Source organism: Streptomyces sp. NPDC030143 (genome assembly GCF_055573695.1).
In genome coordinates, this window is record NZ_JBVIAY010000007.1 from 184,716 (window position 1) to 241,224 (window position 56,509).

Sequence of the window (56,509 nt, forward strand, 5' to 3'; positions counted from 1 at the left end):
CGCCTCCGGCGCCTGGGCGGCGTTCGTCCCTTACGCCTCCGAGGACTGACGGCGAACATGACCGATCCGGCGTGGTTCAAGAGCAGCTACAGCAGCGGCCCCGACGGCGAGTCGTGCGTGGAGGTCGCCACCGCCCCCGCCACCGTTCTCGTCCGCGATTCCAAGAATCCGGCCGACGGCCCCCGCCTGGCCTTCGCCTCCGGCGCCTGGGCGGCGTTCGTCCCTTACGCCTCCGAGGACTGACGGCGAACATGACCGATCCGGCGTGGTTCAAGAGCAGCTACAGCAGCAGCAGCGAAGGCGACTCCTGCGTGGAGGTCGCCACCGCCCCCGCCACCGTTCTCGTCCGCGACTCCAAGAACCCCGCCGACGCCCCCCGCCTCACCCTCGCCCCCGTGGCCTGGTCCCAGTTCGTCGCGTACGCCCGCGGGCGCTGACCCCCTTCACCGCGCGATACCTTCTCCTCACGCCGACGGAGAGAGGGAAACCGACGTGAGCAAGTTCGTGCGGCCTGCGCCCGAGGGCGCGGACCCCTTCGGCACCGCCCGTCTGCGCCGCGGAGTCCTGGACGCCTGGGCGACCAGTCCCGCCCGGTTCCGCGAGGACGCCAACGCCGAGGAGGATCTCGTCCTCGGCGGCTACCGGGACCGTCTCGTCGTCGAGCTCGCGCAGAACGCCGCCGACGCGGCGGCGCGGGCGGGCGTCCCCGGGCGGCTGCGGCTCACCCTGCGCGAGGGCGTCCTCGTCGCCGCGAACACCGGCGCGCCGCTGGACGCGGCCGGTGTCGAGTCGCTCGCCACCCTCCGCGCGTCCGCGAAGCGCGACACGCACCAGTCGGCGGTGGGAAGGTTCGGCGTCGGTTTCGCCGCCGTCCTCGCCGTGACCGACGAGCCCGCCGTGGTGGGCCGGCACGGCGGGGTGCGCTGGTCGCTGGCCGAGGCCCGGGTGCTGGCCTCCGAGACCGCCCGGCACAGCCCGGGGCTGGGCGACGAGATCCGCCGCCGCGACGGGCACGTGCCGCTGCTGCGGCTGCCGTTCGCCGCCGAGGGCACCGCCCCGGACCCCTACGACACGGCCGTCATCCTGCCGCTGCGCGACCCGGCCGCCGCCGACCTCGCCGAGCGGCTCCTCACCGCCGTCGACGACGCTCTGCTCCTCGCCCTGCCGGGCCTGGAGGAGGTCGTGGTCGAGGTGCACGACCGGGCGCCGCGCACCCTGCGCCGGGGCACGGACGGCGGGCTGACCGTGGTGGAGGACTCCCAGGAGGGCACCACCCGGTGGCGCATCGCCGCCGCGCACGGACCGCTCACCGCCGACCTGCTCGCCGACCGGCCGGTGGAGGAGCGACTGCGGCCCCACTGGTCGGTCACCTGGGCCGTGCCGGTGGAGGCCGACGGGGCGCCCGCCCGGCCCCGCACCAGCGCCGTCGTGCACGCGCCCACCCCCAGTGACGAGCCGCTCGGCGTGCCCGCCCTGCTCATCGCCTCGCTCCCGCTGGACACCACCCGCCGGCACGCCGCGCCCGGGCCGCTGACCGACTTCCTCGTGCAGCGCGCCGCCGACGCCTACGCCGGGCTGCTCGCCGACTGGCGGCCGGTGGGGACCGGGATCATCGACCTCGTACCGGGTGCGCTGGGCAAGGGCGAGCTGGACGGCTCCCTGCGCCGGGCCATCCTGGAACGGCTGCCCCGCACGGCCTTCCTGCCCCCGGCCGCCGAGCCGGCGCAGGGCGAGGACGGCGAACTGCCCGAGGCGCTGCGGCCCCGGGACGCGGAGGTCGTGGAGGGGGCGGGCGCCGACACCGTACGCGTGCTGGCGGAGGTCCTCCCCACGCTGCTGCCCGCCGGTCTCGAACGCCGGGTCGAGCTGCGCACCCTCGGCGTGGCCCGGATCCCGCTCGCCGACGCGATCGACCGGCTGGCCGGGCTGGAGAAGGACCCGGACTGGTGGCACCGCCTCTACGAGAGCCTCGCGGGCGTCGACCCGGACCGGCTGACTGGGCTGCCCGTGCCCCTCGCCGACGGCCGTACGACGATCGGCCCCCGTCAGGTGCTGCTGCCCGGCCCGGACACGGCGAGCGTCGACCCGGACGTCCTCGCCCGGCTCGGCCTCAAGGTCGCCCACCCGGACGCCGCGCACCAGCTGCTGGAGAAGCTCGGCGCGCTGCCCGCGACCCCGCGCGCCGTGCTGACCACCCCGCAGGTGCGGGCGGCCGTCGCCGCGTCCCTGGACGACGACGCGGGCGCCTGGGACGAGGACACCCCCGACGCGGACGAACTCGCCGACACCGTCCTCGCGCTGGTCCGCGACGCGGGTCTGGAACCCGGCGACGAGCCGTGGCTGGGCGCGCTCGCGCTGCCCGACGACGAGGGCGAACTCGCCCCGGCCGGTGAACTCCTGCTCCCCGGCAGCCCCTTCGCGCAGGTCGTCCGGGACGGCGAACTCGCCGCCGTGGACGACGAGCTGGCCGCCAGGTGGGGCGAGCAGCCGCTCGCGGCCTGCGGCGTCCTCGCGAACTTCGCGCTGGTGCGCGCCACCGACGTCGTCCTCGACCCGGACGAGCTGGAACCCCGCGAGGGCGACTTCGCCGAACCCGACGACGCGGGACTGCTCGACGCCGTCGACGTCTGGTGCGAGGACATCCTCGACCGGTTCCCCGACTCGCCCGTCCCGCCCGTCGCGACGGAGCTCGTCGCGGTCCGCGACCTCGACCTCGTCGACGACGACCGCTGGCCGCAGGCCCTCGCGCTGCTCGCCCAGCCCCCGCTGCGCGACGCCCTCACCCAGCCGGTGCGCGTCCTGCTGCCCGACGGCACCCACGAGGTCGTCCGGCCCTACACCGCCTGGTGGCTGCGCGGACACCCGGTGCTCGACGGCCGCCGCCCGGCCGGCCTCCTCGCCGCCGGCGGCGACCCGCTGCTGCGCGGCCTGTACGACGAGGCCGACGCCACCGGCTTCGACGACGAGCAGGTGCTGCGGGCCCTCGGCGTGCGGACGTCCGTGGCCGCGCTGCTCGCCGAGCCCGGCGGCGGCGCCGAACTGCTGGACCGCCTCGCCGACCCGGAGCGTCCCGTCACCGCCGCGCAACTGCACGGCCTGTACGGCGCGCTGGCGGACCTGGACCCCGAGCAGGTGACCCTGCCGGACGAGCTGCGGGCCGTGGTCGACGGGCGGGTGGAGGTCGTCGACGCGGGCGACGCCGTCGTCGTCGACTCGCCCGACCTGCTGCCGTTCACCGAGGGCGTGCCGCTGCTGCCGGTCCGGCCGTCGCGGGCCGCCGAACTCGCGGAGCTGTTCCAGGTGCGGCGGCTGAGCGAGTCGGTGACGGGAGAGGTGGACTCCGAGGGCACCGAGCACGACGTGCCGGAGCCGGTGCGGGTGCTGCTCGGGGCGCGCACGCCGGACACCTACGTCGAGCACGGGGAACTCGTCGTCGACGGCGTGGAGATCGACTGGCGGCTGACCGACGACGGCGTTCTGCACGCCGCGACCCTGGAGGGCGTCGCCGCAGGTCTCGCCTGGGCGGCCGGCCAGTGGCCGCGCCGCTTCGAGGTGGCGGCCCTCTTGGAGGACCCGTCCCGCACCCGGGAACTGGCCCGCGACCGCTGGTTCGACTGACCCACCTCCCCCCGCGCCCCGCAAAGGGGCGCGGGGAACGGCCTGACCGGCCACCGACACCCCGCACCCCGACCGTTTCCAGGGGCGCGGGGACTGCGCGAGGCGCCCACCGACCACCCGCACCCGACCGCTCCCAGGGGCGCGGGGAACCGCGCGCCGGCCTCCGGCCACCCGCAGGGAAGCGCGTAGCGTCAGGTGGCCACCCGGTCCACCCGCCTCCACACCAGCTCCAGCACCGCCGCCGCCACCGCCGCGATCCCGACGGCGATCCACGGCATCGTCACCCCCACCAGCCGCAGCGCGAAGAAGTCCTGCAACCAGGGCACCACCAGCACCACCAGGAAGCCCGCCCCCATCGCGGCCACCAGCGCGACGCGCCACCACGTGTAGGGGCGGGCGATGATCGCCAGCACCCACATCGAGATCAGGAAGAGCGTGAGGGTCGCGACGCTGGTCTCCGCGTCCAGCGCGTCCGGCCCCGTGTAGTGGTGGCGGGCGATCAGGTACGTCACGAACGTGGCCGTCGCCGCCAGCACCCCGCCGGGGATCGAGTACCGCATCACCCGCCGGACGAAGTGGGGGCGGGCCCGTTCCCGGTTGGGGGCGAGGGCGAGGAAGAACGCCGGGACGCCGATGGTGAGCGTGGACAGCAGCGTCAGGTGCCGGGGCAGGAAGGGGTACTCCACCTGCCAGCACACCACCAGCAGCGCCAGCAGCACCGAGTAGACCGTCTTCACCAGGAAGAGCGTCGCCACCCGGGTGATGTTGCCGATGACCCGCCGCCCCTCCGCCACCACCGACGGCAGGGTCGCGAAGCTGTTGTTCAGCAGCACGATCTGCGCGACCGCCCGGGTCGCCTCGGAGCCCGATCCCATCGCGACGCCGATGTCCGCGTCCTTCAGGGCCAGGACGTCGTTGACGCCGTCGCCGGTCATCGCGACGGTGTGTCCGCGGGACTGGAGGGCGCCGACCATGTCCCGCTTCTGCTGCGGGGTGACCCGCCCGAACACCGTGGCCTCGTCGAGGGCCGCGCCCATGCCGTCCCGGTCGGCGGGCAGCCGGCGTGCGTCGACCGTCCGGGCGTCCAGGCCGAGCTTGGCGGCCACCGCCCCCACCGACACCGCGTTGTCGCCGGAGAGGACCTTGGCGTGGACGTTCTGGTCGCCGAAGTAGCGCAGCGTCTCGGCGGCGTCGGGGCGCAGCCGCTGCTCCAGGACGACGAGGGCGGTGGCGCGGGCGCCGCGGGCGACCTCGGCGTCGTCGAGGTCGCGGACGGCCCGGGCGAGCAGCAGCACCCGCAGGCCCCGCTCGTTGAGCCGCTCGGTCTCGGCCAGGGCGGGGTCGTCCTCGGTCAGCAGCACGTCCGGGGCGCCGAGCAGCCAGGTGCTGGTCTCGCCGTCGCCCTCGTCGAAGGTGGCGCCGCTGTACTTGCGGGCGGAGGAGAAGGGGAGGGACCCGGTGCGGCGCCAGTCCTCGGCCACCGGGTAGGCGTCGATGATCGCCTGGAGGGAGGCGTTGGGGCGCGGGTCGGACCCGCCGAGCGCTCCGAGCACCCGGCGCACGTAGCGGGTGTCGGCGCCGTCGAGGGGGCGGACTTCGGTGACGTCCATGCCGCCCTCGGTGAGGGTGCCGGTCTTGTCCAGGCAGACGGTGTCCACGCGGGCGAGGCCCTCGATGGCGGGCAGTTCCTGCACCAGGCACTGCTGGCGGCCGAGGCGGACGACGCCGATGGCGAAGGCGACGGAGGTGAGCAGGACGAGCCCCTCGGGGACCATCGGCACGATGCCGCCGACCGTGCGGGCCACGGAGTCCTTGAGGTCGTTGTCCTTGACGAACAACTGGGTGACGACCAGCCCGATCGCCGCCGGGACCATCATCCACGTCACGTACTTGAGGATCGTCGAGATGCCGGAGCGCAGCTCGGAGTGGACGAGGGTGAAGCGGGAGGCCTCCTCGGCGAGCTGGGCGGCGTAGGCCTCGCGGCCGACCTTGGTGGCGCGGAAGGCGCCGCCGCCGGCGACGACGAAACTGCCGGACATGACCTGGTCGCCGGGGCGTTTGACGACGGGGTCGGCCTCACCGGTGAGCAGCGACTCGTCGATCTCCAGCCCGTCGGCCTCGACGCACACCCCGTCGACGACGATCTTGTCCCCCGGGCCGATCTCCATGATGTCGTCGAGGACGAGGTCCCCGGTGCCGACCTCCACGGCGGCGCCGTCCCGCCGGACGGTCGGGCGGGCCTCGCCGATCACCGCGAGCGAGTCGAGGGTCTTCTTCGCCCGCCACTCCTGGACGATGCCGATGCCGGTGTTGGCGAGGATGACGAACCCGAACAGACTGTCCTGGATGGGGGCGACCGCCAGCATGATCACCCACAGCACGCCGATGATCGCGTTGAACCGGGTGAAGACGTTCGCCCGGACGATCTCGCCGACGGAACGGCTGCTGCGGACGGGGACGTCGTTGACCTGACCGCGCGCCACGCGGTCCGCGACCTCGGCCGCGGTGAGACCGGTCGCGACGAGGGCCGGGGCGGGGGCGGCGGCGTCGGTGTGGGTCATGGAATCGACGGTACGTGCGGATTCTCACCTTCACCCGCCGGAGACCCGAAAGATCCGACCTGGGGAGGACGGCCGTCGTGCCGCGGTACTACTCGGTCGCGGCCGAGCGCTTGATCGCCGCGTCCCTGCGGCGGACGTACCAGATGCCGATGAGCCCGAGCCCGGCGCCGGCGAGGCAGGTCCACAGCCACCACAGGTGCCCGTGGTCGTCGAACCAGCCGTAGAAGGGCAGCTGGACGAGGAAGAGGACGAACCAGAGGATCGTGCCGCCGGTGATGGTGGCGACCACGGGGCCTTCCAGGGGCTCCGGCGCCTCGTGCTTGGGGGTCCACTTCTCCATGGGGGACAGCCTACGAGGCGATCAGGTCTACGCGCGGAGATGGTGTCCCGTACATTTATGTGTTCATACTCAAACCGTTTGTCTTTTACCCTTTCTGTTCGTAGGAATCGCCAATGTCCTCCTCGGCCACCGCCAAGGCCCCCGCGCCCCGGGAGTCCGGCAGTACGCCCGCGCCCGGCGCGCTCGACCGCTACTTCCGGATCTCCGAGCGGGGCAGCACCCTCGCCCGCGAGGTTCGCGGCGGTCTCGCCACCTTCTTCGCGATGGCCTACATCATCGTGCTGAACCCGATCATCCTCGGCAGCGCGAAGGACATGTACGGGCACCAGCTGGACAACGGCCAGCTCGTCACCGCCACGTGTGTGACCGCCGCGTTCACCACTCTCCTCATGGGCGTCATCGGCAACGTGCCGATCGCGCTCGCCGCCGGTCTCGGCGTGAACTCCGTCGTCGCCCTCCAGCTCGCGCCCCGCATGGCGTGGGCGGACGCGATGGGCATGGTCGTGCTGGCAGGCCTCGTGGTGATGCTGCTGGTCGCCACCGGGCTGCGCGAGCGGGTCATGAACGCGGTGCCCTTCGGGCTGCGCAAGGCGATCTCCATCGGCATCGGCCTGTTCATCATGCTGATCGGCCTCGTCGACTCCGGCTTCGTCAGCCGCATCCCCGACGCCGCCCACACCACCGTCCCGCTCCAGCTCGGCGGTGACGGCCACCTAACCGGCTGGCCGGTTCTCGTGTTCGTCCTGGGCGCTTTGCTCACGCTCGCGCTGATCGTGCGCAGGGTGCCCGGCGCGATCCTCGTCTCGATCGTCGCGATGACCGCGCTCGCGATGGTCGTCAACGCCGTCGCCGACGTGCCGAGCTGGGGTCTGACCACGCCGGAGTGGCCGGGCAACCCCGTCGCCACCCCCGACTTCGGGCTGATCGGAGAGGTCAGCCTCTTCGGCGGGTTCGGCAAGGTCGGCGCGCTGACCGGTGTCCTCTTCGTCTTCACGGTCCTGCTGTCGTGCTTCTTCGACGCGATGGGCACGATCATGGGCGTCAGCGACGAGGCCAAACTCACCGACGCACAGGGGCAGATGCCCGGCATCAACAAGGTGCTCCTCGTCGACGGTCTCGCCGTCGCCGCCGGCGGCGCCAGCTCCTCCTCCGCCACCACCGCGTTCGTGGAGTCCACGGCCGGCGTCGGCGAGGGCGCCCGCACCGGCTTCGCGAACCTCGTCACCGGCGGCCTCTTCGCCGTCGCGCTGTTCCTGACCCCGGTCGCCACGATGGTCCCGTCCCAGGCCGCCACCCCGGCGCTGCTCGCGGTCGGCTTCCTGATCCTGGCGAACTCGGTCAAGGAGATCGACTGGGCGGACCACACGATCGCCGTCCCCGCCTTCGTGACGATGGTGATGATGCCGTTCACCTACTCGATCACCAACGGCATCGGCATGGGCTTCATCACCTTCGCGGTGCTGCGTCTGGCGGCCGGGCGCGGCCGGGAGGTCCCGGTCCCCATGTACGTGGTCGCGGCCGTGTTCGCCTTCTACTACCTGATGCCGGCCCTCGGCCTGACCTGAGGGCCCGAGGGTCTCGTGCTCGGGCTCGGGCTCGGGTGAGCCTGGCGTCCCACGGGGTCAGGTGAGCCCGTAGAACTTGTCCGTCTCCTCGACGGCGGTCTGGAACCGCTCGTCGAAGTCATCGCGAATGAGCGTCTGGACGACATAGTCCTGGACGCTCATTCCCCTTTTGGCGGCGTGGTGCCGGAGCCGTTCGAGCAGCTCGTGGTCTATCCGCAGGCTGAGCACGCTGGTCCCCATGGGACGAGGGTCCCGGGCCGGCCCGCACGACGGTCACGTTCCGCCGCCGACTCACTCGTTCGGGTGAGAAGGCGTGTCCGTGACGAGGGTTACGGGAATCCCGGGGCAGCCCAGTTTGTTTAGCCAGGGTAATGAGTTACGCTAAAGAGATGCTGGACCTTATGCATGGCGACGACGCTGCCGCCGTGAACTCGCTGCGATCCGCCGTGATGCGGCTGTCCCGTCGGCTCAAGCACCAACGGGTCGACGAATCGCTGAGCCCGACCGAGATGTCGGTCCTCGGCACCCTCTCCCTCTGCGGAAGCGCCACCCCGGGCGAGCTCGCCCGCAAGGAGCACGTGCAGCCGCCGTCGATGACCCGCATCGTCGCGCTGCTGGAGGCCAAGGGCCTGGTCCGGCTGGAGCCGCACCCGGAGGACCGGCGCCAGAAGGTCGTCACCAAGACCGAGCAGGCCGAGGCCATGCTCGAGGAGAGCCGCCGCAAGCGGAACGCGTTCCTGGCCACCCTGGTCGAGGGACTCGACGAGGACGAGTGGGCGAAACTGCGCGCCGCCGCCCCCGTGCTGGAGAAGCTCGCACACCTGTAAGGCCGTTTCACGAGGAGGCGAACCCTTTGAGTTCGGGACCCGGAGCAGACTCCGCCCCCGCGCCGACCACCCCCGACACCCCGCCCGCCCCCGACACCCCCCGCGCGTCCTCGATGTTCAGCTCGCTGAAGGTCAGGAACTACCGGCTGTTCTTCGCCGGCCAGGTCGTCTCCAACATCGGCACCTGGATGCAGCGCATCGCCCAGGACTGGCTGGTGCTCAGCCTCACCGGCTCCGCCACCGCCGTCGGTGTGACGACGGCCCTGCAGTTCCTGCCCATGCTGCTGTTCGGCCTCTACGGCGGCGTCCTCGTCGACCGCCTCCCCAAGCGCCGCGCGCTGCTCTTCACCCAGACGTCGATGGCCCTCACCGGCATCGCCCTCGCGCTGCTCACCCTCACCGGTCACGTCGAGGTCTGGCACGTCTACGTCGCCGCGTTCGCCGTCGGCCTCGCCACCGTCGTCGACAACCCGGCCCGCCAGTCCTTCGTCTCCGAGATGGTCGGCCCCGACCAGCTCCAGAACGCGGTCAGCCTGAACTCCGCGAACTTCCAGTCCGCCCGGCTGGTCGGCCCCGCCGTCGCCGGCCTGATGATCACCGGCGTGGGCACCGGCTGGGCGTTCCTCGCCAACGGCCTGTCCTTCGTCGCGCCCATCGTCGGCCTGCTGCTGATGCGCGCCCGCGACCTGCACGTCGTCGAGCGCGCCCCGCGCGGCAAGGGCCAGCTGCGGGAGGGACTGCGCTATGTCGCCGGGCGGCCGGAGCTGATCTGGCCGATCGTCCTGGTCGGCTTCGTCGGCACCTTCGGCTTCAACTTCCCCGTCTACCTCTCCGCCTTCGCCGACGACGTCTTCCGCGCCGGCGCCGGCTCCTACAGCCTCTTCAACACCCTGATGGCGGTCGGCTCCCTGGTCGGCGCGCTGCTGGCGGCCCGGCGCGGCACGGCCAGGATGCGGGTGATGATCGTGGCGGCGGTCGCCTTCGGCGTGATGGAACTGGTCGCGGCGGGCGCGCCCTCGCTGTGGCTGTTCGCCCTGCTCATGGCCCCGATCGGCATGTTCGGCATGACGGTCAACGTCACCGCCAACACCAGCGTCCAGATGGCCACCGACCCCGCCGTGCGCGGCCGCGTGATGGCCCTCTACATGATGGTCTTCATGGGCGGCGCCCCGATCGGCGCCCCGATCGCCGGCTGGATCACGGACGCGTACGGCGTCCGCGCCGGCCTGGCGGTGGGCGGCGCCGTCTCCGCCGTCGCGGCCGGTGTCATCGGCCTGGCCCTCGCCCGTGTCGGCGGCCTGCGCCTGTCACTGGGCTGGCACCGCGGCCACCCCACCGTCCGCTTCGTGCCGCGCGAGCGACGGGAGAAACTGACGGCGGCGGCGTGACCGGCCGGGGCGACCGGCCGGCGGCAGGTCGTCGGGGCCGCCTTCTCCGACGGTGATCTCCATGACCGCCGTCATGCCGGGCGTGGCCCTCCCTCGGGCGCGGGAAGATCGGCGTCATGAGACTCTTCGCCGCCGTCCTGCCACCCGAGGACGTCATCCGTGAACTGGCCGTCGAAGTGGCCGAGCTGAGGAAGCTGCCCGGTGCGGACGGGCTGCGCTGGACCGGCCGTCCCGGCTGGCACCTCACCCTCGCCTTCTACGGAGAGGTCGACGACGACGTCGTCCCCGAGCTGTCGGCGCGGCTGGAGCGGGCCGCGCGGCGCAGTGCGCCCTTCGCGCTGGCACTGCGCGGCGGCGGGCAGTTCGGGCACGGGCGGGCGCTGTGGACGGGCGCGCGCGGCGATCTGCCGGCGCTGCGGATGCTGGCCGAGCGCAGCGAGGCGGCGGCGCGGAAGGCGGGCGTGGAGATGGGCGAGCACCGCCGCTACAAGGCCCACCTGACACTGGCCCGCAGCCGGGACGCCGTGGACGTCCGGCCGTACGTCGAGGCGCTGGACGCCTTCGCCGGGCGGACGTGGACGGTGGGCGAGCTGGTGCTGGTGCGCAGCCGCCTGCCGGTTTCCGGGGTGCCGGGGGAGCAGCCGCGTTACGACCCGGTCGGCCGATGGGCGTTCGGCGGGGCCGGTTAGGCTCGAGGCGTGGACCCGAAAACGCGGAACCGGATCATGGCCGGTGTGCTGGTGCTGATGTTCGTCGTGGTGGCGGTGGGAGCGGCGCTCGGAAGGTAGCCAGTGCCTCCGGCGGTGGGGTGGGTGCCGGCGTTCACACCCCAGGTCGAGGAGCGCGGCGAACGCCGCCGAGGACTGCTGGGGGACGACGCCGTTGCCGAGGATCTGGAGCTGCTGTCCGCGCGTCAGGCCGGGAACGCCGGTGACGCGTCCGGGAGGCAGGCCCATGAGCCACTCGACCCACCGGGCGCTGACGCGCGGGCTGCCCAAGGCCGATCTCGGTGGGCGGGGGAGCGGCCCGGCCGGTCACGTCCTCCCGGCGCCCGATGCCGGGGAGGTACTCGCCCCACCAGGAAGCGGGGGAGTGAGGACCGTCGATCTCGGGCTCGGGCTTGCGGCCCGGTGCGAAGACGGCTTGCGGCCATGGCGGTCGGTACGCCGCCCCTTCGTGAAGACGCGAAGACGTACTTCAGTCAGGCGAGCGCCGCTGCCCCTGGTCGGCCGATGTCGCCTGATCTCCTGACAGATGGGAGCTGAGTCCGGTAGACGTGTGTACGTGACTGACTCCACGCCCTGCGAGCCCGCCCCCGAGGACAGCAAGCCCACGTCCTTCACCGAGAAGGCGAAGGGGTTGTACCAGAAGCACAGGGAGAAGATCCATGCCGTCGGCGGCGTGGTCGTCAGTGCGGCCCTGACTGTCGCAGTCGCCCGCCTCATGGAAGGGCGGGAGGCGGAAGGCGCCGACGATCAGGGGCCGTCCCTCCCTCCCGACGTCGCGAGCGAGCCCCGTCAGTCCTCCCCCGATCCTGACCGCGACCCCTTTCTCCGAAGACTCCCTTCCGGTCAGCGCGCCAGCGAGGAGGCCAGGGCGCGGTACAGGGAACTGACAGGGGGCGAGCTGCCCGATGGTTACACCGTGGTGCGCCGCTGGATGTACGGAAAGGCGGCCTGAGCACCTGGACGGAGCCGCCGCGGCCTCCCGTTCCTGTGCAGTGCCGACGGATGCGCTGCAGAACACTCCGACGTACGGCAGGAGGGAATCGCGTGCCCCAGGTCGGTCGTGTCGGCCGACTCGGCCCACCGCTCGACCACAGCCCGCCCGGGGGTTCTCACGTCGGGTGCCGCTCATTCATGTCGGCCGGTCAGCCGGTGCTCGGCGGGGGTCCGGCCAGGCCGTGCAGTAGCAGGGCGGTGAGGGTGTCGACGATCTCCTCGTCGGTTACCTGCGGGCCGCCTTCCCCCGCGGTGATGACGGCGTAGCCGAGCATCGAGACCATCGCCCCCATGGCCGCGGCGACGAGCTCGGGGTCGCCCGGGAGCGGGTGACCCCGTCGGCGGAGCCACTCCAGGTGGTCGCGGAGGGTGCCCGTCTCCCCGGTCAGGCTCGCCCAGGCGCGGCCCTCGCCGGGCGGGCCGGCGAAGTTCGTCTGAATCAGGGCCGCGACCACCGGCAGATGGTCGCGGATCACCCGCCAGGTGACGGCCAGATGCTCGCGCAACTGCCTGCCGTCGGTCAGATCGTGGTCGGCCGGGTGGCCGTCCGCGCCGATCTCCGCGTCGGCCTGCGTGCCCATGTCCTGCATCAGCGCTTGGAGCAGGGCGTTCTTGTCCGCGAAATGGGCGTAGAAGGAGCCGGTGGCGCGACCGGCCTCGCGGGTGATGTCGGTGATCTTCGTGTCGAGGTAACCGCGCTCGGCGAACAGCCGCCGCGCCGCCTCTTTCAGTGCCGCCTCGGTCCCGGCGGCCTGCTCCCTGCGTACGCCCATGCCCCCGGCGCTCCTCTTCCGCTTGACGTGTCGCTCTCGCCCCCATCATAGTGAACCGCAGTTCGATGAATCTAAATTCACTGAACATAGATTCATGGAGTCGGGAGATCAGGGAGGGCACATGACTGCCATCGTCATAGGCGGCGGAGTGGCCGGAGCAGCCGGCGCGATCGCACTGCGGCGCATCGGTGTGGAGGTCACGGTCTACGAGGCGTACGCCGACCCAGCCGGTCAGGTGGGCTCGTTCCTGAGTCTGGCGTCCAACGGCCTGCGGGTGCTGCGCTCCCTTGGCGTGCTGGAGCAGGTTCGGGGGGCCGGGATCGACGTGCCGGGCCAGCGCATGTGGTCGAGCTCGGGCAAGCTCCTGGGTGATGTGCCGCGGGGTCGGCTGAGCGGCGACGAGCTGCACAGCGTGACCCTGATGCGGGGCACGCTGGTCGCGTCGCTGCGCGCGGAGGCGCTGGCGGCCGGGGCGCGCATCGTCACCGGTGAGCGCCTGGTGGACGCGGTCACCACCGAGGCAGGGATACGGGCGGTCTTCGCGAGCGGCCGTACGGCGGAGGCGTCCCTGCTCGTCGGCGCCGACGGCATCTGGTCGGCCACCCGGTCACTGCTCGACCCGCACGCGCCCATCCCCGAGTACGCCGGCCTCTACAGCATCTCGGGCATCGCCGAAGGCATCGAGACCGACCCTGGTGTCTTCAACATGACCTTCACCCGCAACGGCGCCTTCATCCACCTCGCCGCCCCCGGCGGCAAGGTCTGGTGGTCGGCCCAGGTCGCCTGCCCCGCACAGCCGGATCTCGCCCTCACGGACGCGCAATGGCTGCACCGCCTCGGCGAACTGCACCGGCACGAACAACTGCCGACCGCGATCCTCAAGGCCACCACCGAACTGCACCGCCCGACCCTGATGCACAAACTCGACGCGGTCCCGGTCCGCCACAACGACCGCATCGCACTCCTCGGCGACGCCGGACACCCCGTCGGCGCGGGCCAGGGCGCGTCGATGGCCCTGGAGGACGCACTCGTCCTGGCCCAGTCACTGGCCGCGGAGCCCTCGGTGGCGGCCGCCCTCTCGGCGTACGAAGCCGCCCGCTCGGCCCGTGTCGCCAAGATGGTCAAGGCCGCCTCGGACAACCGCGACGCCAAGACGGCAGGCCCGCTCACCCGGCGGATACGCGACCTGGTGATGCCGCTGGCGGTCCGCCTCTTCTACGAGAAGGCCACAGCCTGGCTCTACACCCACGACTGCGGCGAACTGCTGACCATCCGGACGGATGGAGACTCCCGGGCCCGTGGCTCACGACTCTGACCTTCGCGGGGGGTTGATCGCGCTGCTTGTGCCACGTCCTCGGTGGCGCGCCGCGGGCGGGGAACAGCCAGGGGCCCAAGGTCGAGGCGCTTGTCCTTCTCCTGCCGGAAGGTGCCGTACGGATCGACATTCGACCAACAGCGCGGTCAGCCCGCGCTGGTGATTGTCACTCAGCTTCCGCACGCGCCATTGCCGTTGCCCGTGAGACGGGTGAGTGCCGAAGGCTCGGACATGCCAAATCCCCTTGCTACCGCCCCGGTTGGGCTGCCTGCCCACGACGGTAGAGGGGGGTGACGCGGCGCGTCCATGCGTGCACGCGACTATGCGCGTTGTCGTATGAACCTCGGGCCCCGAGTGGCCCGGTGGCAGGTGCGTTCTCCTGCATGGACAGCGGTGTCGGAGCTGAGGCGCGGTCATGCTTGCCTTGAGCGGACTCGAAGGCGTTGGCTGGGGTCTCATGGAGTACACGCAGCTCGGACGCACCGGACTCAAGGTCAGCCGACTGGTCCTCGGCACCATGAACTTCGGTCCCCAAACGGACGAAGTCACCAGCCACGCGATCATGGACGCGGCGCTCGATGCGGGGCTGAATCTCGTAGACACGGCGAATGTGTATGGGTGGGGCGAGAACAAGGGCCGTACCGAAAGCATCATCGGCAACTGGTTCGCGAAGGGCGGGCGTCGCGACAAGGTCGTCCTCGCCACCAAGGTGTACGGCAACATGGGCACGGACGGCGAGGCGTGGCCGAACCACGACAAGCTGTCGGCCGTGAACATCCGGCGGGCCGTAGACGGCTCGCTCAAGCGGCTCCAGACCGACTACATCGACGTCTACCAGTTCCACCACATCGACCGGAACACTCCGTTCGAGGAGATCTGGCAGGCCATCGACGTCCTGGTCCAGCAGGGCAAGATCCTGTACGTGGGGTCCAGCAACTTCCCCGGGTACAAGATCGCCCAGGCCAACGAGACAGCCGCCCGGCGTGGGGGCGCGATCGGGCTCGTCAGCGAGCAGTGCCTGTACAACCTCTGCGAGCGGCGCGCCGAGATGGAGGTCATCCCGGCGGCGCAGGACTACGGGCTCGGCGTCATCCCCTGGTCGCCGCTGCACGGCGGGCTGCTCGGCGGGGTCATCAAGAAGCAGGTCGAGGGCGGACGCCGAGCCTCCGGCCGTGCCGCCGACGCGCTCAACGACAGCGCGCTGCGGGACAAGGTCCAGGCGTACGAGGACCTGCTCGACAAGTACGGCCTGGAGCCCGGCGAGGTTGCCCTGGCCTGGCTGCTCACTCGCCCGGGCGTGACCGGCCCGATCGTCGGCCCGCGCACCGCCGAACAACTCGACTCCGCGCTGCGGGCGGTCGAACTGGAGCTGCCGGAGGAGCTTCTGGCGGCTCTCGACAAGATCTTCCCTGGTCCGGGGCCCTCTCCGGAGGCATTCGCCTGGTGATCGACCGGGCCGCCGTGCCCAAGGCGGCCGCCGCTCCTCCGCAGGGGCGGCGGTCACTGCACGCTCACGACTGAGGAAATGCCCGCTTCGCCGTGTCGAAGAAGTTGATGACCGCGTCCAGTGCCGCGTCCGTGATCGCGTGACTGTCGGCTTCGTCTGTCTGCGGGCCGGAGTTCATGGTCCCGAGGACCAGTCGGCCGACCTTGAGTCCGGTGCGTCCGAGCTGCGTGTACTTCATGGTCGCCAAGCCGGCGTCTTGGAGTCCACCCAAGGCAAGTGGCCTGGTCCCCCAGGCCGCCCCGGGGCGGGGAGGCCGGCGCGAGCCGTCGCCCGCGACGGCCTCCCCGCCAGGGCTCAGCCGGTCGCTGCCGGTGTCGCGGCGGTGAGGGCGGCGGCCAGGTCGGAGGCGGTGCGGCCCGCCATCTGCTCCTCCAGCGTGGGCGCGCCGGGCTCGTCCTCCATGGCGCGGAAGCCGGCCGGGGAGACGGTCTCGCCCTCGTTCTCGCCCTTGCCGATCACCCCGCCGTCGAAGGGCAGCTTCGACCCCTCACCGAGGCCCTTCCAGTCCGGTGGGAGCGGAGTGCCGTCGGGGCCCTCGGTCTGCCACCAGACGGCCTCGATGTAGGAGTGGCCGACCTGCATCGTCGGACGGTCCTCATAGACGACCGGCAGGCGTTCGCCGCCTTCGTGGACGGTCCAGCCGTCGGCGTGCCGCACGAGGGTGGAGTTCACCGCGGGCGCCTGCCGCGCGGCCTGGGGGTCGGACCAGATGATCCGGTCGACGCGGACGGTCAGTTCACGGCCGATGAACCCCTCACCGGCCTGCTGTTCCTCCTCGCTCATCGGGAGTTCCTTCTCCGAGAGCACGGTGTAGGCGATGACGTGGTCGGCCTTCGCGGTCCAGTCGCCGGCGGTCTCCGAGGCGGCGATGTCGTCGGCCTCGATGGGGCTGGTCCGGGTGCCGGACGCGGCGGAGTCGTCGTCGGTGCTCAGGGTGACGCCCCAGGCGAGGCCCGCGGCGACGGTGAACGCGGCGATGCCGCCGATGATGCTTCTCTTGTCGGGCATCCCGGCTCCTAGTAGACGTCGTTGATGTGTTCGCGGTTGTTCGACCCGAGGCCCTCGGTGCCGTCGTCGGACGGGGTGACCAGGCAGCCCAGGCGCTGGTCCTTGTTGTTGAGGGCCGGGCTGGCGTCCTCGCCGTGCAGCAGGCCCACGGCGTGTCCGGTCTCGTGGCAGATGCGCTTCTTGGTGAGGTAGCCGTTCTCTATGCGGATGTACGTCTGGTCGCAGGTGTAGGTGCCCTCGTTGGGGTCGTCGCACCAGGCGCGGCCGACGATCTCGTCGTTGCCCTTCGCCACCTTCCCCACCTGGTAGATGAAGTCGGTCTCCGAGCCACCGCTGTAGGTGGGGGTGCCGTCCCACTTCAGGACGAGGTCGGTGGGCGCGAAGTGCGCGTCGATGACGCCGTCCACGCGGGTCTTCTGCGCGGCGCTGAGCGTGCCCTGCCGGTACATGCCCACGTCCCGGTTGTCGGTCCGGCAGGGCGTCCGGCCGCTGCCGGCCCCCGGCCCGCCCTTGTGGCAGAAGTCGCGGATCCCGGTGGGCGCCATGTTGTCCGTGACGGCGGACCACGCCAGCGGGCTGGCGAGGCCGGCGACGGCCGCTGCGGCGATGACGGTGACCATGCCTCTACGACGCCGCCGGGGCGTCGTTCGTTCGGTTTCCGGTGTGCCTGGCCTGCGCATGCGGTCTCCCCTGTCTCGTCGCACGGATCGCGCAGCGAGGAGAGGACGGCCGGATGACGACGGCACGTCAGATGAGCGCTCCCCCCGGACGCGTTCAACCCGGGCGGGTGTGCGGTGGTCAGTCCGCACCGGCCCGGAGGTCGGTCACTCTAGGCACACCTGCATCACCGGCATCAGGGGCCGCAGCACGGATGGCGGGAAAGAGCCAGGGGCGCGGAACCGGTGGCCGTGCCCTCGAAGCGCCACGTGGCATCGGCGGTGCGGCCGGGAAACGGAAGGATGAACAGGGTGCGACTCGGCTGGAAACGTTCGCACCCGCGTTCCCGCCGCACCGACGCTGGGGGCGAGGGCGCCGGCGCGGGCTCAGGCCTGCTCGTAGGGGCCGCCGAGGCCCCACCACTCGTACATCGCCTCCGCGAAGGCGGCGGCCAGCTTGTGCTCTCCGTCGGCGTTCGGATGGGTGCCGTCGTAGGTGTCGGCGCGGATGTCGTACGCGGCCGGGATCGCGGCGAGGAGGAGCGGGGAGGCCGGCTCGTCGAGGTCGGCGACCGTCTTCGCCAGGAGTTCGTTGAAGCGGGTGACCTGCGCGGCGAAGTCCTCGTCGTCGCTCGCGCGGACGTTGGGGATCACCGGCAGCAGCACTGTCCGCACCCGCGGCCGGGCCGCCCGCGCCTCGGCGACGAAGGCCCGCACGTTCTCGGCCGTCTGCTCGGCGTTCGTGTAGAAGCCCAGGTCGATCAGGCCCAGGGAGACCAGCAGAACGTCCGCGCGGCTCTCCCGCACCGCCTCGCCGATCAGCGGGACCATGTGCAGCCAGCCCTCGCCCCAGCCGGCCAGGTGGCGGCGGGGGAAGTCGGGGTCGGCGTACGCGTACGACGTGGGCGCGTCGGCCGTCTTGTCGTGCAGCGTCTCGCGGGGGCCGACGAGGGTGAAGGGGCCGCCGTACGTCGCGCACAGATGGCGCCACATGCGGTAGCGCCACGTGTGCTCGCCCGCGCTGCCGATCGTCATCGAGTCGCCGACGGGCATGATCCTGAGCATCCGCTCATCATGCGGGATCGGCGGGGCACGTGGGGTGTGAGGCCCGCCACGACCCTCGGGAACGCCGGGCGGGGTGGCAGGCTTGGGGCATGCGCCGACCGTTCGCCCTCCTTGCCGGGGCCCTGCTCGTGGCCGCCCTCGCGGCGCCCGCCTCCGCCGCCGACGGCGACCGGAGCTTCACGATCGCGGACCCCCGCATCACCGAGTCCAGCGGCCTGGCCGCCTCGCGGCAGCACCCCGGCGTCTACTGGACGCACAACGACCAGGACAGCGGCGCCTACCTCTACGCCGTCGACAGCGGCACGGGAAGGACCGTCGCGACGATCACCCTGGCCGGTGTGGGCACCCCCCGTGACGTGGAGGCGATCGCCATCGGCCCGGACAACCAGATCTGGGTCGGCGACATCGGCGACAACGACGGCGTCGTCTGGGACCACGTGTGGATCTACCGGCTGCCCGAGCCGGCCACGCTGAAGGACCAGACGGTCCGCGCCACCCAGTACGTCGTGAAGTACTCGGACGGGCCGCGCGACGCCGAGTCGCTCGTCGTCCACCCGAAGACCGGGCGCGTCTACATCATCGACAAGCAGGAGGACGGCGGTCACCTCTACGCGGGGCCGGAGCGGCTCTCGGCGTCCGGCGCGAACGTCTACCGGCCCGTCGCTCCCATCGACCTGTGGGCCACTGATGCCGCCCTCTCCCCGGACGGCGCGCGCCTCGCCGTGCGCGGCTACTTCGGCGGCATCCTCTACGACTGGAACGACGGCAGCCCGCGGCGGCTGGAGCGGCTCGACGTGCCGTTGCAGCGGCAGGGCGAGTCCGTCAGCTACTCGCCCGACGGCTCGAAACTGATGTACGGCACCGAGGGTGTCGACAGCCCGGTCCGGGCGGAGGACGCCCCCGGTGCGTCGGGGAGCCCGAAGGCCCCCTCGGGCGGCGGCAGTTCGGCCGCCTCCGACCCGGGCGGCGAGGAGGGCCTGAGCGGAGACGTCAAGACGGGCGCCCTCGCCCTGGCGGTGGCCTGCGCAGCCCTCTTCGGCCTCCGCCGCCTGTTCCGGCGGGGCTGAGCCGGGGGCGGGTCGGGGACCGAGTCAGGGGTGAGCCGGGGGCTGAGTCAGCGGTGAGCCCTGGGCGGGTTCGGGGGCTGAGCCCTGGGTGGGATCGGGGCTGAGCCCTGGGCGGGTTTCGGGGCTGAGCCCTGGGCGGGGATCGAGGGCCGGCCCGGGGGTGAGACCGGGAGGCGGCGTCCGGGCGCTGGGCCGGGTGTGAAGCCCGGGTCGGTTCGGGGGCTGAGCCCTGGGTGGGATCGGGGCTGAGCCCTGGGTGGGGATCGAGGGCCGGCCCGGGGGTGAGACCGGGAGGCGGCGTCCGGGCGCTGGGCCGGGTGTGAAGCCCGGGTCGGTTCGGGGGCTGAACCCTGGGTGGGATCGGGGTTGAGCCCTGGGTGGGGTCGGCACCGAGGCGGAAGTGAGCCCTGGACGCGTCCGGGGGCAGGGCCGGGAAGGCCCTCGGGTCAGGCCCCTACCCGTCCCGGCCCGCCCCGCGTTCGTCCACCAGCCTCTCCAGGCCGTCCAGGATGCGGTGGAGGCCGAAGGCGAAGTGGTCGAAGTCGGCGCTGAAGGTGTCCTCCGACAGGGACGCCATGGCCGGGTAGCGGCCGGAGGCCATGAGTTCCTCCAGCATGGGTGACTGGGCCGCCCAGAACTGGGCGTCCGTCATCCCCGACTTCCGTTCCGCCTCCGCCAGGTAGACCTGGCTCCGCACGGCCCCGATGACGTAGTTGTCGACCAGGAGGATCACCGACAGCAGCTCCGGGTCGGACAGGCCCATCGGCTTGACGCGGGTGAGGATCTGCTCCATCCCCTCGACCGCGCTCGGGCCGAGGACCGGGCGGCTCTGGTTGACGCCGAGCAGCCACGGGTGGCGGCGGTAGAGGGCGAGCGTGGCGTACGCCATGGCCGTCAGGGCGGAGCGCCAGCCGCCCCCGCCGAGGTCGGCCGGGTGCTCGGAGGGGCGCTGGACCCGGTCCAGCATGAGGTGGAGCAGCTCGTCCTTGCCGGGGACGTACCGGTACAGCGACATCGCGCCGGTGCCCAGCTCGTTGGCGATCCGGCGCATCGAGACCGCGTCGAGCCCCTCCCGGTCGGCGACCGTGACGGCCGTCTCCACGATCCGCTCCAGCGTCAGCCCCGGCTTCGGCCCCCGGCTGGGGCGCCTGCCGGTGTCCCACAGCAGTTCGAGGGTCCTGGCGATGTCGCCGCTGCCGCTGGTCTCCGTGCCGCTCATGAGGGCAGTTTAGTTCCGCTCCGGGAAATCGAGTACGGCGTACGCTTAATCGGGTACGCTGTACTCAGTTACCGGGGAGACGTACTCACTCATCGGAAGGGGGACCCATGACCGACGACGGACTCGCGGTCCGGGCCGAGGGACTGCACAAGCGCTACGGCGAGAAGAGCGCGCTCGACGGCTTCGACCTGAGCGTCCGCCAGGGCACCGTGCACGGCCTGCTCGGGCCGAACGGCGCCGGCAAGACCACCGCCGTCCGCATCCTGTCCACGCTGATCCGGATGGACGGCGGGCGGGCGAGCGTGGACGGCCTCGACGTGGCCCGGCAGCCGCGCGCGGTACGGGCCCGCATCGGCCTCACCGGGCAGTACGCCGCCGTGGACGAGGTGCTCACCGGGCGGCAGAACCTCGAGATGTTCGGCCGGCTGTTCCACCTGGGCGGGAAGCGGGCGCGGCTGCGGGCCGCCGAACTGCTGGAACAGTTCGACCTGACCGATGCCGCCGACCGGGGCGTGGGCAAGTACAGCGGCGGCATGCGGCGCCGCCTCGACCTCGCGGCGTCGATGATCCTCGCCCCGGCCGTCCTCTTCCTCGACGAGCCGACGACCGGGCTCGACCCGCGGAGCCGGGGTGAGGTCTGGGAGTCCGTCCGGGCCCTGGTGGCGAGCGGCACGACCGTCCTGCTGACCACCCAGTACCTGGAGGAGGCCGACCGGCTGGCCTCCCGGATCACCGTCATCGACCAGGGCCGCGCCATCGCCGACGACACCCCGGACGGCCTGAAGGACCGTGTCGGCGGCGACCGCGTCGAGGTCGTGGTCACGGAGCGGGCGGACATCCCGCAGGTGGTGAAGGTCGTCGCCCGCGTCGCGGACGGCGAACCCGAGGCGGACGAGGACGAACTGCGGGTGCACGCACCCGTGACCGACCGGGTGGCCGCGCTCACCGAGGTGGCCCGCACCCTCCAGGACGAGGGCGTGTCCGTCGAGGACATCGGACTGCGCAGGCCGAGCCTCGACGACGTCTTCCTGCGGCTGACCGGACACCGGACCGACCGAGCGGAGAAAGCGGCATGACCACCACCGTCGACCTGACGCCGTCGAGTGCGCACGACACGGCACGCGGCCGGGCCCTGTGGGCGCTCGCCGACTGCTGGAACATCGTCCGCCGCGGCCTCACCCACTACCAGCGCCAGCCCGTCAACATCGCCTGGCAGCTGGGCTTCCCGATCCTCTCCGTCCTGCTCTACGGCTATGTCTTCGGCAGTGCCATGCAGGTGCCCGGCGGCGGGGACTACAAGGACTTCCTGATGCCGGGCATGTTCGTGATGACCATGGCGTTCGGCTTCATCAACACCGCCACGCTGGTCGTCCACGACTCCACCAAGGGCGTCATCGACCGGTTCCGTTCCATGCCGATGGCCTCCTCCGCGGTGGTCGCCGGACGCGGGATCACCGATCTGCTCGCGGCCTGCGCGGAGTTGGCGATCATGATGCTGACCGCGTTCGCCATGGGCTGGCGCCCGGACGCGGGCTGGGGCTTCCTCGGTGCCTTCGGACTGCTGCTGTGGCTGCGGTTCGCGCTGATCTGGATCGGCGTGTGGCTGGGCCTGCTGGTGCCCAACCCCGAGGCGGCCGGCGGTCTGTTCGCGGTGGCGTTCCCGCTGACGATGATCTCCAGCATCTTCGTCGCGCCCCAGCTCATGCCCGACTGGCTCGGCGTCGTCGCCGCCTGGAACCCGATCTCCTCCACGGCCGCCGCCACCCGCGAGCTGTTCGGGAACCCGGTCGGCGGCGACTCCTGGGTCGAGCAGCACGCGCTGCTGATGGCGGGCCTGTGGCCGGTCGTGCTGACGGTGGTCTTCCTGCCGCTCGCGGTCCGCAGGTTCCAGAGGCTGAGCCGCTGAAGCGCGCTGATCCCGCCGAGATCCTTGACGTGGTCATGAAGTGACAGTTTCCTGGGAGGTGCGGGGTGGTGGGAGCGCTCCCACTCGTTCCGGGCCCGCACCTCCCGAGAGGAAGCAGCAACATGTTCCGCAGCTTGCGCAGAGCCCTGTGTGCTGCCGCCGCGGCGCTCCTGATCCCGCTGGCCGGCGCGCACTCCACCCAGGCCGCGCCCGCCGCCGCGCCCGGAGCGGGCTACTGGCACACCAGCGGCCGGCAGATCCTGGACGCGGCCGGACAGCCGGTCCGGGTCGCCGGCATCAACTGGTTCGGCTTCGAGACCTCCAACCGCGTCGTCCACGGACTGTGGGCCCGTGACTACAAGAGCATGATCGACCAGATGAGGTCGCTGGGCTTCAACACCCTCCGCATGCCGTACAGCGACGACATCCTCAAGCCCGGCGCGATGCCGGACAGCATCAACTTCTCCGACGGCAAGAACGCCGACCTGGCCGGACTGACCTCGCTCCAGGTGCTCGACCGGATCGTCGGGTACGCCGGTCGGTCCGGCCTGAAGGTGATCCTGGACCGGCACCGCCCGGACGCGGCCGGCCAGTCCGCGCTCTGGTACACCTCGGCGGTGCCGGAGTCCACGTGGATCGCCAACCTCAAGGCGCTCGCGGGCCGTTACGCCGGCAACCCCACGGTCGTGGGCATCGACCTGCACAACGAGCCGCACGACCCGGCCTGCTGGGGCTGCGGCGACACGGCGAGGGACTGGCGCCTGGCCGCCGAGCGGGCCGGCAACGCGGTCCTCTCCGTCAACCCCGACCTGCTGGTCTTCGTCGAGGGAGTGCAGAGCTTCAACGGCGTCTCCGGCTGGTGGGGCGGCAACCTGATGGGCGTCGCCCAGTACCCCGTGCGCCTCGCCGTCGCCGACCGGCTCGTCTACTCCGCCCACGACTACGCGACGAGCGTGGCCCAGCAGAGCTGGTTCAACGACCCGTCGTTCCCGGCCAACATGCCCGGCATCTGGGACAGGTACTGGGGCTACATCTTCAAGCAGAACATCGCTCCGGTGTGGGTGGGCGAGTTCGGCACCACGCTCCAGTCGACCGTGGACCAGCGCTGGCTGGCGGCCCTGGTGGACTACCTCCGTCCGACGTCGACGTACGGCGGCGACTCCTTCCACTGGACGTTCTGGTCGTGGAACCCCAACTCCGGTGACACGGGCGGCATCCTGAAGGACGACTGGTCGACCGTTGACACGGTGAAGAACGGTTACCTCGCGAGCATCAAGGCGCCGGGCTTCGAGCCGGGCGGCGGCGGTCCCAGCGGTCCCGGCGGCGGAACGGCCGCCTGCGCCGCCGCCTACACCGTCAGCAGTGACTGGGGCGGCGGCTTCAACGCAGAGGTGAAGGTCACCAACACCGGTACGGCCGCGCTCTCCTCCTGGAAGGTCACCTGGACCTGGAGCGCATCCCAGCGGGTGACGAGCATGTGGAACGCGTCGTACACCCAGACCGGCACGACGGTGACGGCGACGAACGCCGCCCACAACGGGTCGCTGGCCGCCGGGGCGTCCACGAGCTTCGGGTTCAGCGGAGCGCCGGGGGGCGGGGGTGCGCTGAGCATGAGCTGTTCGGCCGCGTGAGGTGAGCTGTTCGGCTGCGCGCTGTTCGGAGCGTGAGCTCTGCGGTTGCGTGAACTGCTCGGTTGCGTGAACTGCCCGGTGGCGTGAGCTACGCGGTTGCGTGAGCTGCTCGGTTGCGTGAGCTGCTCGGCTGCGTGACGGAGGGGCGCCCGGTGGGAGCCAGGCGCCCCTGTTCGTGCGGGGTTCCCTGCGCGTGCGGGCGCCCCCGCGCGTGCGAGCGCCCCCGCGCGTGCGAGCGACCCTGTGCGTGCGGGCGTCAGCCGCGCGTGCGGCGGCGGTGGTAGTGCGCGGTCACCGCGCCCAGCAGCGGTCCCCAGGCGACCAGGGGCAGGTAGCAGGCGATGAGGAGCCAGTTGCCCCACGGCGTGATGTCCATCTGCCCGTGCAGGGTCGTCCACACGAGCAGCACCCCGTACACCGTGCAGGCGAGCGCGCCGAACGCCGCCGGCACGACCGCCGCCGCCACCGGGACCGGCCGGCCGCCGAGGCCCGGGATCCACCGCGGCCACACCTCGCCCCACGGCCGCACCAGCCCGAGCGTCAGCCAGGCCAGGCCCTCCTGGGCCAGCGAGAGCAGGGGCAGCAACAGCACTCCCCAGCCGGGCACCAGCATCGCGTCGTACTCGGCCCGACCGAGGCCCAGCGGAACGCCGAGCACCACGGCCAGACGCCATGCCGCCGACGGTAACGACAGCCAGACGACCACCGTCGCGGCCCGCCGGGCCCAGGCCGGCACACCGGGAACCGTCCGGCCCCGGCCGGTGACCGGTGCGGGTGAGGGGGCGCCGCCGACGGGGACGGTGGAGGTGATGGGCACGGACATGCGACACGCTCCTGGGGAGGGGACGTCGCGCGGACGGGCGCTACCCTTCGGCGCCTCGCGACACGTCCATGCTTCCGCGGGCCGCCGCCCTCGCCGTCCAGCCGTGGCATGAACACGGTCAACCGGAATGCGTAAGTGCCGGTGCCCCGCTGTCAGCCCGCAGACGTAGACCCGTGCACTCCGGTCGGCCCGCGCCGACCGGCCCGTCGACGGAGAAGAACCGACCGGGCCGGGGGACGGAAAGGGGCGCCCGGTGGTGGCCACCGGGCGCCCCTCCGAGGCGGTGCGGATGTGATCAGAGCTTCTCGATCACGTGGTCCACGCACTTCGTCAGGGCCTCGACGTCCGCCGGGTCGATCGCCGGGAACATGGCGATGCGCAGCTGGTTGCGGCCGAGCTTGCGGTAGGGCTCGGTGTCGACGATGCCGTTGGCGCGCAGCACCTTGGCGACGGCGGCCGCGTCGACCTCGTCGGTGAAGTCGATCGTGCCGATGACCTGCGAGCGCTTGGCCGGGTCGGTGACGAAGGGGCTGGCGTACTTGCTGTCCTCGGCCCAGCCGTACAGCGTGCGCGCGGAGGTCGCGGTGCGGCGCACCGACCAGTCCAGGCCGCCCTGCCCGTTGATCCACTCCAGCTGCTGGTCGAGCAGGAAGAGCGTCGCGAGCGCGGGCGTGTTGTACGTCTGGTTCTTGCGGGAGTTGTCGATCGCCGTGGGGAGGCTGAAGAACTCCGGGACGTGGCGGCCGGAGGCGTGGACGCGCTCCGCGCGCTCGATCGCCGCGGGCGAGAAGACGCCGATCCACAGGCCGCCGTCGGAGGCGAAGGACTTCTGCGGGGCGAAGTAGTAGACGTCCGTCTCGGCGATGTCGACGGGCAGGCCGCCGGCGCCGGAGGTGGCGTCCACGAGGACCAGCGCGCCCTCGTCGGCCCCCGCGACCCGACGGATCGGGGCCGCGACACCGGTCGAGGTCTCGTTGTGGGTGAAGGCGTAGACGTCGACGCCCTCCTCGGCCTCGGGGTCGGGGTGCGTGCCCGGGTCGGAGGAGATGACGGTGGGCTCGGCGAGCCACGGGGCGAGCTTGGCGGCCTTGGCGAACTTGGAGGAGAACTCGCCGAAGCTCAGGTGCTGCGACCTGTTCTCGATCAGGCCGTGGGTCGCGACGTCCCAGAACGCGGTCGAGCCGCCGTTGCCGAGGACGACCTCGTAGCCGTCCGGGAGCTGGAACAGCTGGGCGATGCCCTCGCGCACCCGGCCGACCAGGTTCTTGACCGGGGCCTGGCGGTGGGAGGTGCCGAGGAGGGACGTGCCGGTGGCGGCCAGGGCGTCCAGCGCCTCCACCCGCACCTTGGAGGGGCCCGCGCCGAATCGACCGTCGGCGGGCTTGATGTCAGCAGGAATCCGGATCTCAGCCACGAGGCGCAGGCTATCCCGAGGGGGAAACGGGGCGGAAACATGTCCGTTCGATGAGACGAGATCTCCACCTCCTGGACCTGTGCGGATCCACGCCCCGACGCGGGCGACCGTCACTGTCCGTGACGGGGTGCATCCTGGACGCATGACAGATCTCGAGGGGGAACTGCGCGGGGCCGTCCGGGGTGACGTGGAGTTCGGTGTCATGGCCCGGGCGCTGGTGACCATGGACGCGTCCAACTACCGGAGGGTCCCGCTGGGCGTCGTCGCGCCGCGGGACGCCGAGGACGTGGCGGCGGTGCTGGAGGTCTGCCGGACACGGGGAGTACCGGTGGTCCCGCGCGGAGGGGGCACGTCGATCGCCGGACAGGCCACGGGCACGGGCGTGGTGCTGGACTTCACCCGCCATATGAACCGGCTGGTCGCCCTGGATCCGCGGGCCCGGACCGCCGTCGTGCAGCCGGGGCTCGTGCTCGACCGGCTCCAGGAGGCGGCCGCCCCGCACGGCCTGCGGTTCGGGCCCGATCCCTCCACCCACAGCCGCTGCACACTCGGCGGCATGATCGGCAACAACTCCTGCGGCGCGCACTCGGTGGCCTGGGGCACGACCGCCGACAGCGTGCGGGAGCTGTCCGTGGTCACCGCGCGCGGACGGCGCCTGCGGCCGGCGCGGGAGTGGTCCGGCGCGCCGGAAGGGCTGCGGGCCCTCGTCGAGGGCGAGTTGGCGCGGCTGCGCACCGGCTTCCCCGACCTGCCCCGCCGTATCTCCGGATACGCGCTGGACGCGCTGCTGCCCGAGAACGGCGCGGACGTGGCCCGCTCCTTCTGCGGCTCCGAGGGCACGCTCGGCGTGCTGACGGAAGCGGTCGTCGACCTCGTCGAGGCACCCCCCGCGCGGGCGCTCGCGGTTCTCGGGTACGCCGACGAGAGTGCCGCCGCCGAGGCCGCGGCCGGCCTGTCGCCCCGGCGGTCCCCCCGCCGGGGCGCAGCCGGCAGCGGGGGAGGGCCGCTGACCGTCGAGGGGATGGCGGCCGACCTGGTGCCGTCGCCGACGGGACTGCTGCCGCGCGGCGGTGCCTGGCTGTTCGTGGAGACGGGCGGGGAATCGGAGGCGCAGGCACGCGCGCGTGCGGAGGCGATCGTGCGGGCGGCGGACGTCGTCGACGCGGCCGTGGTGACCGACCCCGCCGGGCAGCGCGCCCTGTGGCGCGTCCGTGAGGACGCGAGCGGCACGGCGACGCGCATGCCGGACGGCTCGGAGGCCTGGCCCGGCTGGGAGGACTGCGCGGTTCCGCCCGCCCGGCTCGGCGCCTACCTGCGGGACTTCCGCGCTCTGCTGTCCGCGCACGGCCTGCGCGGCACGCCGTACGGGCACTTCGGGGACGGCTGCGTGCACGTGCGCATCGACTTCGACCTGCTCACGGCCCCAGGCGTCGCCCGTTTCCGCCGCTTCTCGGAGGAAATGGCCGACCTGGTGGTGGCGCACGGCGGCTCGCTGTCCGGCGAACACGGCGACGGACAGGCCCGCGCCGAGCTGCTGCCGCGCATGTACGGCGATGAGACGGTGCGCCTGTTCGAGCGGGCGAAGGCGCTCTGGGACCCCGACGACCTGCTCAACCCCGGCATGCTGGTCCGCCCCGCGCCCCTCGACCGCGATCTGCGCTTCACGGTCCTGCCCCGCGAGCCCGTCGACGTGGCGTTCGGCTACCCGGGCGACGGCGGCGACTTCTCCGCCGCCGTCCGCCGCTGCGTCGGCGTCGCCGCCTGCCGCACGACGGCGGTGGGGCCCGCGGTGATGTGCCCGTCGTTCCGGGCGACGGGCCGCGAGGAGCACTCCACCCGCGGGCGGGCCCGCCTGCTGCACGAGATGCTGGCCGGCGAACTGGTCACCGACGGCTGGCGGTCGGAGGAGGTGCGCGAGGCCCTGGACCTGTGCCTGTCCTGCAAGGGCTGCCGCTCCGACTGCCCCGTCGAGGTCGACATGGCCACCTACAAGGCGGAGTTCCTGCACCACCACTACGCGGGCCGCCGCCGCCCGGCCGCCCACTACGCCATGGGCCGGCTGCCGCAGTGGCTGCGCTGGGCCCGCCGCACCCGCGCGGCCGTCGTGGTCAACGCGCTCGTCTCGGCCGGGCCGCTCGCCGCGGCCGCCAAGCGGCTCGGCGGGATCGCGCCGCAGCGGCGGATCCCGCGGCTCGCGCGGGAGACGTTCAGCGGCTGGTGGCACCGGCGCCGGCCGCGCCCGGGGGAGGCGGGCGACCTCGTCGTCCTGTGGCCCGACACCTTCACCGAGCACCTCGCGCCGTCCGTCGGCCGGGCAGCCGTACGGGTGCTGGAGGCGGCCGGGCTGCGGGTGGTGCTGCCGCCGACCCTGCGGCTGCGGGGCCGGCCGGTCGGGGACGGCCGTTCCCGGGCCGCGGCCCGCCTGCTGACGGCCCGCCGCGACCGGGTCTGCTGCGGGCTGACCTACGTCTCCACCGGCCAGCTCGACCACGCGCGCGCGGTGCTGCGCCGCACCCTCGACCTGATGGAGCCGGTGCTGGAGGCGGACGCCCCGGTCGTCGTCCTGGAGCCGAGCTGCGCCGCCGCCCTTCGCTCCGACCTGCCCGAGCTGCTGCACGACGACCCGCGCGCGGCCCGGCTCGCCGCCCGTGTCCTCACCTTCGCCGAAACCCTGGAGCGGCACGCCCCCGGCTGGAGACCGCCCCGCCTGGACCGCCCGGCGGCCGGTCAGACCCACTGCCACCAGCACGCGGTCCTCGGCGACGCGGCTGAACGCCGGCTGCGCGACGCCGCGGGCCTGACCGGAGAGCTGAGCGGCGGCTGCTGCGGTCTCGCGGGCGACTTCGGGTTCACGAAGGGGCACTTCGAGGTGTCCGTGGCGTGCGCGGAGGAACGGCTGCTGCCGGCGGTACGGGAGGCCCCGGCCGACGCGGTGGTCCTGGCGGACGGCTTCTCCTGCCGGACCCAGCTGGAGCACCTGGCGGGCGTGCGGGCCCGACATCTCGCGGAGGTGCTGGCAGCGGAACTGGAGGAAGAGGAGAGGTGACGTGACGGGTCGGTCCCGGGGCGGCCGGGAGGGACCTGCGGCCGGTTCCGGGGTGGTCGAACGGTGACCCGCAGTCGGTTCCGGTGCGGCCGGGAGTGACCGGTTCCGGGGTTGTCGAACGGTGACTCGCAGTCGGTTCCGGTGCGGCCGGGAGTGACCGGTTCCGGGGTGGTCGGGAGTGACCGGGGTCGGCTCGGGGCGGCCGAAGAGTGACGCGGAGACCGGCTTCCGCGCGGCGGTCGGGAGTGACCCGGGGTCGGCTCGGGGCGGCCGAAGAGTGGACGCGGAGGCGGCTCCCGCGCGGCGGCCGGGAGTGACCCGGGGTCGGAGGCGGACGGGTGTCCGTCCGGCATGCGAGACGGTACGAGGTCAGTGGCGTCATCCCTTCACACACCTGTCTCAGGTCACTACTCTGGACTCGGTAGTGCATCGTGATGAACGCATGATGAGACACATCCCTCTGATTCGAACCCCAGGACGGCCCGTGAGCACCCCCGACACCGCCACCTCCGCCCGGCCGGCCGCGACAGGCACGACGGCCCGGCGCGGCCCGGGGCGCCGGGCCGCGCTCGGGCCCGTCGGGCTGGTCCTCGCCGGCGGGATCTCGGTCCAGTTCGGCGGCGCCCTCGCGGTGACGCTGATGCCCCGCGCCGGCGCGCTCGGCGTGGTCTCGCTCCGGCTGCTGGTGGCGGCCGTCGTGCTCCTCGCCGTCTGCCGGCCCCGTCTGCGCGGTCACTCCCGCTCCGACTGGGGCACGGTCGTCGTCTTCGGCGTCACCATGGCCGGGATGAACGGCCTCTTCTACCAGGCCGTCGACCGCATCCCCCTCGGTGCCGCGGTCACCCTGGAGGTCCTCGGTCCCCTGGCCCTGTCCGTCCTCGCCTCGCGCCGGGCGGTCAACCTGGTCTGGGCGGCGCTGGCCCTCGCCGGCGTCTTCCTGCTGGGTGGCGGGGGCTTCGGCGGCCTCGACCCGGTGGGTGTCGCCTTCGCCCTGGGCGCCGGCGCGATGTGGGCGGCGTACATCGTCTTCAGCGCGCGCACCGGGCGCCGTTTCCCGCAGGCCGACGGGCTCGCGCTGGCGATGGCGGTGGGTGCCCTGCTGTTCCTCCCGCTGGGCGTCGTCGAGTCGGGCGCGAAGCTCGCCGACCCGGTGACCCTCGGTCTCGGTGCGGCGGTCGCGCTGCTCTCCTCCGTCCTGCCGTACACCCTCGAACTCCTCGCGCTGCGCCGCCTGCCCGCCTCCACCTTCGCGATCATGATGAGCCTGGAACCGGCCCTCGCGGCGACGGCCGGCTTCCTCGTCCTCGGGCAGTCCCTCTCCGCCTCGGAGGCCGCCGCGATCGCCCTGGTCGTCGCGGCGAGCATGGGGGCGGTGCGGACACAGGCGGGGCGGCGCAGTGCGCAGCCGCTGGACGGATGAGCCGCAGACTCCGGGAGGCAGGGTCGCGACGAAGCTCGACGAGGGTTCGGGACACGGCCGGCGCGCCGGGCCGACAGCCGGTGGCACCGTGCGGCCACGGGCCGAGCCCTGGTCCCGCATCAAGGAGTTCCCGCCCGGCACGTTCCCGGAAAGCCTCGTCGGCTTCCTGACGGACCTCGCCCGACTCGCCGCCCCGGCCCGCACCGACGGTCACCGCCTGTACTGCGTCATCGCGGTATGACGCCCCGCCCCCTCACCCGTGCCCGCTCGGCCGCTGACGCCCGCTCGGCCGCGCAGCCGTCGTCGCCCCCCTCGCGGCCGCTCAGCCGCTGACCACCCCGTCGCCCGCCAGCACCTCGGCGAGCCGCGCTCCCGGATCACCGGTGACGCGATGCGCGGAACGTCCGGCCGGCCAGGTCGAGATTCCGTCGTCCTTCCACCGGGGAACGACGTGGAAGTGGAGGTGGGGCACCGACTGTTCCGAGTGCGGGCCGCTGGCGTTGAGGATGTTCACGCCCGAAGCGTCCAAGGCGGTCCGCAGGGCCCCCGCCACGCGCTGCACCAGTGCCGTCGTCGCGGCGAGAACGTCCGCGGGGGTCTCGAAGACGTCCGCGTAGTGGAGTGCGGGCACCACCAGGGTGTGGCCCGGCGCCAGCGGGTTCAGCGGAGTGAAGGCGCGGGCCGCGCAGGTGCGGGCGATCCAGCGCGCGGTGTCGTCACGGATGAGCCGGCAGAAGACGCAGTCCATGCGCGCCGACCCTGCCACACGAGGCGGGACGCGTGCCAATCGGTTCCCCGCCCCCGCGCCCGGCGGCCCCTCTCCCGCCCGAGCGGCCCCAAGTCCGCCGGAGCCGCCTCGACTCGTGCCCGAGCGGCCAGAGCCGCCACTCCCGAGCGGCCAGAGCCGTCCCCTCGCGGCGAGCGGCCAGAGCCGTCGCCTCGCTCCGGGCGGCCACCGGCCTCAGCGGCTCAGCGGTCTCAACGGTCTCAAGAAATAATGCAAGCATGCTTGCTTGTTTCTCTGGTCCCTGCCAGGCTCCTCCTCGCACCGCCCCGCACACCGCCGTGCCCCCGAGGGGAGCGCCACCGTGTCCGACCCGACCCCCGTCCTCGACGATCTGCGCGACGAGAGCGAGGAGCTCGACCGGCTGGTCGCCGGGGCGAGTCCCGAACAGTGGGCGCTCGCGACCCCCGCCCCCGGCTGGACCGTCGCCCACCAGATCGCGCACCTCGCCTGGACCGACCGTTCCGCGCTGCTCGCCGTCACCGACGAGGACGCCTTCCGCGTGCTGGTGGAGCACGCGCTCGCCGCCCCCGGCACCTTCGTCGACCAGGGTGCGCAGGAGGGCGCCCATCTGCCGCCCGCCGACCTGCTCTCGCGCTGGCGGCAGGGGCGCGCCGCTCTCGACGAAGCGCTCCGCAAGGCCCCTCCGGGCGCCCGTTTCCCCTGGTACGGCCCCCCGATGGCGGCAGCCTCCCTCGCCACCGCGCGCCTCATGGAGACATGGGCCCACGGCCTGGACGTCGCCGACGCCCTCGGCGCCACCCGCGCCCCCACCGACCGCCTCCGCCACATCGCCCGGCTCGGCGTCCGCACCCGTGACTTCGCCTTCGGCGTGCACGGCCTCCCCGCCCCCACCGATCCCGTACGCGTCGACCTGCGCCTCCCCTCCGGCGAGGCGTGGGCCCACGGTCCCGAGGACGCCCCCCAGCGCGTCACCGGCACCGCTCTCGACTTCTGCCTGCTGGTCACCCAGCGCGCCCACCGCGCCGACCTGGCCCTGCGCGCCGAGGGCCCCGACGCCGAGCGCTGGCTCGACCTCGCCCAGGCCTTCGCGGGCCCTCCCGGCAGCGGCCGTGCGCCCCGGGGGGCGGCCGGGTGACCCTGCGCATCGGGAACTTCTCCGGCTTCTACGGCGACCGCTTCGACGCCCTGCGCGAGATGCTCACCGGCGGCGAACTCGACGTCCTCACCGGCGACTACCTCGCCGAACTGACCATGCTGATCCTGGGCCGGGACCGTCTCAAGGACCCCTCCGCCGGATACGCCCGCACCTTCCTGCGCCAGCTGGAGGAGTGCCTGGGCCTCGCGCACGACCGGCGGGTGCGGATCGTCACCAACGCCGGCGGGCTCAACCCCGCCGGACTCGCCGACGCCGTGCGCGAGCTGGCCGACCGGCTGGGCGTCCCCGTACGGGTCGCGCACGTCGAGGGCGACGACCTCACCGCCGCGCACCCCGGCAGCCTCACCGCCCACGCCTACCTCGGCGGCTTCGGCATCGCCGCCTGTCTGCGGGAGGGCGCCGACATCGTGGTCACCGGACGGGTGACCGACGCCGCCCTCGTCACCGGGCCCGCCGCCGCCCACTTCGGCTGGGGGCCCACCGAGTACGACCGGCTGGCCGGGGCCGTCGTCGCCGGGCACGTCCTGGAGTGCGGCGCCCAGGCCACGGGCGGCAACTACGCCTTCTTCCGCGAGGGCGACGTCCGCCGCCCCGGATTCCCGCTCGCCGAACTCCACGCCGACGGCAGCAGCGTCATCACCAAGCACCCGGGGACGGGCGGCTTCGTCGACGTCGGCACGGTCACCGCCCAGCTCCTCTACGAAACCGGCGGCACCCGGTACGCGGGACCGGACGTCACCGCCCGCCTGGACACCGTACGGCTCACCCGGGACGGCCCGGACCGGGTGCGGATCGACGGTGTGCGCGGGGAGGCGCCGCCCCCGACGCTGAAGGTCGGCCGCACCCGCCTCGGAGGGTTCCGCAACGAGGTCGTCTTCGTGCTCACGGGGCTCGACATCGAGGCGAAGGCCGCGCTGGTGCGCGAGCAGCTGGCGGACGCGTTCGCCGCGTCGCCCCCGGCCGACGTGCGGTGGGAACTGGTCCGCACCGACCGGCCCGACGCCGACACCGAGGAGCGGGCGAGCGCCCTGCTGCGGCTCGTCGTACGGGATCCGGAAGAGGCAGCGGTGGGGCGGGCGTGGAGCGGGGCCGCCGTGGAACTGGCGCTGGCGAGCTACCCCGGCTTCCACGTCCTCGCCCCACCCGGGAAGGGCTCCCCCTACGGGGTGTACGAGGCCGGGTACGTCCCTCAGGAGGCGGTGGAGCACCTGGCCGTGCTCGACGACGGGCGCCGGGTGACGGTACCGCCGCCACCCGGGGAAACCCTCGTACGCGACGACCGGTCACCCGTCCTCGTCCACTCCCCGGCGCCGGAGGTTCCGCTTCCCGAGCCCCTGCCCGCCGGGCCGGTACGGCGTGCGCCGCTGGGGCTCGTCGCCGGCGCCCGCAGCGGCGACAAGGGGGGCGACGCCAACGTGGGGGTGTGGGCGCGGTCGGACGCGGCCTGGCGGTGGCTCGCTCACGAGTTGACCGTCGAGCGGTTGCGGGAGCTGATCCCGGAGAGCCGCGACCTGCGGGTCACCCGGCACGCCCTCCCCGGCCTGCGCGCCCTGAACTTCGTCGTCGAGGGACTCCTCGGCGCCGGTGTCGCCTCGCGGCACCGCTTCGACCCGCAGGCCAAGGCGCTCGGCGAATGGCTGCGCTCCCGTCACCTGGACATCCCGGAGGACCTGCTGTGACCGTCCTGTCGTCGGCGGTGGACGCGAAGAGCCCCGACCACCGAGCCCACCGCGAGGCCATGCTCGCCAAGCTGGACCAGGTGGCCGCCGAGCACGCCAAGGCCCTCGCGGGCGGCGGCGAGAAGTACGTCGAACGGCACCGCCGGCGCGGCAAGCTCCTCGCCCGCGAACGCGTCGAACTGCTCCTCGACCCCGACACGCCGTTCCTGGAACTGTCCCCGCTGGCCGCCTGGGGCAGCGATCACGCGGTCGGCGCCTCGCTCGTCACCGGCATCGGGGTGGTCGAGGGCGTGGAATGCCTGATCACCGCCAACGACCCGACCGTGCGCGGCGGGGCCAGCAACCCGTGGAGCCTGAGGAAGGCCCTGCGCGCCAACGACATCGCGCTCGCCAACCGGCTGCCCTGCGTCAGCCTCGTCGAGTCGGGCGGCGCCGACCTGCCCTCGCAGAAGGAGATCTTCATCCCCGGCGGCGCGATCTTCCGGGACCTCACCCGGCTGTCCGCCGCCGGCATCCCCACTGTCGCCGTCGTCTTCGGCAACTCCACCGCGGGCGGTGCGTACGTCCCCGGCATGTCCGACCACGTGATCATGGTCAAGGAGCGGGCGAAGGTGTTCCTCGGCGGGCCGCCGCTGGTGAAGATGGCCACCGGCGAGGAGAGCGACGACGAGTCGCTGGGCGGCGCGGAGATGCACGCGCGCGTGTCGGGTCTCGCCGACCACTTCGCCGTCGACGAGCACGACGCCCTGCGGCAGGCGCGCCGCGTGGTCGCCCGCCTCAACCACCGCAAGGCGTACGAGGACCCGGGCCCCGCCGCACCGCCCCGGTACGACCCGGAGGAACTCCTCGGGATCGTCCCCGGCGACCTCAAGGTGCCCTTCGACCCGCGCGAGGTCATCGCCCGGATCGTCGACGCCTCCGACTTCGACGAGTTCAAACCGCTGTACGGGACCAGCCTGGTGACGGGCTGGGCCGCCCTGCACGGCTACCCGGTCGGGATCCTGGCCAACGCCCAGGGGGTCCTCTTCAGCGCGGAGTCCCAAAAGGCGGCCCAGTTCATCCAGCTCGCCAACCAGCGGAACATCCCGCTGCTGTTCCTGCACAACACCACCGGCTACATGGTCGGCAAGGAGTACGAGCAGGGCGGCATCATCAAGCACGGCGCGATGATGATCAACGCCGTCTCCAACTCACGCGTGCCGCACCTCTCCGTGCTCATGGGCGCCTCCTACGGCGCCGGCCACTACGGCATGTGCGGCCGCGCCTACGACCCCCGCTTCCTCTTCGCCTGGCCCAGCGCCAAGTCCGCCGTCATGGGCCCGCAACAGCTCGCCGGCGTCCTGTCGATCGTCGCCCGCCAGTCGGCGACCGCGAAGGGACGGCCCTACGACGAGGAGGCGGACGCCGCCCTGCGCGCGATGGTCGAGCAGCAGATCGAGTCGGAGTCGCTGCCGATGTTCCTGTCCGGGCGGTTGTACGACGACGGCGTCATCGACCCGCGCGACACCCGCACCGTCCTCGGCCTGTGCCTGTCGGCCGTCCACACCGCCCCCTACGAGGGCGCGCGGGGCGGCTTCGGCGTCTTCCGGATGTGAGACGAGATGATTGCTTCCGTCCTTGTGGCGAACCGCGGCGAGATCGCCTGCCGCGTCTTCCGCACCTGTGGTGAGTTGGGAATCCGAACGGTGGCCGTGCACTCGGACGCCGACGACGGAGCCCTCCACGCGCGCGTGGCCGACACGGCCGTACGCCTCCCGGGCGCGGCGCCCGCCGAGACCTACCTGCGCGGCGACCTGATCGTGAAGGCGGCCGTCACGGCGGGCGCGGACGCCGTGCACCCCGGCTACGGCTTCCTCTCCGAGAACGCCGACTTCGCGCGCGCGGTCCTCGACGCCGGCCTGGTGTGGATCGGGCCGGCGCCGGAGGCCATCAAGGCGATGGCGTCCAAGACGCGCGCGAAACGGCTCATGGGCCTCGAACCCCAGCGCCCCGAGGAGGTGACGGAGGCCGACCTGCCGGTCCTGGTGAAGGCCGCCGCGGGCGGCGGCGGGCGCGGCATGCGCATCGTGCGCCGCCTGGAGGAGCTGAGCGCCGCGGTGGAGGGCGCACGCGCCGAGGCCGCCGCCGCGTTCGGCGACGGCGAGGTCTTCGTCGAGCCCTACGTGGAGAACGGCCGCCACGTGGAGGTGCAGATCCTCGCCGACGCGCACGGCACGGTGTGGGCGCTCGGCACCCGCGACTGCTCCCTCCAGCGCCGCCACCAGAAGGTCGTCGAGGAGGCGCCGGCCCCCGCCCTGCCCGAGACCCTCACCGACGAACTGCGCACCCTGGCCGTACGCGCCGCCCGGGCCGTCTCGTACGTCGGCGCCGGGACCGTCGAGTTCCTCGTCGCCGACGGCCGGGCGCACTTCCTGGAGATGAACACCCGCCTCCAGGTCGAGCACCCGGTCACCGAGGCGGTCTTCGGCCTGGACCTGGTGGCGGAGCAGCTCCGCGTCGCCGAGGGCCACGCCCTCCCCGCCGAACCCCCGCGCGCGCGTGGACACGCCGTCGAGGCCCGCCTCTACGCCGAGGACCCGGCGGCCGGCTGGGCCCCGCAGACCGGCACCCTGCACCGTCTCGCCGTCCCCCCGGGCGTCCGCCTGGACACCGGCCACGGCGACGGCGACGACATCGGCGTCCACTACGACCCGATGCTCGCCAAGGTCGTCGCCCACGCACCCACCCGCGCCGAGGCGATCCGCAAGCTCGCCGGAGCGCTGGAACGGGCGACGATCCACGGCCCCCTCACCAACCGCGACCTCCTCGTCCGCTCCCTGCGCCACGAGGAGTTCACCTCCGCCCGCATGGACACGGGCTTCTACGACCGCCACCTCGCCGCCCTCACCGCACCGGCCCCCGACCCGCACGCCCCGCTCGCCGCCGCCCTCGCCGACGCCCACGGCCGCTCCCGCTTCGGCGGCTGGCGCAACCTGCCCTCCCAGCCGCAGACCAGGCGCTACGCGATGGCCGGCGAGGAACACGAGGTCCGCTACCACCACACGAGGAACGGCCCGGGCGCCGACGGAGTGCTCGTCGTCCACACCGACCCCCGCCTGGTGATCCTGGAAGTCGACGGCGTCCGCCGCCGCTACGAGGTCTCCCGCTACGGCGACGAGGTCCACGTCGGCTCCACCCGCCTCACCGCCCTGCCCCGCTTCCCCGCCCCCGAGGACCAGCGCGTCCCGGGCTCCCTGCTGGCACCCATGCCCGGCACGGTCGTCAAGCTCGCGGACGGTCTCGTCGCCGGATCGAGTGTCCGGGCGGGCGAACCGATCGTCTGGCTCGAAGCGATGAAGATGCAACACGTCATCACGGCACCGGTGACGGGGACGCTGACGGAACTGCCGGTGGCGACGGGCCGGCAGGTGCAGGTCGGCACCCTGCTGGCTGTGGTGCGAGAAGCCTAGCGGCGCGGGGCACCGCGCGATCGATCACACACGACCGCACGCGAAGGAGCCACAGTGACCACCCTCATCGAACCCGACGAACACAGAGCACTCCGGGCAGCGGTGTCCGACTTCGCCAGGAGCAACCAGGACTGTACGAACCGAGCCCTCTGGCACGCCGCCGCCGAACTCGGCTACATCGGCGTCAACCTCCCGGAGGCGTACGGCGGAGGCGGCGGCGGCATCACCGAACTCTCCCTGGTCCTCGAAGAACTCGGCGCCGCCGGCAACCCCCTCCTCATGATGATCGTCTCCCCGGCGATCTGCGGCACCGTGATCGCCCGCTACGGCACGGACGCCCAGAAACAGGAGTGGCTCCCCGCGCTGGCGGACGGCACCCGCCTCATGGCCTTCGGCATCACCGAACCCGACGCCGGCTCCAACAGCCACCGCATCATCACCACCGCCCGCCGCGACGGCACGGACTGGCTGCTCACCGGCCGCAAGGTGTTCGTCTCCGGCGTGGACATCGCGGACGCCACCCTCGTCGTGGGCCGCACCGGGACCGCGCCCGGCTCGGAGGGCCGCGCCGGCAACCTCAAGCCCTGCCTGTTCATCGTCCCGCGCGACGCGCCAGGCTTCTCCCGCCGCCGCATCGACATGGAACTGTCCGGCGAGGAGAAGCAGTTCGAGCTGGTCCTGGACGACGTCCGGCTGCCCGCCGACGCCCTCGTCGGCGGGGGAGAGGACGCCGGCCTGCTCCAGCTCTTCGCCGGACTCAACCCCGAGCGGATCATGACGGCCGCCTTCGCGATCGGCATGGGCCGCCACGCCCTCGCCAAAGCCGTCGCGTACGCCCGCGACCGCACCGTCTGGAAGACCCCCATCGGCGCCCACCAGGCCATCGCCCACCCCCTCGCCCAGGCGCACATCGACCTCGAACTGGCCCGCCTGATGACGCAGAAGGCGGCCCACCTCTACGACGCGGGCGACGACGCCGGTGCGGGCGAGGCCGCCAACATGGCGAAGTACGCGGCCGGAGAGGCATGCGTGAAGGCGGTCGACCAGGCCGTGCACACCCTCGGCGGCAACGGCCTCACACGCGAGTTCGGCCTCGCCCGGCTGATCACGGCGGCGCGCGTGGCTCGTATCGCGCCGGTGAGCCGGGAGATGATCCTCAACTACGTCTCTCACCAGACACTCGGCCTGCCCAAGTCGTACTGAGCCCCGAGAGGCACCCAGGGGTGCCAGGCGCGAGGAGGAACCGTGTTCCGCAGCGAGTACGCAGACGTCCCGCCCGTAGAACTCCCCATCCACGACGCCGTTCTGGGCCGCGCCGCCGAGTTCGGCGACCGGCCGGCCCTCGTCGACGGCACCGACGGCACCACCCTCACCTGCGAACAGGCCGACCGGTTCCACCGGCGGATCGCCGCCGCCCGCGCCGAGGCCGGCGTCCGCAAGGGCGACGTGCCGGCCCTGCACAGCCCCCACACCGTCGCCTTCCCGCTCGCCTTCTACGCCGCCACCCGCGCGGGCACCCGCGCCGCCACCCGCGCGGGCGCCACCGTCACCACCGCGCACCCGCGCGCCACGGCGGAGGAGTTCGCCGAACACCTCGCCGACGCCGAGGCCCGCCGGATCGTCACCGTCTCGCCCCTGCCGGAGACGGCCCGCCGGGCCACCGAACCCGTCGGCGCCGTCCAGGACATCTACGTCACCTTCATCGCCGCCATCCGCGCCGCCTCCGGCGAGATCCTTCGCCGACAGCTCCGGGACCGCCCGTGACCGCACTCGTCGGCCGCACCCGCACGCGCGGCGTCGAGACGCTCAGCCTCGACTCGCCCGCCACCCGCAACGCCCTGTCGGCGGCCCTCGTCGCGGAACTCGCCGACGCGCTCACCGACTGCGCCGCGGACCCCGACGTCCGCGCCGTCCTCCTCACCCACACCGGCACCACCTTCTGCGCCGGCGCCGATCTGCGCGACCCGCCCGCCCCGGACGGCTTCGTCGCCCTGCTCCGGCAGGTCGTCGCCCTGCCCAAGCCCGTCGTCGCCCGCGTCGACGGACACGTCCGGGCCGGCGGCCTCGGTCTCCTCGGCGCCTGCGACATCGCCGCCGCCGCCGCCACGTCCACCTTCGCGTTCACCGAGGTCCGCATCGGCGTCGCCCCCGCCGTCATCTCCCTCACCCTGCTCCCGCGCACCGACCCCCGCACCCTCGCCCGCCACTGCCTCACCGGCGAGCGCTTCGACGCCCCCGAAGCGGCCAGCCTCGGCCTGCTCACCGCCTGCGGCGACGACGTCGACACCGTCCTCGCCCCCGTCCTGGACGGCCTGCGCAGAGCCGCACCCGACGCCCTGGCCGAGACGAAACGGCTGCTCACGGCTAGGGTGCTGGAGACCTTCGACCGGGACGCGGCCGACCTCACCGCGCTCTCGGCCCGGCTGTTCTCCTCCCCGCCCGCACGCGAGGGAATGACGGCCTTCCTCGAACGACGGGATCCCGCATGGGTGCTGTGACCACGGCCGACCGTGTTCCGGGCGACCGCGCCCCCAAGCAGGACCGCAGCCGGGCCACCCGGCAGCGGCTCCTGGAAGCCGCCGTGGCCTGCCTCGCCGAACACGGCTGGGCCGGCTCCACGGTCTCCGTCGTCGCCGAACGCGCCGGCGTCTCCCGGGGCGCAGCCCAGCACCACTTCCCCACCCGCGAGGACCTCTTCACCGCCGCCGTCGAGTACGTCGCCGAGGAACGCTCCGTCGCCCTGCGCGCCCTGTTCCCGCAGGGCGCGGCCGGCGACCGCCGGGCCGTCGTGGCGGCCCTCGTCGACCTCTACACCGGCCCCCTCTTCCGCGCCGCCCTCCACCTGTGGGTGGCCGCCTCCGACGAGGAACAGCTCCGTCCCCGCGTGACCGAGCTGGAGGCCCGCGTCGGCCGCGAGACCCACCGCATCGCCGTGGAACTCCTCGGCGCCGACGAGTCCCGCCCCGGCACCCGCGAAACCGTCCAGGGCCTGCTCGACATGGCCCGCGGCCTCGGCCTCGCCAACCTCCTCACCGACGACGGCCCCCGCCGCGAGCGGGTGGTCGCCCAGTGGGCGGCCCTGCTGGACGAAGCGCTGGACTGACCAACCCGGCGGACTCCGGCGCCGACCGGCCTGAACGGGCTCCGGGCCGGCTCCGGGCATGCTCCGGCTGACTCTGAGCGGGCTCCGGGGATACTCCCGGGCCGACTGGCTCTGAGCGGGCTCCGGGCGGGCTCCAGGACGTCCACGGCCGGCGCAGGGCGGAAACGGGCCGGCTCCGGGCGCCGGACCGGCCTCAGCCGTCTCCGGACCCCGGCTCCGAGCGGGCCCAAGCCCCAGGCTCCGGGCGGCCCAAGCCCCAGGCTCCGGGCGGGCCCAAGCCCCCGGCCCCGGGCTCCCGGCTCCGAGCGGCCCCGCCGACTCCGGGCGGGCCCCAGCCCCCGGCTCCGGGCGGGCGGAACCTCACGGAGCGAGCCGCTCCACCCTCCAGGCGCCGTCCGCCACGGCGACGTACCGCAGCCGGTCGTGCAGGCGGTTCTCCCGCCCCTGCCAGAACTCCACCGACCGCGGCGCCACCCGGAAACCACCCCAGTGCGGCGGCACCGGCACCTGCTCACCCTCCGGATAGCGGGCCGCCAGCTCGGCGTACGAGGTGTCCAGGTCCGCGCGGCCCCCGACGACCGACGACTGCGCGCTGGCCCACGCACCCAGCTGGGAGCCGTGCGGCCGGGTCCGGAAGTACGCCGCCGTCTCGTCCCGTCCGGTCCGCCGGGCCACGCCCTGCACGATCACCTGCCGGGCCATCGGATGCCAGGGGAACAGCAGGGCGACGTGCGGATTCTCCGCGAGGTCGCGCGCCTTGCGGGAGTCGTAGTTGGTGTAGAAGACGAAACCCTGCTCGTCGAAGTGCTTCAACAGCACCGTGCGCACGCTCGGCCGGCCCTCGGCGTCCGCCGTGGAGACGACCATGGCGTTCGGCTCGAACAGGTGGGCCTCCGCCGCCGCCTGCTTGAACCAGCGCGCGAACTGCTCCACGGGCGTCGCGGCCAGCCCGGACTCGGTGAGGCCCTCGGCCCGGTACTGCCGGCGCATCGAGGCGGGATCGGGGGAGACGGCGTCTGCGTCGGTCACGCCGTCATCTTGCCGCACCGACCATCCGCGCACGGACGACCCCCGCACAGCGCCGCCACCCGGACGCACCACCCCGGACCCACCACCCCGACCCACCGCCGGGCAGTGGCACTGAGTGCCGCGAACTCTCCCCAAACATGGCACCCGGGGATTATGGTGCTGGGACCCGGGGTGACCGCCGGCCGCACGGGGCATCACACGGGTGACCGCCCACGACCGCGAGTCCCCGCACGGCGACGTGCACAGGACCGCGGATCCGCCGGCGCCATCTGTCGCACACATCACGAGGAGCCGCCTGATGTCCGACTTCGTACCCGGACTCGAAGGAGTCGTCGCGTTCGAGACGGAGATCGCCGAACCGGACAAGGAGGGCGGCGCCCTGCGCTACCGGGGCGTCGACATCGAGGACCTGGTCGGCCACGTCTCCTTCGGCAACGTCTGGGGACTGCTCGTCGACGGAGCATTCAACCCCGGACTGCCGCCCGCCGAGCCGTTCCCCATCCCCGTCCACTCCGGCGACATCCGCGTCGACGTCCAGTCCGCCCTCGCCATGCTCGCCCCCGTCTGGGGCCTCAAGCCCCTCCTCGACATCGACGCCGGTCAGGCCCGCGAGGACCTCGCACGCGCCGCCGTCATGGCTCTGTCCTACGTCGCCCAGTCCGCGCGCGGCCAGGGCCGGCCCATGGTCCCGCAGAGCGAGATCGACAAGGCCCAGTCCGTCGTCGAACGCTTCATGATCCGCTGGCGCGGCGAGCCCGACCCCAAGCATGTCGCCGCCGTCGACGCCTACTGGACCTCCGCCGCCGAACACGGCATGAACGCCTCCACCTTCACCGCCCGCGTGATCGCCTCCACCGGCGCGGACGTCGCCGCCGCCCTCTCCGGGGCCGTCGGCGCCATGTCCGGTCCCCTGCACGGCGGTGCCCCCTCCCGCGTCCTCGGCATGATCGAGGAGATCGAACGCACCGGCGACGCCGAGGCCTACGTCAAGCACGCCCTCGACCGGGGCGAACGCCTCATGGGCTTCGGCCACCGCGTCTACCGTGCCGAGGACCCCCGCGCCCGCGTCCTGCGCCGCACAGCCCGCGAGCTGGGCGCCCCCCGCTTCGAGGTCGCCGAAGCCCTGGAGAAGGCCGCCCTCGAAGAACTCCACAACCGCCGCCCCGACCGCGTCCTCGCGACGAACGTCGAGTTCTGGGCGGCCATCGTCCTCGACTTCGCCGAGGTCCCCGCCCACATGTTCACCTCGATGTTCACCTGCGCCCGCACCGCCGGCTGGTCCGCGCACATCCTCGAACAGAAGCGCACCGGCCGCCTGGTCCGGCCCTCCGCCCGCTACACCGGCCCCGGCTCGCGCAGCCCCCGCGAGATCGAGGGGTACACCGACATCGCCCACTGAACCGGGCCCTGGGGCGTCACGGGGGGGCCGAGCGACTCCGCGTGACGCCGCCCGGCTCCAGGGGGACGGGCCCGCGGCCCGTCCCCCTGAGGCGAACGAACCCCAAGCGGTGCGCGGCGGCCCGGCGACTCTCCGGGCAGGCCCTCATGCGAGCGGGTGAGGAGTCAGCGACTCCCTGGCCATGCGCACGTTGGGCAGCCTGCCGCGCCACAGCTCGCGCTCACCCGTGAGCCGGAACCCGTGGCGCTCGTAGAACCGCACGGCTCCCTCGTTGTACTCCGTCACCCACAGGCGCATCGGGGCGCCACCCGCCCAGGCGTCGAACTCGCTCATCAGCCGACCGCCGACACCCTGACCCCGGGCCTCGTCCAGCAGGTACATCGGCCCCAGACCGACGACCTCGTCCCGACGACCGCAGAGAACTCCGACGAGCTCCGCCCCGGACCGGACGATGCGGCAGAACGACAGCTCCGGGTGACGTGCCGCCTCCTCGATGAACTCCCGCCACCCGGCGACACCCTCCGTGGTGACGACGGACCCCCGGTGCTCGAGGATCCACGCCTCATCGACACCGGCGTCGTCGTTCGGATACGTCTGGAGCCAGGCCCTGAGCAGCATGCGGGCCACAGAAGCGGCGTCGGCGGGATCGGGCACGTCGATCTGGAGAGCCATGCGGTCATTCTCGGGTCATTGCCGGATCCCCGGGTCCCCGGATCACCGCACCTGCCGAGGGGGGAGGGAACGCAGACGACCCGCGAGCCTGGTCCTCCGGAGGAGGGGCCGGCCGGACGTACCGGCGACTCGCGGGTCGGGTGACTGCTTGGGATTGGGCCGGCTGCACGCGACGTTCACGCGCTGGTCCGGCACCGCACTGGGTGTGGTGGCGAGCCGCTAGCCCGCAGTCACCTCACGCGTCCGGTTCTCATACATCTGCCGAACCACCTCCCTTCTCGTGTGCTCGACACCTTAAGAACCGTTCCGCCGCCCGATCAACCCTTTTTCGGCAACGAGCCGCGCGACCCTCGCCGGCAGGTGTCTCACCGGCGGGTCCTCGCCGCTCGTGGACCGCGATCGAGCTGTACGCGCAGCGGCCCGAAACGCGTTGACGCGCGCGGGGGCGCGCGGTTCCCTGGCGTCGTGACGACGGATCTTCGGACAGCGCCCGTGGTGGGCGAGACGATGCTCGAGCAGTGGCGGCACGTGCACAACACGATCGTGCCGCCGGCGGCGATGTCCCTCGACGAGGTACGCGCGCGTGCGGCGCGCCACCACCTGGTGAACGCCTACGTCGGAGACGTCCTGGTCGGCTGCTCGACGGTGCGGCCCCCTGCGGGCGAGGAAGGCGTGGCGACGGTCATCGCGCGCGTCCTGCCCGAGCACCGGGGCCGCGGTCACGGCACCGTCCTGTACGACCGCGGTCTCGCCCACGCGCGCGTGCTGGGTGCGCGGGCGGTCGAGACGTGCGTGCTGGCGGTGAACGAGGAGGGGCTGCGGTTCGCGCGGGCGCGGGGCTTCGTCGAGACGGAGCGCTATGTGCTGGACGGCGAGAGCGACGTGTGGGTCGACCTGCGGCTCGGCGCCGTGTGACGCACGTCGTCGGCCGTACAACGATTCCTCTGCAATCTTGCGGGAACCCTATGTGGGCTGTGTCACGTTCGAGTTGAATGAAGGGCAAGTGAGCGAACCTGCAGGGGGTCCAGGTGAGTGCTTCCCGGCGTAGAGGGACCACCGACGAGCTGGGGCCGGACGAGCCGGAGCGGTCCGGCGGCCCGGCCGGCCCGGACGCCCCGCCGGCCCCGATGGGGCCGGACGGTGCCGATCTGCTCGCGGCGCTGCTCGACGGCATGGACGCGGCGCTGTGCGCCTTCGACGCCGACGGTGTCGTCACCCACTGGAACCGTGAGGCCGAGCGGATCCTCGGCTGGAGCGCGGCCGAGGCGGTCGGCCGGCAGGGTTTCGCCGGGTGGGCGGTGCGCGAGGCGGACGCCGTGGAGGTCGAGGGCCGGCTGATGTCGGCGATGCACGCGCCGGGCCGGCAGGTGCACGAGTTCGCGCTGCTGACGAAGGACGGCGGCCGGGTCCTGGTGCGCACCCAGTCGGCGGCGGTCCGCGGTCCCGACGGCAAGCCGGCCGGCCTGTACTGCGCGTTCAGCGAGGTGCACGCCCAGATCGACCTGGAGCGGTCGATAGCGCTGAGCGAGGCCCTGTTCGAGGACGCGTCCTGGGGTGTCGTCCTGGTCGACGCGGACCTGCGTCCGGCGGTGGTCAACGCGCACGCGGCCCGTGCGCTCGGCACCGGCCGCACGGCCGTCCTGGGCCGCCCGCTGGGGGAGCTGCTCACCCGGGGCGTGGAGGAGCTGGAGAACGCCCTCACGCACGTCCTCGCCGAGGGCGCACCGCCCGCTCCCGCGGAGATGTGGGTGGGGGTGCGCACCCCTGAGGGCGAGAAGCGGCGCTGCTGGCGCAGCGGTTTCCTGCGGTTGGCCTCGCCGCTGGCGGAGGAGCCGGTGCCGCTGGGGGTGGGCTGGCTGTTCCAGGACGTCACCGACGCCAAGCGGGGCGAGCAGGAGGCCTCCTTGCTGCGGTTCCGCGCCAACCAGCTGCACCGGGCGGCCCGGGCGGCCGCCGAGTGCGAGGACCCGGCCGAGGCGGCGACCGTGCACCTGGACTTCGCGCTCGCCGGGTTCGCCGACCATGCCGTGATCGACCGTGTCGCGGGCGCCCCGTCCGCCGACGGCGACACGGACGTGGTGCCGCGGCTGGTGCGGATCGCGGCGACCCCGTCGGGCGGGCCCGGTCCCAGCGCGCTCACCGGTCACGCGGGGCTGCCGGTGCGGTACGCGGAGGGGCACCCGGCGCTCCAGTGCGTCTCCCGGGCCGGTTCGGTGCGCGCCTCCGCCGGCACGATGGCGGCGGACCGGGCCCGTGAGTGGGCCCGTGCGCGCCAGTGGCCGGAGGACACGGTGCACGCGCTGTGCGCGGTGCTGCGCAGCCGGGGCCGCACGCTGGGCGTGGTGACGTTCCTGCGCGGCGGCGGCCGCAGCGCGTTCGAACGCTCCGACGCGACCTACGCCGAGGACGTCGCCGTCCGGATGGCGACAAGTCTGGACCTCGCCGCCCTGGCGGGGCGCGGCGAGGGCGCCTGAGGGCGGACCCGGGCACGCGGTCGCGGACCGTGCGGAAGACGGCGTACGGATCACGGTCCGCACAGGGCGGAACCGTCCGAGGATGAGCTGAGCGGGCCGGCGTCCGAGGGCGTGCGGGACGGCGTCCGAGGGCGCGCGGCGGGCGGTTCAGGACCGGTAGAAGATCCGGTCCCGGTACTCCTCCAAGATCCGCGCGTTCCACTCGTGACCGCCGTCTACGTTGCCGGAGCGCAGCAGGGGCGGTTCGACGCCGCGGTCGGCGAGCGAGGCGGCCGCGGTGGCCATGACGGCCTGGAGCAGGGCGGTGGTGACGACCGTGGAGGCGGGCGCGAAGGGCGCCGGGACGGTGTCGAGGGTCAGCTCGGCGTCACCGACCGCGATCTTCGAGTCCAGGACGAGGTCGCAGTGGTCCTTGAGGAACGTCCCGGAGGAGTGCCGGGACGTCGTCTGCGCGGCGTACGCCACCGAGGTCACGCCGATGACCTTGACGCCGAGGGTGCGGGCGTGCAGGGCCATCTCGACGGGGAGCGCGTTGCGGCCCGAGAGCGAGACGATCACGAGGGCGTCGCCGGCGCGGACCGGGGAGGTGTCCAGGACGGCGCTCGCCAGACCGTCGACGCACTCCAGCGCGGAGCCGAGGGTGGCCGGGGTGACGTCGACGCCGACGACGCCGGGCACGGCGAGCAGGTTCATCAGGGCCAGTCCGCCGGCCCGGTAGACGACGTCCTGCGCGGCCAGCGAGGAGTGTCCGGCGCCGAAGGCGAAGAGGCGTCCGCCCTCGGCCACCGTGTCGGCGAGCAGGGTGCCCGCGGCCTCGACGGCGGCCGCCTCCTCGTCGCGGACCCGGTGCAGCAGGCCGATCGCGGCGTCGAAGAACCGGCCGGCGGGCGTGCGGTCGCTCATCCGAAGGGTCCCCTTGCCGTATCAGGTGTCCGTGTCGCGGATCACCGTGCGGTCTGGACCAGAGCGCTGTCAATACGGCGCCGGGGGCGGCGCGGCGGTCGGGCCACCGTCCCGTTTCCGCGGCGCGGCACGCTTGTCAGTGGTATCCGGCAGAATTGAAGCCAGGGCCAGCGCACGCGCCGGAGAGCCGTCCAGCCTTCGGCACATCTCATCGAGGGGCACGTATGTCCGGACTGATCGACACCACGGAGATGTATCTCCGCACCATCCTCGAGCTGGAGGAGGAAGGTGTGGTCCCCATGCGCGCCCGGATCGCCGAGCGGCTCGACCAGAGCGGGCCGACGGTCAGCCAGACGGTCGCGCGCATGGAGCGCGACGGCCTGGTCTCTGTGGCCAGCGACCGGCACCTGGAGCTCACCGACGAGGGCCGCCGGCTGGCGACGCGCGTGATGCGCAAGCACCGCCTGGCCGAGTGTCTCCTGGTCGACGTGATCGGCCTGGAGTGGGAGCAGGTGCACGCCGAGGCATGCCGCTGGGAACACGTGATGAGCGAGGCCGTCGAGCGTCGTGTGCTGGAGCTGCTGCGCCACCCCACCGAGTCCCCGTACGGCAACCCGATCCCGGGTCTGGAGGAGCTGGGCGAGAAGGACGGCGCCGACCCGTTCCTTGACGAGGGCATGGTCTCCCTGGCCGAGCTCGCCCCGGGCCCGGAGGGCAAGACGGTCGTCGTCCGCCGTATCGGCGAGCCGATCCAGACGGACGCGCAGCTGATGTACACGCTGCGCCGCGCGGGCGTGCAGCCCGGTTCGGTGGTGAGCGTGACGGAGTCGGCCGGTGGGGTGCTGGTGGGCAGCGGCGGCGAGGCGGCCGAGCTGGCGGCGGACGTGGCGTCCCATGTGTTCGTCGCCAAGCGCTGAGGCCGGCTCCGCCCCGTCCTCCCGTGCGCCGCGGCCGCCCCATCACTGACCTGAGCATTGTTCAACTCCTGGGGACCCCGGGGCGCTTGGGGTGATCGGCGATCTCGTCGAATCGTGGATTCCCTGCGTCGAATCGCAGCGCTGAGGCGCTCGGCGTGCCACGCTGTCGCGTGAGGCATATGACCTGAGGGGGGCGGGATGATGTGCCGCAGACGAGGGGAAGGCCCCGGTGCCGTAAGGCACCGGGGCCCGTCCTCCCCTGTCCTGACCCGGAGCCCCGAGCTCTCAGGGTCATTCCCGCCGGACCGTTTTCCCCGAGCGGTCCGCCTCCCGTTGAAGATCTCCCCCCACAGACGGCGATCATTCCCTGAGCAGGGTCACACGAACGAGGGGTGTTGGCCGCGAAAGCGCGTGCCTTCGAATGGACATTCGATAGCCTTCGCGTGACGGAAGCCCCTGTGTGACGGTTCACGCAGGGTGTGCGATGAGTGAAGACAGTGGGCAGCACAGCGGTACGACGGCAGACACGACGCGTGAGCGGACCGGCCGGCTCGAGCGGGAGCGAGGGGTCCGAGCAGAGCTAGGGGGGTGCCAGGACCTGTGGCGCGACGCATCGACGTGACCGGCGTGGGCGGTGTACGCCTCGCGGCCTGGGAGTTCGGCGACCCACCGAAGGGCGACCCGTCGCAGCACGACCTCGTGCACGGCGATCCGGTGCACGACCGCCCGGCCCACGCCGATCCGCTGCGCGACGGCCCGCCACGGGGCGGCCCGCAGCGGGGTGGCCGGTCGCGGGGCGGGGCCTCGCCCAACGGGTCGGAACCCTTGGTTCCGTCCCAGGTGACGATTCCGGCCCAGGCGACCGAGGGGCCCGCGGCACCCGCCGTCCCCTCCGCGACCGCGCCGGACCACACCCCCGGCGTCCTGTTACTGCACGGCCTGATGGGACGGGCCTCGCACTGGGCGTCCACCGCCCGCTGGCTCTCCGAGCGGCACCGCGCGGTCGCTCTCGACCAGCGTGGCCACGGCCAGAGCGAGAAGCCCCCACAGGCCGCCTTCACTCGTGAGGCGTACGTCGAGGACGCCGAGGCCGCCCTCGAACAGCTCGGCCTCGCCCCCGCCGTCCTCATCGGCCACGCCATGGGCGCCCTGACCGCCTGGCAGCTCGCCGCCAAACGCCCCGACCTGGTCGCCGGTGTGATCATCTGCGACATGCGGGCCTCCGCGCTCGGCGGGGCCTCGCAGCGCGAGTGGGCCGACTGGTTCAAGTCCTGGCCCGCCCCCTTCGCCACGCTCGCCGACGTCCGCAAGTGGTTCGGTGAGGACGACCCCTGGGTGGAGCGCCCCAACCCGGCGCGCGGCGAGTTCTACGCCGAGGTGATGCAGGAGTCCGCCGACGGCTGGGGGCCCGTCTTCGAGCCCGAGCAGATGCTGAAGTCCCGCGAGACCTGGGTGCACGACGCGCACTGGGAGGAGCTCGCGCAGGTCCGCTGCCCGACCCTGGTCGTCCGCGGCCTCGACGGCGAGCTGGGCCGCGCCGAGGCCCAGGAGATGGTCCGCGTCCTGCCACGCGGGCAGTACGCCGAGGTCGCCGACGCCGGTCACCTCGTCCACTACGACCAGCCGGACGCGTGGCGCGCGGCGATCGAGCCGTTCCTGGACGGCGTACTCGCGAAGTGAGAGGCGTCGCTCGTCGCTGCGGGCTGCGGGCTGCGGGGGCGCGGTGACCGTCACCGGGCGCGGGGGCCGGTCGTGGCCGGTCGCGCGGTTGCCCGCCCCTTGACGTGGTGGGGATGAGGTCGTCGATGGCCGGTCGCGCAGTTCCCCGCGCCCGTGCGCAGCCGTGGTGCCGTGAGAGGCGACCGGTGCGGCGGTAGGCCGGCTCTCGGGCCCTGCTGACCGCTCCCGGGTCTCCGGGAGGCGTTGCGCCGTACAGGGGCCGCCGAGTGCGGGCCCACCAGGGGCAGCCGTGCCGTGGCCGCGGTCAGCGCGATCGCTCCGACCGCGACGCTCAGCGCTCGAGCGCAGCCCCCGTACGCCCGACCGCCGGGCAGCCCGACCTGCCGGAGCCCGGCGCACAACGGGGTCACCACGGCTCAGGCGGCGTACGCGGCCCACCGCCCCCGAACTGCCGCAGCCCGTTGCGCGGCAACGACAGCTTCGGCCGTACGACGGTGGAGGTCAGCGCCGTCACCGCGAGTCGCCGCCCGGCGGTCGAGGCCGGATGCGGCGGCGCGCCCCCCGCGCGCCGACCAGTTCGGGGAAGCGCGCCGACCAGTTCGGGGAAGCCCGCTGGGCGAGGGAGGATCCCCGCGCACGTCCTCCAGCGGGCCGTGCGCCCGGATGCGCCCCGCCGCCGTCACAGCCACCCGGTGGCACAGCGAATCGACGGGTTCCATGACGGGGAGGAGAAGGCGACCGTGGCGCCGGACGCCGCGTACCGCTCCAGTACGCCTTCGCCGGTCTGCGCCGAGACCGGGGCCGACCTCTGCGAACGGTCCGCCGGGGAAGAGGACTTCGGGGCGGCAGCGCCCCGAGGGGCGAGCGGGACTACCGGTCCCGCCCGCACGCGTACGCGAGCGGCGAGATCAGCTCCTCCGCGTCCGGCAGCCACCGGTTCGCGGGCGTCGGCCGGCAGGCCCACTGCACGGCCCCTCGAGACCCGAACCGCGTGGGCGGCGCCGCCACGTACTCGCCCTCGCCGAGCGAGACGAGGTCGAGGGAGGACAGCGACCAGCCCAGCTTGCGCACCAGGTCGGGCACCTTGGCCGAGGCCCCGGGCAGGACGAAGAACTGCATCCGCCGGTCCGGCGTCAACGTCACCGGCCCCAGCGTCAGTTCCATCCGCTCCATCCGGGCCAGCGCCAGGAACCCGGCCGTCTCCGGCACGGAGATCGCGTCGAAGGTCCGGCCGGTGGGCAGCAGGATCGAGGCGGTCGGCTGCTTCTGCCACATGCGGCGGGCGACGGTCGCGCTGCCCGTCGCCTGAGTCGCCCAGTCCGGCCGGGAGGGATGCGCCCCGGGCACCGCGCACGCGGCGTCACCGCAGGAGCAGCGCTGCACCCCGTCGACGGCTTCCAGCCAGGTGCCGGGAACGACGTCCCAGTGACGCTCCTCGGCGTAGCGGACAGCGGTTTCGAGCAGCGATTCCCCGCGCTGCTTCGGGATTTGAGCGGCGTCGGCGCCCGCGATGGTCTCTTCCACGATGAACACAACTCTAGCCGTCACCAGGGGTTACGCGGGCCCGTGTGCGCGGGGGAGGAGCATCGACTCCGCGTCCGGGGCGCATGGGTGCATGTGCGGGGGCGCGCGGCAGGAACGGGCGCGGGAGCGGGTAGGCACGCATCGGGGACGGCTTCCGCCTTTACCCCGGCAATCCTCGCATGCCTCGCATTTTCGCCGTGTACGTGGGGCATTGATCTTCACGGCCGGAACTTTTCGGTGGAAGACACATCAACTCGGTGCGCGGGAAGAAGGCACCGCAGCCACAGGGGGTAGTGCCAATGGCCGCAAGGCCTCTCGTCGCGCGGCAGCCGAACGAACGGCTGCAGGCGCTCATCCAGGAGGCGGGGTGCTCGAACGCCGGGCTCGCCCGCCGGGTCAACATGTGCGGCGCCGAGCACGGCCTCGACCTGCGCTACGACAAGACGTCGGTGGCCCGTTGGCTGCGTGGACAACAGCCGCGGGGCCGCGCTCCGGCGATCATCGCCGAGGCCCTGGGCCGCAAGCTCGGCCGTACGGTCACGATCGACGAGATCGGCATGGCCAACGGCAAGAACCTCGCGTCGGGTGTCGGTCTCCAGTTCTCGCCGACGGTGCTGGGGGCCATCGAGCAGGTCTGCGAGCTGTGGCGCAGCGACGTGGGGCGGCGCGACTTCCTGTCCGGGTCGTCCGTGGCGGCCTCGGCGCTGGTCGAGCCGAGCCGGGACTGGCTGATCTCCTCGCCGGACGCCCAGGTGGCCCGCTCGGCGGGGCCGCGGGTGGGGATGTCCGACGTGGCGGCCGTGCGCGCGATGACCCGGGCGCTGGTCGACCTGGACCACCAGTACGGCAGCGGGCACGTGCGCCCGGTCGTCGTGCACTACCTCAACAGCGTCGTCTCGGGTCTGCTCGCCGGTTCCTACCGGGAGACGGTGGGGCGTGAACTGTTCGCGTCCGTGGCCCGTCTCACGGAGCTGGCGGGCTACATGGCCGTCGACACCGGCCAGCCCGGACTGGCCCAGCGCTACTACATCCAGGCCCTGCGGCTCGCGCAGGCGGCGGGCGACCGCGGCTACGGCGGGTACGTGCTCGCCGCGTCCATGAGCCATCTCGCCGCCCAGCTCGGAAACCCGCGGGAGATCGCCCAGTTGGCGCGGGCGGCGCAGGAGGGGGCGCGCGGGCGGGTGACTCCGCGGGCGGAGTCGATGTTCCACGCCGCCGAGGCGCGCGGGCACGCGCTCATGGGCGACGTACGGGCGGCCCAGGCGGCGACCGGGCGGGCGGTGTCGGCGCTGGAGGCGGCCGATCCGGCGGCCGGGGACGACCCGGCGTGGATCGCGCACTTCGACGAGGCCTACCTCGCCGACGAGTTGGCGCACTGCCACCGTGATCTGGGACAGGCCGACGCGGCGGCGCGCTGTGCGGAGCAGTCCCTGGCCGGGCACCCCGACAGCCGGGCGCGGCGGCGGGCCATCGGGTATGTGCTGTTGGCCACGGCGCAGGTGCAGCAGCGCGAGATCGAGCAGGCCTGCAACACCGGCACGAAAGCGGTGGAGTTGCTGGAGACCCTGCGTTCCCACCGGGGCGCCGAGTACCTGGAGGACCTCCAGCAGCGGCTCGAGCCGTTCCGGGAAGAGCCGGTGGTCAGGGAGTTCGGCGCGCGACTGGATCTTCAGGCCGCGGCGTGAGGAGGCCGGGGCGCCGGGCGTGAGCGGCCGTTGTCGGCCCGCCGTCGCCAGGGGCGCGACGGACGCAGCGCACGGTGCTCCGGTTCCGTCACGCACCCCACCGGAAGGGAGATCACGTCCTGAGCTGCGTGGCACGGGGTTCCGGGGACCCGGTAGCGTGAGCCGACGATTCCGAAGGTCCCCCATTCGTAGGAGTCCCGGTGACGCAGAGCGGACAGGGCGAGGAGCCCTCGGCGCGGCAGGCGCGCGAAGGCATCGTGCTGCCCTCCGACGGTGGCGAGCCGCTGCTGCCGGGCATGACCGGTGACCAGGGCAGGGCGAACGCTCCGCAGCCCGGCCCCTACGGCGGTCGGCAGACGTACGGGCAGCAGGAGGCGCCGTCGGCGTCCGCGCCGCCGTCCGGGCAGACCTGGGGCGGGCAGTGGGGCCCCGAGCAGCAGCCGGGCCAGGCGCAGGGCTGGCCGCTGCCCGCGGACCAGCAGTGGGACGCCCCGCAGTCGGCCGGCCCGGACCCGTGGGGCCGGCCCCACCCGGGCGCGGGCCCCCTCCCGCCGGAGGGCGCCCCGACACCGTCGTACGGGCAGGACGTGTCCGCGGCGCAGTCGTCGCGGCCCTCGTACGGGCAGGACGTGTCCGCGCAGCCCTCGTACGGGCAGGACGTCTCCGCGCAGCCCTCGTCGTACGGGCAGGACGTGTCCGCGCAGCCGTCGTACGGGCAGGACGTGTCCGCGCAGTCGTCCTACGGGCAGGGCGCCGCGCGGGCGCCGTTGCCGCCCGTCGACGAGGGGGCCACGCAGTACATACCGCCGGTCACGGCCGGGCCGCCGCCCGCCTCCGCTCCGGCGGACGAGGGCGCGACCCAGTACCTGCCGCCCGTCGCCTCCGCTCCGGCTGACGAGGGCGCGACCCAGTACCTGCCGCCCGTCGCCGCCGCTCCCGCGGACGAGGGAGCCACGCAGTACCTGCCGCCGGTCGCACCGGGTGCACTGCCGCCCGAGAGCCCGTCGGAGTCGACGCACTTCCTGGGCCGCTCGCAGCAGGCGCAACAGGTCCCCGGGCCCATGCCGGGCGCCGGGCACCCCGACGCCGAGGCCACCCAGTACATACCGCCCGTGACCGGACAGGCGCCGGACCGGCAGCCGCCCGCCGAGTTCGACAACCTCTTCCGCAGCGGGCCGGGCGGCGACGCGCCGGCCGCGTCCACACAGCGACTGCCGCGCTTCTCCGAGCCGGAGGGCTACTCCCCCCGGCCGGCCCACACCCCGCAGTCGCCCGCCGACCCGCTGGGCCCGCGACGCGGCAGACGCACGGACGACGATGACCACGGTGGCGGCCGGGGCGGCCGTACGGGATCGAGGGTGCCGCTGCTCGCGGCGATCGGTGTGGGCATCGCGGTCGTCGGGATCGGCGCGGGCGCGCTGCTCGGCGGCGGAGGCGGAAGCGACCAGGAGGGCGACGGCAAGACCGTCGCCGCGTCGGCGCCCGCGAGCGAGGGATCGGCGTCGGCGTCCGCCGATCCCGCCGAGCAGCAGGCGATCGCCCTGGACAAACTGCTCGCGGACAGCGGCAGCAGCCGGGCCAGTGTGATCAGCGCGGTGGCGGACGTGAAGGCGTGTACCAACCTCGCGCAGGCCGCCACCGACCTGCGGGAGGCGGCCAAGCAGCGCACCGGGCTGGTGACGCGGCTGTCCGGGCTGAGCGTCGACAAGCTGCCGGACCACACCGCCCTGACCACCGCCCTCACCAAGGCGTGGCAGGCCTCCGCGTCGGCCGACGACCACTACGCGGCCTGGGCCGACCAGACGGCCGCCGACAAGAAGGGCTGCCGGAAGGGGCAGGCCCGCACCACGCCCGAGACGCAGGCCGGCAACCGGGCGAGCGGCACCGCCAGCGCGCAGAAGAAGCAGGCCGCCAAGCTGTGGAACGAGATCGCGAAGACGTACGGTCTGACCCAGCGCCAGCCCACCCAGCTCTGAGCGACCGCTCCCCCCGCCGGCGCCCCCGGCCACGCACTCGCCCGGCCGGCGTCCCCGGCCACGCACTCGCCCGGTCGGCGCCGCGTCCCGCTCAGTCGATGTCCGCGTTCTCCAGCGTCTCCGTCGTGTCGACGAAGTCCGTCTTGACCGCCACCAGCCGGCCCTGTCTCACCGCCTGGAGCGTCACGTCGGCGTTGACCAGGCGTGGGAAGCCGATGGAGGCGAGCCGGTCGGTGAACTGCCAGCGCAGTGTCGGCGTGAGGCCCCCGGTGGTCACCTTCAGGCCGTCGTCCAGGGCGTGGCGCACGCTGGTGGCGGTCACCTCGCCGTCGCCCAGCGCCTCCACGACCGCCCGGAACACGGAGTACGCGATCCAGGTGGTCTGCACGCCGGTGTCGCCGGCGTCGACACGGGTGTCGGAGAACGCCTCCTGGCTGATCACCTTCTTCATCGCGTCCCAGCGGGGATCGCTCGCCACCGGGTACCAGCCGGTGACGTAGGCGCCCTCGTACGGGCCCGACGCCCCGCCGGTGGAGTCGATGACGGTCTGGTCGACGCTGCCGAGGACGGTGGCGGTGCGCACGGCCGTGTAGTCCTCGCGGGTGCGGCGGAAGGAGTCCATGAAGGTGCTGGTGCGGTCGCCGAGCGCGGGGACCACGCAGCCCGGCCGGCCGGACGCCTCGCCCTTCGCGGCGTCGTCGGCGACCTTCTCCAGGGCCGCCTGCGCCTGCTCCGAGTACTCGGTGGAGTCCTCCGGGGCCCGCCGGTCGTCGGCGGTGTCGTGCTCGCCCGCCGTCAGTCCGGCGTTGAGCATGGTGGGCAGCGCGTCGCCCGCGATGGTGTCCGGACGGACCAGCGCGACCGGGCCGCAGCTCGCGGCGAGCTCCTTGCCGAGGCCCGCCAGCAGCGCGGGCTGCCCGCCGTTGACCGGGTACGACAGCGGGCTGGTGAACTCGGCGTTCGTGACGCCGTAGCCGCCGATGTAGGGGATGCCGGCGCCCTCCAGGTGCGGGAAGAAGGCGTCGGAGTGCTGGCTGTAGGAGCCGACGACGGCGACCGCGCCCTCCTTGACCGCGCGCCGGGCGCACTTCGCGGCGTTCACCCCGTCGTTGTGCTCGTTGCAGGTCAGGACGGTCAGCTCGCGGCCGTTCAGCCCGCCGTTGGCGTTGACCCAGCGGGCGTAGGCGCGGGCGAAGGCGGGCATGCCGGGCTTGTTCGTGGCGGCCGTGCCCTCGGGCGCCCAGG

At 73.3% G+C, this 56,509-nt stretch carries 47 protein-coding genes and 3 pseudogenes (1 of these 50 running past the window's edge); 32 read left to right on the top strand and 18 right to left on the bottom strand.

The window, feature by feature from the left end; genetic code table 11:
- Positions 1–57 precede the first annotated feature (57 nt).
- Genes ACZ4YY_RS15185 through ACZ4YY_RS15195 form a run of 3 tightly spaced genes read left to right on the top strand, consistent with a single transcriptional unit; the run spans position 58 to position 3,618 of the window.
- Positions 58–243, top strand: a complete 186-nt coding sequence (locus tag ACZ4YY_RS15185) for a DUF397 domain-containing protein (protein WP_468289067.1) — start codon at positions 58–60, stop codon at positions 241–243.
- 8 nt (positions 244–251) lie between these two features.
- Positions 252–437 (top strand): DUF397 domain-containing protein, encoded by a 186-nt coding sequence (locus tag ACZ4YY_RS15190; protein WP_468289069.1) that lies wholly within the window; start codon positions 252–254, stop codon positions 435–437.
- A gap of 55 nt (positions 438–492) precedes the next feature.
- The gene (locus ACZ4YY_RS15195; protein WP_468289072.1) at positions 493–3,618 is read left to right on the top strand and encodes a sacsin N-terminal ATP-binding-like domain-containing protein; all 3,126 of its coding nucleotides are present in this window, start codon (positions 493–495) and stop codon (positions 3,616–3,618) included.
- A 191-nt stretch (positions 3,619–3,809) separates the two neighbouring features.
- Here the strand turns inward: ACZ4YY_RS15195 and ACZ4YY_RS15200 are convergent, their stop codons facing one another.
- Positions 3,810–6,179, bottom strand: coding sequence for an HAD-IC family P-type ATPase (locus tag ACZ4YY_RS15200; RefSeq protein ID WP_468289074.1), 2,370 nt, complete (start codon positions 6,177–6,179; stop codon positions 3,810–3,812).
- A gap of 88 nt (positions 6,180–6,267) precedes the next feature.
- Positions 6,268–6,519 carry a DUF2530 domain-containing protein gene (locus ACZ4YY_RS15205; protein ID WP_468289077.1) on the bottom strand — a complete coding sequence of 84 codons (252 nt, stop codon included), beginning with the start codon at positions 6,517–6,519 and terminating at the stop codon, positions 6,268–6,270.
- A 113-nt stretch (positions 6,520–6,632) separates the two neighbouring features.
- Here ACZ4YY_RS15205 and ACZ4YY_RS15210 point away from each other — a divergent pair, with 113 nt between their 5' ends.
- The gene (locus ACZ4YY_RS15210; RefSeq protein WP_468289079.1) at positions 6,633–8,084 is read left to right on the top strand and encodes an NCS2 family permease; all 1,452 of its coding nucleotides are present in this window, start codon (positions 6,633–6,635) and stop codon (positions 8,082–8,084) included.
- A gap of 57 nt (positions 8,085–8,141) precedes the next feature.
- On the opposite strand, the gene ACZ4YY_RS15215 is transcribed toward ACZ4YY_RS15210, so the two are convergent.
- Positions 8,142–8,324 carry a ribbon-helix-helix protein, CopG family gene (locus ACZ4YY_RS15215; protein WP_468289081.1) on the bottom strand — a complete coding sequence of 61 codons (183 nt, stop codon included), beginning with the start codon at positions 8,322–8,324 and terminating at the stop codon, positions 8,142–8,144.
- A 149-nt stretch (positions 8,325–8,473) separates the two neighbouring features.
- On the opposite strand from ACZ4YY_RS15215, the gene ACZ4YY_RS15220 reads away from it, so the two are divergent.
- From ACZ4YY_RS15220 to ACZ4YY_RS15235, 4 genes are all read left to right on the top strand, one after another.
- Positions 8,474–8,911 (top strand): MarR family winged helix-turn-helix transcriptional regulator, encoded by a 438-nt coding sequence (locus ACZ4YY_RS15220; protein ID WP_468289084.1) that lies wholly within the window; start codon positions 8,474–8,476, stop codon positions 8,909–8,911.
- Positions 8,912–8,937: 26 nt separating this feature from the next.
- The gene (locus tag ACZ4YY_RS15225) at positions 8,938–10,299 is read left to right on the top strand and encodes an MFS transporter (RefSeq protein ID WP_468289087.1); all 1,362 of its coding nucleotides are present in this window, start codon (positions 8,938–8,940) and stop codon (positions 10,297–10,299) included.
- Positions 10,300–10,415: 116 nt separating this feature from the next.
- A complete protein-coding gene (thpR, locus tag ACZ4YY_RS15230) occupies positions 10,416–10,988 on the top strand; it encodes an RNA 2',3'-cyclic phosphodiesterase (protein WP_468289090.1) in 573 nt (190 codons plus the stop codon).
- A 595-nt stretch (positions 10,989–11,583) separates the two neighbouring features.
- Positions 11,584–11,979 (top strand): hypothetical protein, encoded by a 396-nt coding sequence (locus ACZ4YY_RS15235; RefSeq protein ID WP_468289490.1) that lies wholly within the window; start codon positions 11,584–11,586, stop codon positions 11,977–11,979.
- A gap of 190 nt (positions 11,980–12,169) precedes the next feature.
- On the opposite strand, the gene ACZ4YY_RS15240 is transcribed toward ACZ4YY_RS15235, so the two are convergent.
- The gene (locus tag ACZ4YY_RS15240) at positions 12,170–12,793 is read right to left on the bottom strand and encodes a TetR/AcrR family transcriptional regulator (protein ID WP_468289093.1); all 624 of its coding nucleotides are present in this window, start codon (positions 12,791–12,793) and stop codon (positions 12,170–12,172) included.
- Positions 12,794–12,914: 121 nt separating this feature from the next.
- Between ACZ4YY_RS15240 and ACZ4YY_RS15245 the strand changes: the two genes are divergently transcribed.
- Positions 12,915–14,108 carry an FAD-dependent monooxygenase gene (locus ACZ4YY_RS15245; protein ID WP_468289096.1) on the top strand — a complete coding sequence of 398 codons (1,194 nt, stop codon included), beginning with the start codon at positions 12,915–12,917 and terminating at the stop codon, positions 14,106–14,108.
- A 457-nt stretch (positions 14,109–14,565) separates the two neighbouring features.
- Positions 14,566–15,555 (top strand): aldo/keto reductase, encoded by a 990-nt coding sequence (locus ACZ4YY_RS15250; protein WP_468289099.1) that lies wholly within the window; start codon positions 14,566–14,568, stop codon positions 15,553–15,555.
- Positions 15,556–15,643: 88 nt separating this feature from the next.
- On the opposite strand, the pseudogene ACZ4YY_RS15255 reads toward ACZ4YY_RS15250, so the two are convergent.
- The 4 genes and pseudogenes from ACZ4YY_RS15255 to ACZ4YY_RS15270 form a co-directional block, all read right to left on the bottom strand.
- Positions 15,644–15,826 (bottom strand): annotated as a pseudogene (locus ACZ4YY_RS15255) (aldo/keto reductase); the annotation flags it as partial.
- Between the two features lie 83 nt (positions 15,827–15,909).
- Entirely contained in the window at positions 15,910–16,623 is a 714-nt protein-coding gene (locus tag ACZ4YY_RS15260) for a hypothetical protein (protein ID WP_468289102.1), read from the bottom strand.
- 8 nt (positions 16,624–16,631) lie between these two features.
- Complete coding sequence (locus ACZ4YY_RS15265; protein ID WP_468289105.1) at positions 16,632–17,243, bottom strand: hypothetical protein; 612 nt, start codon at positions 17,241–17,243, stop codon at positions 16,632–16,634.
- A gap of 423 nt (positions 17,244–17,666) precedes the next feature.
- Positions 17,667–18,344 (bottom strand): SGNH/GDSL hydrolase family protein, encoded by a 678-nt coding sequence (locus tag ACZ4YY_RS15270; RefSeq protein WP_468289107.1) that lies wholly within the window; start codon positions 18,342–18,344, stop codon positions 17,667–17,669.
- Positions 18,345–18,433: 89 nt separating this feature from the next.
- Here ACZ4YY_RS15270 and ACZ4YY_RS15275 point away from each other — a divergent pair, with 89 nt between their 5' ends.
- A complete protein-coding gene (locus ACZ4YY_RS15275) occupies positions 18,434–19,411 on the top strand; it encodes a WD40 repeat domain-containing protein (protein ID WP_468289110.1) in 978 nt (325 codons plus the stop codon).
- A 454-nt stretch (positions 19,412–19,865) separates the two neighbouring features.
- Here the strand turns inward: ACZ4YY_RS15275 and ACZ4YY_RS15280 are convergent, their stop codons facing one another.
- Entirely contained in the window at positions 19,866–20,630 is a 765-nt protein-coding gene (locus ACZ4YY_RS15280; protein ID WP_468289113.1) for a TetR/AcrR family transcriptional regulator, read from the bottom strand.
- Between the two features lie 107 nt (positions 20,631–20,737).
- Between ACZ4YY_RS15280 and ACZ4YY_RS15285 the strand changes: the two genes are divergently transcribed.
- From ACZ4YY_RS15285 to ACZ4YY_RS15295, 3 genes are all read left to right on the top strand, one after another.
- Positions 20,738–21,706 (top strand): ATP-binding cassette domain-containing protein, encoded by a 969-nt coding sequence (locus tag ACZ4YY_RS15285; RefSeq protein WP_468289116.1) that lies wholly within the window; start codon positions 20,738–20,740, stop codon positions 21,704–21,706.
- Entirely contained in the window at positions 21,703–22,536 is an 834-nt protein-coding gene (locus ACZ4YY_RS15290; RefSeq protein WP_468289119.1) for an ABC transporter permease, read from the top strand. The genes ACZ4YY_RS15285 and ACZ4YY_RS15290 overlap by 4 nt, the downstream gene beginning before the upstream one ends.
- 122 nt (positions 22,537–22,658) lie before the next feature.
- The gene (locus ACZ4YY_RS15295; RefSeq protein WP_468289122.1) at positions 22,659–24,167 is read left to right on the top strand and encodes a cellulase family glycosylhydrolase; all 1,509 of its coding nucleotides are present in this window, start codon (positions 22,659–22,661) and stop codon (positions 24,165–24,167) included.
- A gap of 256 nt (positions 24,168–24,423) precedes the next feature.
- Here the strand turns inward: ACZ4YY_RS15295 and ACZ4YY_RS15300 are convergent, their stop codons facing one another.
- Entirely contained in the window at positions 24,424–24,990 is a 567-nt protein-coding gene (locus tag ACZ4YY_RS15300; RefSeq protein ID WP_468289125.1) for a hypothetical protein, read from the bottom strand.
- 295 nt (positions 24,991–25,285) lie between these two features.
- Complete coding sequence (gene serC, locus ACZ4YY_RS15305; RefSeq protein ID WP_468289128.1) at positions 25,286–26,404, bottom strand: phosphoserine transaminase; 1,119 nt, start codon at positions 26,402–26,404, stop codon at positions 25,286–25,288.
- 142 nt (positions 26,405–26,546) lie between these two features.
- On the opposite strand from serC, the gene ACZ4YY_RS15310 reads away from it, so the two are divergent.
- The 3 genes from ACZ4YY_RS15310 to ACZ4YY_RS15320 all read left to right on the top strand — a co-directional run bounded on the left by ACZ4YY_RS15310 (position 26,547) and on the right by ACZ4YY_RS15320 (position 31,111).
- Positions 26,547–29,450 (top strand): FAD-binding and (Fe-S)-binding domain-containing protein, encoded by a 2,904-nt coding sequence (locus ACZ4YY_RS15310; RefSeq protein ID WP_468289131.1) that lies wholly within the window; start codon positions 26,547–26,549, stop codon positions 29,448–29,450.
- Between the two features lie 445 nt (positions 29,451–29,895).
- Complete coding sequence (locus ACZ4YY_RS15315) at positions 29,896–30,870, top strand: EamA family transporter (RefSeq protein WP_468289134.1); 975 nt, start codon at positions 29,896–29,898, stop codon at positions 30,868–30,870.
- Between the two features lie 88 nt (positions 30,871–30,958).
- Positions 30,959–31,111 (top strand): hypothetical protein, encoded by a 153-nt coding sequence (locus ACZ4YY_RS15320; protein WP_468289136.1) that lies wholly within the window; start codon positions 30,959–30,961, stop codon positions 31,109–31,111.
- Between the two features lie 81 nt (positions 31,112–31,192).
- Here ACZ4YY_RS15320 and ACZ4YY_RS15325 read toward each other — a convergent pair whose 3' ends face one another.
- Positions 31,193–31,618: an HIT family protein gene (locus ACZ4YY_RS15325; RefSeq protein WP_468289139.1), complete on the bottom strand. Its 426-nt coding sequence runs from the start codon at positions 31,616–31,618 to the stop codon at positions 31,193–31,195.
- A gap of 340 nt (positions 31,619–31,958) precedes the next feature.
- Here ACZ4YY_RS15325 and ACZ4YY_RS15330 point away from each other — a divergent pair, with 340 nt between their 5' ends.
- The 8 genes and pseudogenes from ACZ4YY_RS15330 (at position 31,959) to ACZ4YY_RS15365 (ending at position 41,005) form a co-directional block, all read left to right on the top strand.
- Entirely contained in the window at positions 31,959–32,753 is a 795-nt protein-coding gene (locus ACZ4YY_RS15330; RefSeq protein WP_468289142.1) for a TIGR03084 family metal-binding protein, read from the top strand.
- Positions 32,750–34,453, top strand: a complete 1,704-nt coding sequence (locus tag ACZ4YY_RS15335) for an acyclic terpene utilization AtuA family protein (RefSeq protein WP_468289145.1) — start codon at positions 32,750–32,752, stop codon at positions 34,451–34,453. The genes ACZ4YY_RS15330 and ACZ4YY_RS15335 overlap by 4 nt, the downstream gene beginning before the upstream one ends.
- Entirely contained in the window at positions 34,450–36,048 is a 1,599-nt protein-coding gene (locus ACZ4YY_RS15340; RefSeq protein WP_468289147.1) for an acyl-CoA carboxylase subunit beta, read from the top strand. Before ACZ4YY_RS15335 ends, ACZ4YY_RS15340 begins: the two co-directional genes overlap by 4 nt.
- 6 nt (positions 36,049–36,054) lie before the next feature.
- A complete protein-coding gene (locus ACZ4YY_RS15345) occupies positions 36,055–37,902 on the top strand; it encodes an acetyl/propionyl/methylcrotonyl-CoA carboxylase subunit alpha (RefSeq protein ID WP_468289150.1) in 1,848 nt (615 codons plus the stop codon).
- A 54-nt stretch (positions 37,903–37,956) separates the two neighbouring features.
- Positions 37,957–39,105, top strand: coding sequence for an acyl-CoA dehydrogenase family protein (locus ACZ4YY_RS15350; RefSeq protein WP_468289153.1), 1,149 nt, complete (start codon positions 37,957–37,959; stop codon positions 39,103–39,105).
- Between the two features lie 42 nt (positions 39,106–39,147).
- A pseudogene (locus ACZ4YY_RS15355) lies at positions 39,148–39,597 on the top strand (AMP-binding protein); the annotation flags it as partial.
- A gap of 65 nt (positions 39,598–39,662) precedes the next feature.
- Positions 39,663–40,400 carry an enoyl-CoA hydratase family protein gene (locus ACZ4YY_RS15360; RefSeq protein ID WP_468289156.1) on the top strand — a complete coding sequence of 246 codons (738 nt, stop codon included), beginning with the start codon at positions 39,663–39,665 and terminating at the stop codon, positions 40,398–40,400.
- The gene (locus tag ACZ4YY_RS15365) at positions 40,388–41,005 is read left to right on the top strand and encodes a TetR/AcrR family transcriptional regulator (RefSeq protein ID WP_468289159.1); all 618 of its coding nucleotides are present in this window, start codon (positions 40,388–40,390) and stop codon (positions 41,003–41,005) included. Before ACZ4YY_RS15360 ends, ACZ4YY_RS15365 begins: the two co-directional genes overlap by 13 nt.
- Positions 41,006–41,365: 360 nt before the next feature.
- On the opposite strand, the gene pdxH is transcribed toward ACZ4YY_RS15365, so the two are convergent.
- A complete protein-coding gene (pdxH, locus tag ACZ4YY_RS15370) occupies positions 41,366–42,034 on the bottom strand; it encodes a pyridoxamine 5'-phosphate oxidase (RefSeq protein WP_468289162.1) in 669 nt (222 codons plus the stop codon).
- 298 nt (positions 42,035–42,332) lie between these two features.
- On the opposite strand from pdxH, the gene ACZ4YY_RS15375 reads away from it, so the two are divergent.
- Positions 42,333–43,433, top strand: a complete 1,101-nt coding sequence (locus tag ACZ4YY_RS15375) for a citrate synthase 2 (RefSeq protein ID WP_468289165.1) — start codon at positions 42,333–42,335, stop codon at positions 43,431–43,433.
- A 144-nt stretch (positions 43,434–43,577) separates the two neighbouring features.
- On the opposite strand, the gene ACZ4YY_RS15380 is transcribed toward ACZ4YY_RS15375, so the two are convergent.
- Positions 43,578–44,105: a GNAT family N-acetyltransferase gene (locus tag ACZ4YY_RS15380; RefSeq protein WP_468289168.1), complete on the bottom strand. Its 528-nt coding sequence runs from the start codon at positions 44,103–44,105 to the stop codon at positions 43,578–43,580.
- 507 nt (positions 44,106–44,612) lie between these two features.
- Between ACZ4YY_RS15380 and ACZ4YY_RS15385 the strand changes: the two genes are divergently transcribed.
- Both ACZ4YY_RS15385 and ACZ4YY_RS15390 read left to right on the top strand, forming a co-directional pair.
- Positions 44,613–45,020, top strand: coding sequence for a GNAT family N-acetyltransferase (locus ACZ4YY_RS15385; RefSeq protein WP_468289470.1), 408 nt, complete (start codon positions 44,613–44,615; stop codon positions 45,018–45,020).
- 113 nt (positions 45,021–45,133) lie between these two features.
- Entirely contained in the window at positions 45,134–46,579 is a 1,446-nt protein-coding gene (locus ACZ4YY_RS15390; RefSeq protein WP_468289171.1) for a PAS domain-containing protein, read from the top strand.
- A gap of 147 nt (positions 46,580–46,726) precedes the next feature.
- Here ACZ4YY_RS15390 and ACZ4YY_RS15395 read toward each other — a convergent pair whose 3' ends face one another.
- Positions 46,727–47,482, bottom strand: coding sequence for an SIS domain-containing protein (locus ACZ4YY_RS15395; RefSeq protein WP_468289174.1), 756 nt, complete (start codon positions 47,480–47,482; stop codon positions 46,727–46,729).
- Between the two features lie 224 nt (positions 47,483–47,706).
- Here ACZ4YY_RS15395 and ACZ4YY_RS15400 point away from each other — a divergent pair, with 224 nt between their 5' ends.
- A complete protein-coding gene (locus tag ACZ4YY_RS15400; RefSeq protein ID WP_468289177.1) occupies positions 47,707–48,399 on the top strand; it encodes a metal-dependent transcriptional regulator in 693 nt (230 codons plus the stop codon).
- A 600-nt stretch (positions 48,400–48,999) separates the two neighbouring features.
- On the top strand, positions 49,000–50,079 hold the full coding sequence (locus ACZ4YY_RS15405) for an alpha/beta fold hydrolase (RefSeq protein ID WP_468289180.1): 1,080 nt from the start codon (positions 49,000–49,002) through the stop codon (positions 50,077–50,079).
- Between the two features lie 559 nt (positions 50,080–50,638).
- Here ACZ4YY_RS15405 and ACZ4YY_RS15410 read toward each other — a convergent pair.
- Both ACZ4YY_RS15410 and ACZ4YY_RS15415 read right to left on the bottom strand, forming a co-directional pair.
- Positions 50,639–50,921 (bottom strand): annotated as a pseudogene (locus ACZ4YY_RS15410) (ABC transporter ATP-binding protein); the annotation flags it as partial.
- A 28-nt stretch (positions 50,922–50,949) separates the two neighbouring features.
- Positions 50,950–51,612, bottom strand: a complete 663-nt coding sequence (locus tag ACZ4YY_RS15415) for a bifunctional DNA primase/polymerase (protein ID WP_468289183.1) — start codon at positions 51,610–51,612, stop codon at positions 50,950–50,952.
- Between the two features lie 290 nt (positions 51,613–51,902).
- On the opposite strand from ACZ4YY_RS15415, the gene ACZ4YY_RS15420 reads away from it, so the two are divergent.
- Both ACZ4YY_RS15420 and ACZ4YY_RS15425 read left to right on the top strand, forming a co-directional pair.
- A complete protein-coding gene (locus ACZ4YY_RS15420; protein WP_468289186.1) occupies positions 51,903–53,288 on the top strand; it encodes a transcriptional regulator in 1,386 nt (461 codons plus the stop codon).
- Between the two features lie 200 nt (positions 53,289–53,488).
- Positions 53,489–55,264: a hypothetical protein gene (locus ACZ4YY_RS15425; RefSeq protein ID WP_468289188.1), complete on the top strand. Its 1,776-nt coding sequence runs from the start codon at positions 53,489–53,491 to the stop codon at positions 55,262–55,264.
- 91 nt (positions 55,265–55,355) lie between these two features.
- Here the strand turns inward: ACZ4YY_RS15425 and ACZ4YY_RS15430 are convergent, their stop codons facing one another.
- Positions 55,356–56,509, bottom strand: partial view of an ABC transporter substrate-binding protein gene (locus tag ACZ4YY_RS15430; protein WP_468289191.1) — the 3' portion only. 181 nt of this gene lie beyond the right edge of the window; the window shows 1,154 of its 1,335 coding nt (coding positions 182–1,335); its start codon lies beyond the right edge, outside the window; the stop codon is at positions 55,356–55,358.

Coding starts and splice junctions, on each gene's coding strand:
- ACZ4YY_RS15260 (WP_468289102.1), bottom strand. CDS start 16,623: ATGCCCGACAAGAGAAGCATCATCGGCGGCATCGCCGCGTTCACCGTC.
- ACZ4YY_RS15400 (WP_468289177.1), top strand. CDS start 47,707: ATGTCCGGACTGATCGACACCACGGAGATGTATCTCCGCACCATCCTC.
- ACZ4YY_RS15190 (WP_468289069.1), top strand. CDS start 252: ATGACCGATCCGGCGTGGTTCAAGAGCAGCTACAGCAGCAGCAGCGAA.
- ACZ4YY_RS15310 (WP_468289131.1), top strand. CDS start 26,547: ATGACAGATCTCGAGGGGGAACTGCGCGGGGCCGTCCGGGGTGACGTG.
- thpR (WP_468289090.1), top strand. CDS start 10,416: ATGAGACTCTTCGCCGCCGTCCTGCCACCCGAGGACGTCATCCGTGAA.
- ACZ4YY_RS15375 (WP_468289165.1), top strand. CDS start 42,333: ATGTCCGACTTCGTACCCGGACTCGAAGGAGTCGTCGCGTTCGAGACG.
- ACZ4YY_RS15280 (WP_468289113.1), bottom strand. CDS start 20,630: ATGAGCGGCACGGAGACCAGCGGCAGCGGCGACATCGCCAGGACCCTC.
- ACZ4YY_RS15270 (WP_468289107.1), bottom strand. CDS start 18,344: ATGCTCAGGATCATGCCCGTCGGCGACTCGATGACGATCGGCAGCGCG.
- ACZ4YY_RS15325 (WP_468289139.1), bottom strand. CDS start 31,618: ATGGACTGCGTCTTCTGCCGGCTCATCCGTGACGACACCGCGCGCTGG.
- ACZ4YY_RS15200 (WP_468289074.1), bottom strand. CDS start 6,179: ATGACCCACACCGACGCCGCCGCCCCCGCCCCGGCCCTCGTCGCGACC.
- ACZ4YY_RS15285 (WP_468289116.1), top strand. CDS start 20,738: ATGACCGACGACGGACTCGCGGTCCGGGCCGAGGGACTGCACAAGCGC.
- ACZ4YY_RS15385 (WP_468289470.1), top strand. CDS start 44,613: ATGCTCGAGCAGTGGCGGCACGTGCACAACACGATCGTGCCGCCGGCG.
- ACZ4YY_RS15345 (WP_468289150.1), top strand. CDS start 36,055: ATGATTGCTTCCGTCCTTGTGGCGAACCGCGGCGAGATCGCCTGCCGC.
- ACZ4YY_RS15315 (WP_468289134.1), top strand. CDS start 29,896: ATGAGACACATCCCTCTGATTCGAACCCCAGGACGGCCCGTGAGCACC.
- ACZ4YY_RS15210 (WP_468289079.1), top strand. CDS start 6,633: ATGTCCTCCTCGGCCACCGCCAAGGCCCCCGCGCCCCGGGAGTCCGGC.
- ACZ4YY_RS15395 (WP_468289174.1), bottom strand. CDS start 47,482: ATGAGCGACCGCACGCCCGCCGGCCGGTTCTTCGACGCCGCGATCGGC.
- ACZ4YY_RS15295 (WP_468289122.1), top strand. CDS start 22,659: ATGTTCCGCAGCTTGCGCAGAGCCCTGTGTGCTGCCGCCGCGGCGCTC.
- ACZ4YY_RS15220 (WP_468289084.1), top strand. CDS start 8,474: ATGCTGGACCTTATGCATGGCGACGACGCTGCCGCCGTGAACTCGCTG.
- ACZ4YY_RS15365 (WP_468289159.1), top strand. CDS start 40,388: ATGGGTGCTGTGACCACGGCCGACCGTGTTCCGGGCGACCGCGCCCCC.
- ACZ4YY_RS15420 (WP_468289186.1), top strand. CDS start 51,903: ATGGCCGCAAGGCCTCTCGTCGCGCGGCAGCCGAACGAACGGCTGCAG.
- ACZ4YY_RS15245 (WP_468289096.1), top strand. CDS start 12,915: ATGACTGCCATCGTCATAGGCGGCGGAGTGGCCGGAGCAGCCGGCGCG.
- ACZ4YY_RS15205 (WP_468289077.1), bottom strand. CDS start 6,519: ATGGAGAAGTGGACCCCCAAGCACGAGGCGCCGGAGCCCCTGGAAGGC.
- ACZ4YY_RS15185 (WP_468289067.1), top strand. CDS start 58: ATGACCGATCCGGCGTGGTTCAAGAGCAGCTACAGCAGCGGCCCCGAC.
- ACZ4YY_RS15265 (WP_468289105.1), bottom strand. CDS start 17,243: ATGGTCACCGTCATCGCCGCAGCGGCCGTCGCCGGCCTCGCCAGCCCG.
- ACZ4YY_RS15215 (WP_468289081.1), bottom strand. CDS start 8,324: ATGGGGACCAGCGTGCTCAGCCTGCGGATAGACCACGAGCTGCTCGAA.
- ACZ4YY_RS15300 (WP_468289125.1), bottom strand. CDS start 24,990: ATGTCCGTGCCCATCACCTCCACCGTCCCCGTCGGCGGCGCCCCCTCA.
- ACZ4YY_RS15240 (WP_468289093.1), bottom strand. CDS start 12,793: ATGGGCGTACGCAGGGAGCAGGCCGCCGGGACCGAGGCGGCACTGAAA.
- ACZ4YY_RS15275 (WP_468289110.1), top strand. CDS start 18,434: ATGCGCCGACCGTTCGCCCTCCTTGCCGGGGCCCTGCTCGTGGCCGCC.
- ACZ4YY_RS15380 (WP_468289168.1), bottom strand. CDS start 44,105: ATGGCTCTCCAGATCGACGTGCCCGATCCCGCCGACGCCGCTTCTGTG.
- ACZ4YY_RS15250 (WP_468289099.1), top strand. CDS start 14,566: ATGGAGTACACGCAGCTCGGACGCACCGGACTCAAGGTCAGCCGACTG.
- ACZ4YY_RS15290 (WP_468289119.1), top strand. CDS start 21,703: ATGACCACCACCGTCGACCTGACGCCGTCGAGTGCGCACGACACGGCA.